This is a genomic window from Bradyrhizobium sp. AZCC 1678, from assembly GCF_036924765.1.
GTDB lineage: Bacteria > Pseudomonadota > Alphaproteobacteria > Rhizobiales > Xanthobacteraceae > Bradyrhizobium > Bradyrhizobium algeriense.
Map to the genome: position 1 here is coordinate 281792 of NZ_JAZHSE010000001.1, position 56343 is coordinate 338134.

The following is a 56343-nucleotide window of genomic DNA, read 5'->3' on the forward strand; positions in this document are numbered from 1 at the left end:
TCGAATAGTACCCCGGCGCCCACTGATCCTCGCGCGGCGCGGATGATCTTTGCGCCAAGCGTCGTCAGAAAGCCGTGCAGTTCATCGATGTCGGCGCGTTCACGGCACGAAAGCAGAGATGATGCAAACCGACACGCTCCTGCTCGAATGCCGCGCCTTCATGCTCGGCTGACGGCGCGCTGATGCCGACCGCGGTCCGGCCGCCGACGCAGTAATAGGTCGTCTCGGTGTCGATCACCGGCTTCAAGCCGAGAAACGGCAGCAGCTTGCGATAATAATCGCGGGAGCGTTCATAATTCGAGGCGGTGAGGAAAATATGTGCGATGCCGTTGACTTCCATTGTCTCTCCCCGCGTGGCAATCTCAGGTAGTGATGCCGTTGCCGGCGACCATACAGGAACAAGCGGGACGAAGAGCAGCGGTATGACCCCTCCGGCATTGCGTAACAGCGCTGCGTTCCCGGCATTGGCCGCGTCATTTCTCGTGCTGGCGACCGCCGGACCGGCCGGCGCCGCCGGTTGCCTGCTTGAGCCGCAGGGCGAAGGCCGCGTTGCCGCCGTGGTCGATGCGCGCAGCCTTCGCCTCGAAGACGGCCGCGAGGTCCGTCTCGCCGGCATCGAGCGTGGTGGAACCGACAGGGTCAGCGGCAGGGCCGCATTGTCCGCCATCGCCGGCGGTCGCGAGGTGACGCTGCATGGCGACGACGACACGCCGGATCGCTACGGCCGCCAGGGCGCCTTTGTGTTCGTGGCCGGCTCGGAACACTCGGTGCAAAGCGAGCTGCTGCGCCGCGGCGAGGCGTTGGTTTCGAGTGACACATCCGAAAAAAATTGCGCTGCAACACTGGCCGCTGCCGAGAACGCGGCGCGGGATGCCAAATTGGGCATGTGGGCTGAAACCACGGCCATAAAAAACGCGGAAAGTTCGGGCGATATTCTGTCCGCGATTGGGCACTTTTCGGTAGTCGAGGGCAGAGTTCTGTCCGTTCGGCAGGCGGGGGCGATTACCTACCTGAATTTCGGGCGGAACTGGACACGGGACTTCGCTGCGACTATTTCAAGGCGCATCATACCGGCGTTCGAGAGCGCCAACCTTGGACCTAAGTCGCTCGAAAATCGACGGATTCGTGTCCGCGGCATTGTCTCGTCGCGGGGAGGGCCACGGATCGAGCTGTTCCGGGTGGGGCAGGTTGAGGTGCTGGGCGGGAAATAACGCATGATCCGAAGGCTGGGCACCGGTTTTCGTTTGGATCAGGCGCAAAACAGGGATGAGATCGACGATCCTGGTCGGATCGTGGGTCCAGTGGCTGATTTGACGCATCGTGGAAAACGGCGCGAAGGAAACTCGGGCTGCCGCCTCTTGGCTGGGCCGGCGCTGTTGTGCGCCGCGCTCACGGTTGCCTCCTGTGGAAATCTCGGAAAACTCGAGACCGCGGCGCCGACGGTAGCGGCGCCCAAGCCGAGCCGCGTCGTCGCGCAGACGCCGGCGAGCGAGCGCGAACATGAGCGCATTCTCGCCTCCTATGGCGGCGCCTATGACGATCCGAAACTCGCGACCCTGATCGGCAAGACGGTCGACCGGCTGGTCGCGGCCTCCGACCGTCCCGAGCAGGCCTACCGGGTGACCATCCTCAATTCCGGGGCCGTGAACGCCTTCGCGCTGCCGACCGGCCAGCTCTATGTGACGCGCGGGCTGGTGGCGCTCGCCAGCGATACCTCCGAACTGTCCTCGGTGCTGAGCCACGAGATGGCGCATGTCATCGCAAAGCACGCCTCGATCCGGGAAGACCAGGCGCGGCAGGCTGCGGTCGTGACCCGTGTCGTCACCGACATGAGCAACGACCCCGATCTGACGGCGCTGGCGCTGGCGAAAACGAAACTGACGATGGCGAGCTTCTCGCGCGCGCAGGAATTCGAGGCCGACGGCATCGGCGTCGGCATTGCGGCCCGTGCCCGTTTCGATCCCTATGGCGCGGCACGCTTCCTCGCCGCGATGGAACGCAATGCGGCGATGAAGGCTGGCAAGACCTCGCTCGATCCCCGCGCGCAGGACTTCCTGTCCTCGCATCCGGCAACCCCCGAGCGCGTGCAGAACGCGCAGGCCAGCGCCCGGCAATACACCTCGCCGCAGAACGCCGAGCGCGACCGCGAGACCTATCTCGCCGCGATCGACAACCTCGTCTACGGCGAGGATCCCAGCGAAGGGTTCGTGCGCGGCCGGCGCTTCCTGCATCCCAAGCTCGGCTTCACCTTCGCTGCGCCCGATACGTTTACGCTGGATAACACCGCGCAGGCCGTGATCGGGGTGCGCGAAGGCGGCACGCAGGCGATGCGCTTCGACGTGGTGCGCGTGCCGGCCGAACAGTCGCTTGCCGATTATCTCAATTCCGGCTGGATGGAAGGCGTCGACAAGGGCTCGACCGAAGACCTCATGATCAACGGTTTCCCTGTGGCTTCGGCTTCCGCGAACGGCGATCAATGGCAGTTCAAGGTCTTTGCGCTGCGCTACGGCAGCGATGTCTACCGCTTCATCTTCGCCGCCAAGCAGCGCAACACCGAGAGCGAGCGCAATGCGCGCGAGACGGTGAATTCTTTCCGCCGCCTGACGCTCGAAGAAATCCAGGCCGCGCGCCCCCTGCGCATCAAGGTCATCACCGTGCAGCCCGGCGATACCGTCGAATCCCTCTCCCACCGCATGACCGGCGTCGACCGCCCGACCGAGCGCTTCCGCATCCTCAACGGCCTCGACCAGCACGCCCAGGTCAAGCCAAGGGATCGCGTGAAGATCGTGGTGGATTGAGGCGCAGGCACTCCGACAGGACGTAGCCCGGTGGCTCCATCTGGGCTACGCATCTAAAGAAGCGAACATCAAATTCGCTACGGCCTCACCTACTCGCTGCTTACACGCGCTCGCCACCGCGCCTCAAACGTATTGTCGGCGTCGACCATTCGCGCCTGTGCATCCATGGGGTCGCTACGTTTCTCTGCGGCGACAACCACGGGCGTAGTAGCGACAACGACGGGCATCACATCGACCTTGGCTTGCGCGGGCGCCACAGCGGCCCACCGCAATGAGGATTTCGGGATCACGGCCTTGCCGGCGTACCAGCATTTTCGTCCGTCGATGAGGCGCCAGGACCAATGCCCTCGTGCATTTGATACCGGCTTGACGCTGCATTCTTTGATCTGCGCTTTCGCCTGCACAGTCGGCATGCCGATCGGCGCGAGAGCAGCAATGCAAGCGGCGAAAAAGACCAGCGGAATTTGAGTCTTCATCGAACACCCCTGCGATTCAATGGAATGCCAGACTCACTTTTAAATTTGGTCACAAGAGGCCGGAAATCTGACCACATTCCGAGAGAATGGCGGCGCGACAGGTTGAGGCGAGAGTTCCCGATCACTGCGGACGCGAGCGACTTGCGCGCTTTGGCACGCATGCGCGAAGTCGAAGACAATCCGGGCAGGTGAGCAAACCAGCATTCACACCGGCATTGTCAGGTCGCCGTCAGCCTCGGGTTCCAATTGCCCTGCCTCAAGTAGAGCGATGGCCAGCACAGATTCCAACGGCGAGATCGCGTCGAGTTCCATCGCGGAACCGGAAGTCGGCCCGCCTTTACTGCAAATGTACTCCGCAAAAATGACCGGAACGGATCGCCGACTCAAACGTCGGCTTCCCAACGGAAAAGGGATCGCGGCATGGAAAACTTTCTTCTTTTCGTATTGTCGAGCAGTTGCTGCACGCTGGTCGCGAGCGTCACGCTCCTGCTGCGGCCATTGGTGGGCCTGCCCTGACTTCGGCGGAACCGGCTCGTCCGCGCAAGCGGCGGCAGATATCGCGCGCCGTTCCTTGAAGTGACCGAAGTTAAGCTTGTCTAGACTGGACGGCAGCCTCGCCAATCTTGCGCAACCACAATTCAAACCCACGTTCGGCGGGTTCTACACGCTGTTCGGCAAGCAAGGCGAAGCCGTCGAGTGCTTTGAGAAGCTCGTCGCGTTCATAGTAGGCGTAGAAGCGTCTACCTTGAAGAAGGGCTCTGGCCTCTGCGCCTCCAGGGTAGCGAGGCCCGAGAATCTCTTCATAACGTTCGCCTTGTCCCTCTTTCATGCTCACGTACAGCACCCCAGCTTTTGACAACAAAGATCTGCACGTCGTTACGCACCGCACGAACTCTGCTTTGGTGAGATGGTACAAGCAGCCACTGGCCCATATGCCGTCGAACGGCCCGCGAAGGTTCGCCATATCGCGGAAATCGAGCTTGAGATAAGTCCCCGAAGGATCTCGTTCTCGTGCAATTCGCAGCATAGCGTCGGACAGGTCGAATGAAGTGACCTGTAAGGCCAGGGATGCCAGGAACCGTGAGTCACGGCCATCCCCACAGCCTGGGACGACAACATGGGCTCCCGGCAGAAAGGCCGCGAAACGCCGCATTGACTCTTCCTTCCAGGCGCGAAGCCCAGGCGTCGCAGTCACGTGGTAGTGCTCAGCGATTCTGTTGTACGTCTCCATGTTCTGCGTCACGTGGTCAACGGCGGTCTCTTTGCTCACATGCTCACCCACAGGATATGACTTGGATCTCAGCCATTATAGTTGCTCCTCAGACAATCGTCGCGGGCTGGCACGGTGTAGGGCCGTTTGTCGGCAGCAGCTATTTGGTCGATGTGCATGGCCGGATGATCCGCATGTGTACCCCGCGGCGGCCCTGGCTAAGTTACAAATGGACGGATGGCTGACTGCGCTTATGCAGCGTGGACGGCGTTCTGAAGAAGCCAGGTTCCACGGCCAGAGGTCGTGAACGCGCTTGAGGGGGGATCCAGCAGGCGAGCCAGCACGTCAGCGAGCCAAGTCTGTGGATTGATGTCGTTGAGCTTGGCTGTGGCGATAGGGGTGTACATGATTGCGGCGCGGCGGCCGCCCTCGTCGGAGCCAGCGCCGCAACTTGGCGCGGCGCCTGCAAGCCCTCCACGACAATCTTGAGCTTCTCATCTCCGGACCAGCGACGCCGCCGAACATCTCGACCGCCTCAGGCCGCCCGACTTGGGCACTGCGCTTATCACCGTCCATAAGGACAGTTCTCAATACCGTGCCTTACCTGCGAGGCGGCCTCCACCGATTGGATGTGTTGAGAGCCCGCCCCTCCCGCGGTTTCTCCCGCAACGCAAACAAAAAGCCCGGTCTTTCGACCGGGCTTTTATCTCAATCCGTCGAACCCTTTCAGGCGGCTTCGTCCGCCACGGCAGCGTCGTCGCCGTCAGCCTCAACATCGGCCTCGTCGGCTTCGCCGTCAGCCTCGGTCGCTTCAGCCTTGGCGCCGCGGCGCGGGCTCTTGGCGAGCTGGCTTTCGATTTCCTTCACCGCTTCGGTCTCCGTCGAATGCTGGACGACGGCGATTTCGCGCGACAGGCGATCGAGGGCTGCTTCATACAGCTGGCGTTCGCTGTAGGACTGCTCGGGCTGCGATTCCGAACGGTAGAGATCGCGGACCACTTCGGCGATCGCGACGATGTCGCCCGAATTGATCTTCGCTTCGTATTCCTGCGCCCGGCGCGACCACATGGTCCGCTTGACGCGCGCACGGCCCTTGAGCGTCTCCAGCGCCTTCTTGACCAGCGCCGGCTCGGACAGCTTGCGCATGCCGACATTGGCGACCTTGGCGGTCGGCACGCGGAGCGTCATCTTGTCCTTCATGAAATTGATCACGAACAGCTCGAGCTTGGCGCCCGCGATCTCCTGCTCCTCGATGGCCAGGATCTGGCCGACGCCGTGGGCGGGATAGACCACGAATTCATTGGCCTTGAAGCCCTGACGCTGGGTCACGACCTTCTTCGGCTCCTCGACGCGCGGCGCGGCGGCGGCAGCCGGCTTGGCGGGAGCCTTCGGCGCAGCAATGGCGGCTTTCGGGGGCGCAGCCTTCACAGGGGTCTTCACAGGAGCTTTGGCAGCAACTTTGGACGCAGGGGTCTTCGAACCCGCCGCTTTCGCGACAGTCTTGGCAGTCTTTTCTGGCATTGCGCTTCTTTTGTTCTTTGAGGACTTTGTGGCCGCAACCTTCCTTGCGACCTTTACAGTCGCCTTGGCACGGCCTTTGGTTGCGCTGCGGCTGGCCGGAGCGGCTTTTTTCGTGGTCTTGGAAGCACTCTTTTTACGCGTTTTCTGTGACACAGCCTGCGCGCGGAACTGCCACGCCCCTGTTCGATGTTTTACGGGAACCCACCGGGGCCACAAGCTACGCATGGCCGGGATCGGCTTGTAATGTGCCCAATATAGCACATTTTCCGCAAAAATCAATGATTTACGCCGGGTTCCGGGCCTTTACGGGGCCGTATCCGCCATAAGTCCAATAACAGGGTTAAATCAGCAACGCTGGTTCGGTTCAGATTGGGGACGAAAACAGGCTCAACGAGCCCTTAACTTATCCACAGCCTAGTCGCCGCTACCGGGTTCCTTGGAAAAATATTTCTCGAACTTGCCCTCCACACCCTCGAATTCTTTCGCGTCCGTCGGCGCTTCCTTCTTCTGGGTGATGTTGGGCCAGCTCTTGGCGTACTCGGTGTTGACCTCGAGCCACTTCTCCAGACCGGGCTCGGTGTCCGGCTTGATGGCGTCGGCGGGACATTCGGGTTCGCAGACGCCGCAGTCGATGCATTCGTCGGGATGGATGACCAGCATGTTCTCGCCCTCGTAGAAGCAGTCGACGGGGCAGACCTCAACGCAGTCGGTATATTTGCATTTGATGCAGGCTTCAGTGACGACGTAAGTCATCCAGGGCTCCGAACAAGGCTCCGAAACGGATCAGTTTTCCGGGGTTTGCGTAGCGCATGCAGTGCGCTGCCGCAAGGGAAGCGGCGTGCTTCAAACCGCCGTTTTCAGGCCTCGCCGCCAGCTCTGTGCACATAGTCACTCTTTGTCATTCTGCAAATCATCGTAGAGCACGCGCGCGGCCGTAGCATCGCCGCGCCGCTCGGAAAATCCGGCCACCTTGAGAACGCGCACGGTGCGATCGAGCGCGATGGTGAGCACGTCGCCGAGCTTAACGGAATGTCCCGGCGCCTTCTCACGCACGCCGTTGATGCGGACGTGACCGGCTTCGACGAGCGCGGCAGCGGAGGTGCGGGCCTTCACCACCCGCGCGTGCCACAGCCACTTATCGAGACGCTGCCGCTCCAAATATCTGCTCGACTATTCCTTGCGATTGCCGGCGAGCTGTTCCTTCAGCGCCGCCAGTTTTGCAAATGGCGAATTGGGATCGACCGGCCGGTCGCGCTCGCGCGGTGCGGCACTGGTCGCCCACTGACGGTGCGATGGTCCTTGGTCGCGCTTGTCACGGCCGCCCTTGTCGCGGCCGCCGAAATCGCGGCCGCCGCGCTCGCCCTTGTTGCGATCACCACCCTTGTTGCGGTCGCCCTTGTTGCGATCGAATTTGTCGCGGCGATCGCCGTCGCGGCCCTTGCCTTCAAAACGCTCGCGGGGCGGACGGTCCTGACGCGTCTGCTCGCGCACTTCAGTCGCCGGTGCGCCCTCAGTCGCGGGCGCAGCAGTAGCATCGGCCGGTGCGCCCTCGCGCGGCTTGCGGAAGTCATTGCGGCGACCGCGCCGATGACGCTGCTCGCGCGGCGCGCCCTCGCCGCCTTCGCCGACTGCGGCAGCTTGCGCGCCTTCGGCCGGGCGGCCGTGATGGCGCTGGCGGTTGCGGTCGTGATGCGGACGGCGCTCGTCGGAACGGCCACCGGGCCGCCAGACTTCGATGAGCGCAGGCTCGGCCGGCGTCTCGGATTTCGTTTCAGGCTTGGCTTCCAAGGCTTCCGCGACTACGGCCTCCGCGGGAGCGGCTTCAGCGGGAGCGCTTTCGGCAGGCGCTTCGCTCGCGGTGGCGGGCTCGGCCGCAGCTTCGGCGGCGCTGATCGTCGGCTCCGCCTCCTGTTCCGGCGGCGCGTCCGCGATCGCGGCTTCCGCCGGCGTGGTCTCGGCGGGTTCGGGTGCGGCCTCGACCGGCGCGGCAGGCTCTTCGCTCGCGACGGGTACCAGCGTGACGTTGGGCAGCAGCGATGCCGACGGCGCGGGATCGCCTGACATCGGCAGATCGGCTGCGACTTCTTCAGCCGGTGTCTCTGCGATTGCCTCGGCACTCGTCTCGACCGGCGGTGCCTCAGTGGAGACGGTCTCGACAACGACTTCGGGCACAGGGACTTCGGGCGCAGGCTTCGGCGGCAATGGCGGGCGCTTGTCCATGCGGTAGCCGAGCGCGCGCAGGATCGAGGCGAAATCCTCGCCGGCAGATCCCGTCAGCGAGGTCATCGCCTGCGTCACCACAAAGCCGCGGCCGTCGAACGCGCCGGTCGGCTTTTCGCCGGGCGACGTTTCGCGCCAGGCCAGCGCGGGGCGAATGAGATCGGCGAGCCGCTCCAGGATATCGACGCGCACCGCGCGCTCGCCGCACTGGCGATAGCCGAGCACGCGATAGGCATCCCGATGCAGCGCCTTGTCGACCGGGAACGAGGTGCGGCCCGAGCTCGCCAGATGCTGCGCGCCAGAGAGCGCGGACATGTCGACATTGTCCTGCTTCTCGGCCCACAGCAGCGAAGCCAGCGCGCGCGCGGCGGGCTTGAGCAGCCCGGGGAAATAGATGTGATAGGCGCCGAACCGCACGCCGTATTTGCGCAACGTGGCGCGCGAGGCCTGATCGAGATCCTTCATCTCGGCGGAGATCTTTGCGCGCTCCAGCACGCCGAGGGCTTCCACAAGCTGGAACGCGATGCCGCGCCCGATGCCGGTGATGTCCTCGGCCTTCGACAGCCCGAACAGCGGCCCCAGCAGCTTTTCGATATGCGTCTTGAGCCACAGATCGAGCCGCGCCTGCACGGCCTCGCGCGGCGCTCCTGACAGGCGATCGTCGGCAATGATGCGCAATCGCGGATGCAGCGCGTCGTCGGCCGCGACGAGCTTTGCAACGGCATCTCCAGTCCAGCGGATGGTGCCGTCTGACGTCAGCACGAACTGATCGTCGGGCGCTGCGGCAAGTTTTGTGGCGCGTGTATCGATCTCGCTGGCGAGCACCTGTTGGGCAGCCGCCTGCAACGCCTTGGCGTCCGAGCCGGCTTCCGCCGCATCGGGTGCAAAGGTAAATCCATCGAGCCGGCCGATCGCGTGGCCTTCCACAATCACTTCGCCGGTCTTGCCAATTTCCGTATTCAAAACTGAGTTCTCCCGCAGGCGGCGCATCAATACACTGGTCCGCCGGTCAACGAAACGCTCCGTAAGCCGTTCATGCAGCGCATCGGATAATTTATTTTCGACCTCCCGCGTGATCCCCTGCCAGTGATCGGGGTCGGACAGCCAGTCCGGGCGGTTGGCGACGAAGGTCCAGGTGCGGATTTGCGCGATCCGGCCCGACAGCGTGTCGATATCGCCGGTGACGCGGTCGGCCTGGTCGACCTGGGCGGCGAACCATGCGTCAGGTATGCGGCCCCTTTTCATCAGGAATGCATAAAGCGTGGTCACGAGCTCAGCGTGGGCCGCGGGCGCCAGCCGGCGGTAATCCGGGATCTGGCAGGCGTCCCACAGCCGTTCCACGGCGGCCGCGCCGTGGGCCATGTCCCTCACCTCGCCGTCGCGCGCCGCATGATCGAGCACGCGCTGATCCTCGGCAATCGGCGCGCGGGTCAAGGCCTCGTGCCCCGGCGGCAGCGCCAGCGACACCTGCAGCGCGCCGAGCGAGGCAAAATCCAGTTTCGAATTGCGCCACTGCAGCATTTTGACGCTGTCGAACGTGTGGTTCTGCAGCGCGTTCACCAGCTCCGGCTCGAACGGCGCGCAGCGCCCCGTGGTGCCGAAGGTGCCGTTGCGCGTGGCGCGTCCCGCGCGGCCCGCGATCTGCGCGAACTCGGACGGGTTGAGCCTTCGGAACTGATAGCCGTCGTATTTGCGATCTGACGCAAACGCCACATGATCGACATCGAGGTTGAGCCCCATGCCGACGGCGTCAGTCGCGACGAGATAATCGACGTCGCCGTTCTGAAACATCGCGACCTGCGCATTGCGTGTGCGCGGCGACAGCGAGCCCAATACGACGGCAGCGCCGCCATGCTGCCGGCGGATCAGTTCGGCAATCGCATAGACTTCATCGGCCGAGAACGCGACGATCGCGGTGCGTCGCGGCTGCCGCGTGATCTTGCGGTCGCCGGCGAATTCGAGCTGCGAGAGTCTTGGCCGGGTGATGATGGAGGCGCCCGGCAGCAGCCGCTCGATGATCGGGCGCATGGTGGCAGCGCCCAGCAGCAGCGTCTCGTCGCGGCCGCGGCGATGCAAAATGCGGTCGGTGAAGACATGGCCTCTCTCGAGATCGGCCGCGATCTGGATTTCATCGACGGCGAGAAAACTCACATCGAGATCGCGCGGCATCGCCTCGACGGTGGAGACCCAGTAGCGCGGATTCTTCGGCTTGATCTTCTCTTCACCCGTGACGAGCGCGACGCTGTCCACGCCCGCCCGATCGGCGATCTTGTTGTAGACCTCGCGCGCGAGCAGCCGCAGCGGCAGGCCGATCACGCCGGAGGAATGCCCCAGCATCCGCTCGATCGCCAGATGCGTCTTGCCGGTGTTGGTCGGCCCGAGCACGGCGGTGACGCCAGCGCCTGGCGCGCGATCGGTCGCGAACGTGGAAGGTGAGAAAGCCATTATGTGCAGGTGTTTCTATTAAGTGCCGGCGCTTGAGCCGTCATTGCGAGCGAAGCGAAGCAATCCATAGCGCGGCAAGCGGAGGAATGGATTGCTTCGTCGCTACGCTCCTCGCAATGACGGGAAGCCCTTCTGGTTCCTCGGCGCCATCCCGCCGATTCTGTTTCACTTTGCGACGGCGATGCGGTCGCGGCTTAAGCTCTGGAACGAGTCTGGAACGAAACGCGCCCGAATCGCTGACTCCTCCCGAAACCCGATACGTTCACCGCAACATCTCGCGCTGACCCGCCCGGGGCGGCACTAGATCAAGTTTACACGGGCTCCACAAGCGGCGGTGTGAGGGTGAAATTCTTAAAGGCCGGAGTCGAATCAGAATGGGGTAAGAGTCAACAGGATTCCCGCGGGCTCGGTGTCCCCCTCTCCCCTTGTGGGAGAGGGTGGATCAATCGCGCAAAAGCGCGATTGAGACGGGTGAGGGGTTCTCTCCGCGAGTCCCGCCCGTGGAGAGAACCCCTCATCCGGCGCTTCGCGCCACCTTCTCCCACAAGGGGAGAAGGAAGAAAGGGCGCGCGCCGCTTCCAGGCTCAATTCGTCTTCGCCACCCTCGGCGGCGCTGCCGTTGTCACAAACGACGTCGCCTCCAGCATCGCCTGGCCGAGCGGCGTCGGGATGGTCATGCGGAAGGGAACCAGGACGCGGGTTCCCGCGATCGGCACGAAGGCGATCTCGATTTTGCGTTCGGTGGCGAGATATTTGATCACGGGGCGATCGGGGATGTAGCCCGCGACCGGCGTGAAGTAGATGGCGCAGACCAGCGCCGGCCCGTGATAGCCCCGCTCGGCCTTCACCATTTCCATGCGCTTGTAATCGAGCTTGAGGTCGTAGCGCATGCGCCCGTCGAAGATCCCCGCGCCGGTGCGGCAGGAATCCGGGCTCAGCACCTCGCCATTCCCCGGCACGCGCAGCATCGAGCCGGTCATGGGATCGAGTACGTTCTTGCGGTGCGCGTCGGTGACGACGATGCGGTCGGGATCGACCGGCGGCGCCGGATCGATCGAAAAATCCTTCACGTTGCCGTTGGTCAGCACGAGGCGGATGGTTTCGGACTTCTTCTGCGTCGTGGTGGTGGCTGTATAGGCATTCGCGACCAGCGCGCCGTTGACGACCCGGCCCTGGCTGGCGCCCGAGCCCGTGCCGCCGGAAAACGCCTTCAACAACCCGGCGGTGCCGCCCTGGGCGGCGGCCGAAAACGTGTCGTCACCGATTTCGATGGTCCAGGCCCCCTTGCCGACCGGAATGCCCGCCAGCGTCGCCTCATACTGCGCATCCAGCCGCCCCTGCGCGGAAGCCGCCTGCGGCGCGAGCCAGAGGCACGCGCCGGCGCACAGGCTGAAAACGAGCCTTGAGGCGAGCCTTGGGGGGTGCGAAACGGCGCATTTGGCGGTCACGAATGGATTGTCCCGGGATCGGCGCGAGCTGACGTTCATGTAGGCAGACATATCCGGCAATCAACGCGCAAGGTTTGGCAAAACCACGCCTATCAGACCTCTCGTCGCCGCCCGCCTTTTGCGGAAGGTCAAAGGCCTACTTAACGAAAGCCATGGTGTCGGCGGGGATTGCGCCCTTTATATGATCCCTTAAGTGGCTGGAACCCCTTGGAAACCGGCTGATTCTGAGCATGGCGTTTTCAAGCGGGGCCTGCCCCGGATTTGGGTGCCTCGGTGGACTTCCGCCTCGCGTGAAGAAAACGCGCCAAAACAAGGGACTTGCAGCCTCGAAACGGGCCTCCCGCCGCCCCAAAAACCTTGACCGGATGGCCATCTCCCCCTATACGACCGCAGTTCCTGGAAATGGACGCGATTTTGGACCCCCGCGACGCCCGCGAGATGCGTTGCCTATGGCGGGGATGGAAGAGGATTTTGCAATGTCCCGGCGCTGCGAACTGACGGCCAAGGGCCCCCAGACGGGCCACAAGGTGAGCCACTCGAACATCAAGACCAAGCGGCGCTTCCTGCCGAACCTGGTCAACGTCACCTTCATCTCGGACGCCCTCGCCCGCAACGTGCGCCTGCGCGTCTCGACCAACGCGCTCAAGAGCGTCGACCACAATGGCGGCCTCGATGCCTATTTGATCAAGGCCAAGGCCGACGTGCTCTCCCCCCGCGCGCTGGATCTCAAGCGCGCGATCGAGAAGAAGGTCGGCAAACCGGTGTTCGTGAAGAAGGCGAGCTGAGTTTTAGCTGCATCGGCGGATCAGAGTTTTGAGCGGCCGGGTCGAAAGACCCGGCCGTTTTTGCTTTGGGGAGTGATGCCGAGCGTTGATGAACGAAAAGGAAGACCCTGCCTACAAGGCAATCAAAGAGACTGCGGCCCCGGTGGCTTTTAAGAGACTGACCAGACGTGCTGCCTGTGACTTAGGCGCGGCGATCGCCAAGAGCCGCTGAGCGCGAGAAGCTCCAACATAGATTTTGCGCGCGTCCTCTCCATCGGCAAGGGAACTGGATGCATACAGAAGGTCGATTATCCCTTTGGCCGTACGTGGCGACATCACCACGCACATCGCAGGAAACTCCATTCCCTTCACACTGTGAATGGTATGGCAGCTAAGTCCGCTCGTTGGCGCGCACGAGAGCGCCTTCCCTAAGTCCGCGTTACGGCGAAGCCGCTGGTTGATCGACTTTCCATCCATCGGAAATAGTGGCGCGAGAATTCTGCGCGCGTGATCAAGCCAAGCGTCGGCGGTGATAAAGCACTTCGGATCAAACCGGAGTTCATCAACGAGTTCCAACACTCGCGGCCGCCACGAACCGGGTTCAATTCCTGAATCGGAGATGTACTGGTGATACGTCTTGTTGCCGAACTTGCCCTCAAGTTCAAGAATAACTCTGTGAACCGCTTCGAGCGCGTCCTTCCGACCACCAAGCTCAAATGAGAAATGATAGTTACTGACAGCGACGGCCAATCGGTAACTGAGATCCTTGACACCGCTGTCGGTCGGATGGCCAAGCGCGTTCGCGCCGCTTAAGCGCGTCGCCGCTACGACGGGACACTGGCGTGCGTCCAGCTTAAGGGCTTCCGTTAGTTTGCGGAACTTTGCTCCGACGCTCGCAGGAACGCTGTTGCCTGGATAAGTCAAAACATAGACTGGCGTCGACTCGTCTCGATACTCGCCGAGAGCTTCGTCTATCGCTAAGCGCGCATTCGGTGCACGTAGCGACCCTATCGCTTTGGCTATGTGTTGACTTGAGCGAAAATTGCCGGTTATCGGCAATCTCTCGCTCACGTCGAAGCTTTGACCGAACGCTATTAATTCGTCCGCTACTCCGCCGCGAAAGCCGTAGATCGCTTGATTTGGATCGCAGATAACCTTCACAGGAATGGAGGCGGCTCGAAACCAATTTATGATTTCTAGGTCCACCGGATTACAATCCTGCGCTTCGTCAACGACAAGCTCCTGAAATCGTGCAGCTAGCGCGGGCGCCAACACTGGATCGCGGAGACGTTCAAGCGCAATCGCCCGCGCGTCCGCGAAGTCTAACTCGCCTCGCTCCAGGAAGCGGGTACGGGTGTTACGAGCCACCGTCTCATACGCTTTGATCTTACCTCTAAAGCCGTGCCGCGCTAGCGCGTCCGGAATCGCGCTGCCAGTTGTTCGATCGAAGCATTCAAGCGGTAGGGCTTGCGCGGCTGGGAAAAGTTTGATGGGACGTTCGTCCTTGTCAGGGATTAGGCGAGGGTGCGTTGAACAGCCGGGCGCTCCGAACGGAGCGATCAGAAACTGCCAAAGAAAGCTGTCGAATGTTCCGATGAAGTGAGGAAATACTGTATCATGCAACAGACCTTCGAAACGCAATCGACCTTCCAGTTCGGATACAGCGGCGATTGTGAAGGACAGAAAGGCGATACCGCTTCCAGACCGACGATTGGCCAACAGCTTTCGGGCCCGTTCAACCAACACACGGGTTTTGCCCGATCCCGGACAGGAAGCCACGAAAGCGGACCCACTATGGTGGATGATGCGGGCTTGTTCTGCCGTTGGTGTGAAGGGCCTGATCGTCATTCGACCAATGCTTCAACAGCTCGCTTAAGATAGATAGGCACACTAAAGGCCCGACCGTCGTTAATCTGCTCGGCTAGAAGCTGAGCAAAGTCACCCTTGCGTGTCGTTTCGAACAGTTGCTGTATTGCCAGGGCTTGAGCATTACCAATCAGAGCAAGCGCCGAGTCCCATTTGTCGCCAGAGCGCGGATGCAGCGCGAGATAGACGTTCTTTAGCAAGGGGCCGTTGCCCGCCCGCACCAACTCCGTTTCGAGCGAGTAGTCGTTAATGACTATCTCAATTAAATGGCCTGCGCCGAGCGTCGCAGCAACAGTTTCTAGTCGCGCCTTGCGCAGCTTGCCCGGAGATTCCTGCCCCTCCTCTAAATCACTGCCGTCGCCATCCGTGAGCACAACCAAACGGTCAGCGATGCGGATTTCATCAAACGGGGTTAGCAAGAGCTTTGCGTATGGCTCGAAATCAACTCCTTCGATAGGAACGAAGACTGCCGAACGAAACAGCCGAAGCTTTTCAGGACTATTCTGAAACACGAGCTTCTTTGCGATGGTAGGCAGCAGCAATGCCTCCGCGATACCCTCAACTAGCAGCACTCGCCCGCCAAATAGAAAGGCCGACTTGGTGACATCAAGATAGCGATCAATTTTCCGTCGCTCGATTGGATCCAGCGCCAAAGAACCAAGCGGAATGCAACGCGTCACACGCCGAGATCGAGACTGAGGCGTAGATGCGACTGTTACACCCGTAGTGAGGGGATTTGCTTCCTCGACCGCTTTGGGCATAAACGACCGGAAAAAGACTAGCTTCCTATTTTCTACCCATGCCGAAAGATTTGGCGAATGGGTTGCAACAATGATCTGCAATTGACCGGCGGGTCCCTTATGATCCGGCGGCAATTTCCGTGACTTCTCTGCTTGCTCCTCGAGAAAGCTGAGTACTGCGGCCTGAAGCTGGGGATGAAGATGTGCCTCAGGCTCCTCAACTAAAAACAACGTCAAGTCAGCGTCATTGACCCTCTCTAGCTCGACCGCGATGGTCGACATGTAAAGCAAATTGGCGTAGCCGTGGCCCGAGTAGCGCAAATCCTCAGGCTCAATGCCATAGTCGGCGAGCTTAAAGCGTAGATCGCGCGCAATATCTATTAGCTTCTCGTCATTGGCGAACCCAAGCGACGCAGCCTGCCTGCGCACACCAGAGGTGAGCGCGGTCAACCCAACCTCCACTGCGTCGCCGACCTTACCAAGGATATCAGCGTCGGCACCTCTCCGCAGTGATTTCGCCAATGCCGCGGCATCACCACCATCGAGGAAATGATTCAATAGTGCGTAAATCCGCGTAGGATTCCCCGAGGCCAACGCACGCTTTGCGTCGCGTAGTGGTGGCAGATAGACATGCCGAATCATCTCGTGGCACCCAGATTCTGGGGTGCTTTGCTGATGCCCACCCCAAATCACGGGCCGCACGGGAAAGCGATCACTGCTTTCGTCATAGCGCAGGCCGAACACACAGCCGGTGATCGCATGATCCGTAGCGGCCGAAATCATTCGTCCTTTCTGCGCCGGACTTAGCTCGTCATAGTGTCCAATGAGTTCGAACTGACGTTTGGAGCTTCCAAAGCGGATGTCGGTCGTCTCGCAATAGATTTCACGTCGCCCTCCCAAGGAGGCGGTTAAGAGCCGAATGGCGTCGATCGCATTGCTTTTGCCGCCATTGTTTTCACCAACCAAGATAGTCAGATCTTTGGACAGCGGGATTTGCGTGGATTCAAAATGAACGAAAATTGTTGAGTGTTAACGTCTTCAAATACATCGTGCCTGCTCCAATTCCGTATCTGTCCCCTCAGCATCAAATGCGAGACAGCTTACCGACCGTCACTCTGGAGTTGTCGAATCAGGTATAAAACGTGGTGATTGTATCCTAAGTTGCCTCCCAAAATCACGGATGGCCACACCACCTCAGGAACAGGCTGCGCCAGAATTTCAGCGCGACACTTGGCCCTAAACTGCTTGCATTATAGTAACATATATGATACCAAATGATCCGGATTGAAGAATATATCTCGGAAGGGAGCAGCCCCTTCCGGCGATGGTTTGACGGTCTCGACGTGCAGGTGGCGGCCAGCGTGACGGTCGCGATCGAGCGGCTTGCCGAGGGCAACACGTCGAACGTCAAGCCGATCGGCGAAGGCGCCGCGGAGTTGAAGATCAACCGCGGTCCCGGCTATCGCATTTACTTCGGCTGGGACGGCAAGGTGCTGGTCATTCTGCTCGGCGGCGGCACGAAACGACGGCAGCAGAACGACATCGATGCCGCGCTCCGCCGCTGGCGCGATTACAAGAAGCGCAAGCGCGAAGGATGACGCCATGGCACTGACCCGGAATTTTCGCGACACGGTGCGGGCGCGGGCGGAGCGCGAGCCCGCCTTCCGCAGGGCACTGTTCCAGGAGGCGGTGCAGGCCCTGCTGCAGGGTGAGACCGATCAGGGCCGCGCGGCGCTGCGGGCCTATATCAATGCAACAGTCGGATTCGATCGGCTGGGCGAGGTGCTCGGGCGTTCGCCGAAGAGCCTGATGCGGATGTTTGGTCCGGATGGCAACCCCACCGCCGAGAACCTGCTCGGCGTCATCGGCGCGTTGCAGGAAGAGACCGGCGTGCACCTGAAGATTCGCGCGGTCACCGAGGCGGCCTGACGCGGGCCTCGCGCCGGGAGGGCCGTCGACGAGGCAGGGCCGCCGTTCGCAGCGTCATCCAAAATCCCCAAATTCCGCTATACTCGCTCCGGTAGCATCGGGGACGCATCCATGCGAAACATCATCATATGCTGCGACGGCACCGGCAACGAGATCTCCGAGAATATCTCCAATGTGCTGAAGCTCTATCGCTGCCTGCGCAAGACGGAGAAGACACAGCCGCGGCAGCTCGTGTTTTACGATCCGGGGGTCGGCACGCTGGAGCGGCCGGACCCGTGGCACGAGTTGAAGCAGAACTTCAACGCCATCCTGGGGCTCGCCACCGGCTATGGGCTCGATGACAACGTGCTCGCGGCCTATGCCTTCCTGGTCCACAATTATCAGACCGGCGACCAGATCTATCTGTTCGGCTTTTCCCGCGGCGCCTATACCGTGCGGGTGCTGGCGGGGCTGATCCACAAAGTTGGCCTGATCTCGCCGGAGCAGGTCAATCTCGCCGGCTCGGGGCTGATCGCCTACAAGCAGTTCTCCTCCGACGAGGCGCCGAAGCTGCGCGCCGAGCACAAGCTGCTCACCGAGACCGGCGACGCGCTGGGGCCGCTGCCGCAGACCGCGTTCGACAACGCCGCGCAGTTCGCGCGCATCACTTCATCCCGCTGGCCCACCATCCGCTTCGTCGGCGTCTGGGATACGGTCGCCAGCGTGATCGTGCCGCGGGCCGATCGCTTCTATTGGCCGAGCCTGGAGGAGCTGGCGTTCACGATTTCGAACCCGAGCGTGCAGACGTTTCGTCAGGCGATCTCGATGGACGAGCGGCGCTGCATGTTCCGCCTCAAGAAGTGGGACGACCCGCAGACCTTCAAGCACAACCGCTTCAACGATGCGCATGCCGAACCGCAGGATATTCTGCAGGTGTGGTTCGCCGGCGTGCATGATGATGTCGGCGGCGGCTATCCGGAAAAGCAAAGCGGGCTTTCGAAATATCCGCTGCTGTGGATGATCGACGAGGCGACGAAATGCGGACTCGGGGTTAACCAGGCCACCGTCAACCAGCTCGCCTGGGGCATTCAGCGCAAGGGCTCACCGTTCTCCTATGTCGCGCCTGACGTGCGTGGCGAGCTGCACGAGTCGCTGCGAGGGGCGTGGTGGATACTCGAATATTTGCCAAAGAGCGCGAAGTACAAGGAGTGGCCGGCGCGCAAAGTCCATTTCGGCTATTACATCCCGGACGCTGAACCACGCTTCATTCCCGACGGCGCCACCATCCACGAATCCGCGCTGCTACGCATGGACGCGATGCCGAGCTATCGGCCGGTGAACCTGCCAAAGCAGTATGAGAAGTTTCCGATGCCGGTGCCGCCGGCGCATGCGAGCGCGGAAGCGGAGGAGGAAGCGGCGGGTTGATGCTCTCTCCCCGTCATTGCGAGCGAAGCGAAGCAATCCATCGCGCCGCGTAGAGAAAGAATGGATTGCTTCGCTGCGCTCGCAATGACGTGGATAGAGCGCGGGTTCGTAGGATGGGTAGAGCGCAGCGAAACCCATCAATCCCTACGCGGAGGCGTGATGGGTATCGCGGAGTTTATCATCGGGCCGGCCAAAGGCCGGACCCGTTGGCTCCACCCATCCTACGGAAGCGCCGCCGCACCACTCGGCCATTGGCCGACCACTCCCGCAATCTTGCGGCCACATTCCAGCCCGCCCGCGACCCAAAGGGTTAACGGATCGTTCAACTCTGCCCCCTATTCTCACGCATCTACTGCCAGAACCGGCTTCAAACGCTCAGGACGAGCGATGTTGGAACGATCGATCGCCGATGAAGTCGAAGCGGCCATCCAGGCCGGCTCGACGGAAAAACATCTGGATACGCTGAGGCAGGTCACCGACCTGTTTCTAGAGTCCGCCGACGGCTATTCCGGCGAACAGATCGAGCTGTTCGGCGACGTACTCGAACGGCTGATCCGGACCGTCGAACTGCGCGCGCTGGCCGATGTCTCCGCGCGCATCGCGCTCGCCGAAATGAGCACGCAGCTCGCCTCCGTCAAGCAGGCGCCGCCGGCCGTGGTCCGCCGCCTGGCGAACAATGACGAGATTACGATCGCCCGTCCCGTGCTTACCGAATCGGCGCGGCTGACGGCCGACGATCTGCTCGAGCTCGCGCAAACCAAGGGCGAGCAGCATCTGCTCGCAATCTCCGGGCGCTGGTGGCTGACCGAAATCGTCACCGACGCGCTGCTGAAGCGGCATTACCCTTCCGTCAGCCTGCGGCTGGTCACCAATCCCGGCGCGCGGATGTCGGCGGCGGGCTATGCCATCGTGCTGAAGCAGGCGGAAAGCGATCCTCATCTGGCGGTCGAGACCGGCATTCGCGTCGACCTGCCGCCCGAGCAGCGCCAGCAATTGCTGCGCAGCGCCACCGAGGTTGTGCGCACGCGGCTGCTGTCACGCGCGCCGCCGCATCTGTTCGAGGAAATCCGGAACGCGATTGCGCTTGCCGCTGCCGGCGCCAACCGCGAAATGTCGCGCACGCGCGATTTCGCCGCCGCCCGCCGCTTCGTCGCCGCACTTGCCAAGCACGGCAAGCTCAGCGAGCCGGCGCTGTTGGCGTTTGCGAAAGAGCGGAAATACGCCGAGACGGTTGCAGCGCTTGCCGAATTATCAGGCTCGACTATCGACGTGATCCGCCCTGTGATGCAGAGCCTGCGCGACGACGGCGTGCTGATCCCCTGCCGCGTCGCCGGATTGAATTGGGAAACAGTCGCCGCCGTGCTCGACAGCCGCTTCACCTCCGGTAGCCTGGGCCGCCATGAACTGGCAAGGGCCAAAGAGCAATACGGCAAGCTCACGGTCGAAAGCGCCCGCCGCCTGCTGAAATTCTGGCAAGTCCGCGCCGCCGACGCGCCGCCGAAGCCGAATTGAGCGGATGTGCGACGCCGCATCCGCATGCTCCGTCATTGCGAGCGCAGCGCTTACTTCCCTTCTCCCCTTGTGGGAGAAGGTGCCGGAGCGAAGCGGAGGCGGATGAGGGGTCTGTCTCCGCGGAGAGAACCCCTCATCCGGCTCGCCGCCGCTGCGCGCCAGCGATCCACCTTCTCCCACAAGGGGAGAAGGAAGCGTCGTCACGCCGCGCGGGTCAGGTCCGCGTCGAGATGCTTCAGCCGCGGCATCACTTCCTGCTTCAGCAGGCGCAGCGAATTATGCCACGCCTCCGGCTTGTGCTTGTAGTCGAAGCCGAACACCAGCAGCGTGCCGAAGCCGCCGACCTCATGATAGATTTTTTCGATCTTCTCGGTGACGGTCGCGGGCGAGCCGACGATCCAGTTGTTGCGGGCGCAATATTCGACCGTGACGTCGGAGTCGGCGACGTCGGGCGCGGCCTTGAGGTAGTCCTTGAAGCCGAAATGACCGAGCAGAGGCAAAAAGTATTCGCCCATCATCCGGCCCATCATGTCGCCGACCGACAGCCGCCACGCCTCCTCGTCGGTGTCGGCGATGAAGACCTCGCGCACCAGCCGCCAGTCGCTGCGCTTCGGCTTGCGTCCGGTTTTGGCGGCACCGATCTCGACCGATTCCCAGTGACTGCCGACATAGGCCGGGTTGAGGTTGAGGCTCATCGGAATGTAGCCGCGCTCGCCGGCGAGCTTGAGCGTGTCCGAGCCCTTGGACAGGCCGGCGACGCCGATCGGGGGATGCGGCGCCTGCAACGGCTTGATGTGGGGCTTGAGGAAGTCGAACATGGTGTCGGGCTTGTTCACCGTCCAGAATTTTCCGGCGTGGGTCCAGGGTGCGTCCTCGGTCCACATCTTCAAAATGATCTCCAGCGCCTCCCGCGTCATGTCGCGGTTCTGGCCGGACATGCCGTCGACGTTGAACATCGCCCAGTCGCTCGGCAGGCCGCTTGCCGCGACGCCGAAATTCAGCCGCCCCTCGGAGAGGTGATCGAGCATGGCGACGCGGTTGGCGAGTTCGGCCGGGTGGTGATAGGGCAGCAGGAAGCCGCCAGGCCCGAGGCGGATATTCTTGGTCTGCAAAAACGCCTGCGCGAGAATGAGGTCGGGCGAGGGATGCGGCTCCCAGGGTGCGGTGTGGTGCTCGCCGATCCAGGCTTCCTGATAGCCGAGCTCATCGAGCCATCGCAGCGTCTGCAGGTCCCAGTCGTGACCCTCCTTCAACCCGCACTCCGGCGGATGGGACGGCATCGTGAAATATCCGATCTCCATGGGGTGTCCTCTCGCTGTTCATTTTTTCAAAACGCGTCTGTCGCGCGCAAGCGAGAGCATAGCACGCGACGCGTGTGGCTGAGATATGACGAAACGGATGGGCAGAGGTTCGCGCCGCGGAGTGACGCGCTACCTCGTCCCGAACGTCGTAGCGCCGAACAGCGCCTTTTGCGTCGAGGGTTGCGAGCGCCAGTATTGCGGCGGGGCAGAAACCTCGCCGCCGAGTTCGGCCGCGGCATGCCAGCCCCAGCGCGGGTCGTAGAGCATGGCGCGGGCGAGCGCGACCATGTCGGCTTTGCCGGAGGCTACGATCTCCTCGGCCTGCCTGGCTTCCGTGATCAGGCCGACGGCGATGGTGGGAAGGCCAGTCGCCTCGCGGATCGCCTGCGCGAACGGCACCTGGTAGCCGGGGCCGAGCGGAATTTTTTGCAGCGGCGAGACGCCGCCCGAGGACGCGTCGATCCAGTCGACGCCGCGGCCCTTCAATTCGCGCGCAAACTCGATGGTCTGCGCCAGATCCCAGCCGCCCTCGACCCAGTCGGTGCAGGACACCCGCAATCCTACCGGCTTGGATTGCGGAAACGCCTCGCGCACCGCGTCGAACACTTCGAGTGGGAAACGCATGCGGTTTTGCAAGGAGCCGCCATATTGGTCGGTGCGCTGGTTGGCGATCGGCGACAGGAACTGATGCAGGAGATAGCCGTGCGCGGAGTGCACCTCGATGGCGTCGATGCCGAGCCGCTCGGCGCGCTTGGCCGCCGCCACGAAGGCGTCGCGCACGCGCTTAAGTCCTGCCGCGTCGAACGCCAAAGGCGGCGTCTCGCTCTCCTTGTGCGGGATCGCCGAGGGCCCCTCTGCCCGCCAGCCGCCCTCAGTCACCGGGATCAGTTGCCCGCCCTCCCACGGCGTGTGGCTCGAGGCCTTGCGGCCGGCATGCGCGAGCTGGATCATCACCGCGGCCTTCGAGCGCTTGCGCACCGAGGCCAGGATCGGCTTCAGCGCGGCTTCGGTGGCGTCGTTGTAGAGGCCGAGACAGCCCGGTGTGATGCGGCCGCTCGCCTCGACCGCCGTCGCCTCGATGCAGAAGATCGCAGCGCCCGACAGCGCCAGGGAATTGATGTGGGTGAAGTGCCAGTCATTGGCCTCGCCGTCGACGGACGAATATTGGCACATCGGCGCCACCATGATGCGGTTGGCAAGGTTAAGGCCGCGCAGCTTGATCGGGGTAAACAGAGCGCTCATGGGATGGGGTCCAGACGGGAGAGAAAGCGACCCTTAATATCTAGCGAGCAGCCCCCCTCTCCTCAACCCGCCGGGATTGCAACCCTCCCCCTACGGCTTGATGCCCGCCGCCTTGATCAACTCGAGATTGGCCGCCGTCTCGCGCTTCACAAGCTCGTCCATGTCGGCCGGCTTCATCGGCATCGGCTCGATGCCAAGTTTCGAGAGGCTCGCCTGCATGGCAGGATCGGTCAGCACCTTCGCGCCGGCCGCATGCAGCCGCTCGACGATATCGCGCGGCGTCTTCGCTGGGGCGAACACGCCGAACCAGATCGCGCTGTCGGCGTCCTTCAATCCGATCTCGACCGGCGTCGGCACGTCGGGCAGGTCGGCGACGCGTTTCGCCGTCGAGACCACCAGCGCGCGCACCTGGCCGTCGCGGATCAAGGGCAGCGCGGTCGAGAGCGGGCAGAAATACAGGTCGATCCGTCCGCCGATGATGTCGGCGATCACTTCGGGACCGGCGCGATAGGGCACGTGCGTCGCCTCGATACCGGCGGCAATGCGGAATTTTTCAGTGCTGATATGCACGGCGCTGCCGATGCCGACCGAACCGAACGAGATCGAGCCGGGTTTGGCCTTGGCGTCTGTGATGAAGTCCTGAATGGTCTTCCAGGGTCGCGCGTTCGGCACGATCATCACGTTGGCGCTGGATCCGATCATCAGTACCGAGGCGAGATCCCGGGTGGCGTCGAAAGTTGCGCTCGGGAAAATAGCCGGCGCAATCGCCAGCGCCGACGATTGGGCGAGAATGCTGTAGCCATCGGGCTCGGCTTTCGCGACCAGCGCCGAACCGAGCGCACCGCCGGCGCCGGCGCGGTTTTCGATCACGATGGGCTGGCCGAGTTCGGCCGCGAGACGTTCGAACACCAGCCGCGGCACCACGTCGGCCGCGCTGCCGGCGCCGAACGGAATGGTCGCCTTGATCAGCCGCGACGGCCAGCCTTCGGCCTGTGCGGCGGTGGCGGCAAAAAGGCTGGTCAGCACGCAAATAACGCGAAGGGACTTGTACATCAAAAACTCCGGTTTATCGCCCGGAGCGATGCAAGAACCATTCCGCTTTCGCCCACTCACTCCACGAGCGTGAATTGCAGCAGCAGATTGCGCTGGATCATCGAAAAATTGTCGTCGGAGACCAGCGTCAGCACTGTATCGCCCTCCGGCGTGACGTGGACGTCGATACCTTCCATGTTGTCGATCTCGTGGCCGAGATCGGCCTCGAAGATCGAAGGCCCGTCGATGACAGCGCCGGGGACCAGGGAGGCAAGCGCAACGCGGCGGATGCGGATGCCGACCCCGCCGAGCCAGGAGAATTTTCGCTCCAGCAGCAACAGGCTGCCGGACGGCAGCAGCACCGCATCGCTGACATCGAAATTGTCGGTGCGGCGAATGCTGAACAGCCCCAGCGTCTTGCCGATCAGGAAGGCTGTGATGTTGCCCTGCGCGTCGAGCCCGCGTTCGGAGATCGCGATCAGCGTTCCCGCCAGCGGCAGGCCCTTCGGCACCACGACAAGCGCCTCGATTCCCTTGTTGTAGGGCAGCTTGCGCACGCCGAGCGGCAACTGAATCAATTCGCCATGCGCGCGCGTAAATCCCTTGGCGAAGTCGAAGCGCAGTATCTGATTGACGCGTTCGAGGCCGACATAAACCAGCGAGCCGTCGAGCGCGAACGCCTCGGTATCGAACCAGCCGCGCGAGGTGATCGGCTTGCCGTCGGGACCGAGCATCGGCGAGGCCTCGACGTCGTCCAGCCCGGTCATCTCGCGGCCCTTGTAGACAATGCGCCCCGTGAACCAGCCTCCCTTGTCGCTGATCGCGATGAAGCGCTCGCCCTTTGCATCGAGCCGCAGACCCGACAATCCGCCGAAGCCGCGAAACCGCGAAGTGAGGATGAGCCCGCTGCGGTATTCGAGTTCGCCAAACCGCAGACGCGACCGGTCGCGGGTATCGAACGAGGGCAGCGGCCGGGCATTGACCTCGATCGAGACCGGCGCGGTGACCGAGAATTCGTCGGGAACGGTCTGCTTCGGGGGCCGCTGAACGGCCGTTTGCGCAGCCGCGATGGCGGGCATGGCCGTCATCGAAAGCCCCGCCGCTGCATATTTCAAAAGGCGGCGGCGGCCTATGAGCGGGGGCATGCTCTCACGAATGCAACCGGCGCGGCCGGTGGTGGCCCGTGGCGGGCGCGGCGCCTTGGGTCTCGCTGAACAGTTCGGCGAGCTTTTCGGTGATGGCGCCGCCGAGCTCCTCGGCATCGACGATGGTGACGGCACGGCGATAGTAGCGCGTGACGTCGTGACCGATGCCGATCGCGATCAGTTCGACCGGCGAGCGGGTCTCGATCTCCTCGATGATGTGGCGCAGGTGCCGCTCGAGGTAATTGCCGGGATTGACCGACAGCGTGGAATCGTCGACCGGCGCACCGTCCGAAATCATCATCAGGATCTTGCGCTGTTCGGCCCGGCCGAGCAGCCGCTTGTGCGCCCAGTCCAACGCCTCGCCGTCGATGTTCTCCTTCAGGAGCCCCTCGCGCATCATCAAGCCGAGATTCTTGCGCGAACGCCGCCAGGGCGCGTCCGCAGACTTATAGATGATGTGCCTGAGATCGTTGAGCCGGCCGGGATTGGCCGGCTTACCGGCCGCGAGCCACGCCTCGCGCGACTGCCCACCCTTCCAGGCGCGGGTGGTGAAACCCAGAATCTCGACCTTGACGCCGCAACGCTCAAGCGTGCGCGCCAGAATATCGGCACAGGTCGCCGCCACCGTGATCGGGCGGCCGCGCATCGAGCCGGAATTGTCCAGAAGCAGCGTTACGACCGTATCGCGGAAGGTCGCTTCCTTCTCATGCATGAAGGACAGCGGATGATAGGGATCAGTGACCACGCGCGACAGCCGCGCCGGATCGAGAATACCTTCCTCGAGATCGAATTCCCAGGCGCGATTCTGCTGCGCCATCAGCCGGCGCTGCAGCCGGTTGGCGAGCCGCGCGACAATGCCCTGCAGATGCGCCAGTTGCTTGTCGAGGTAGCTGCGCAACCGTTCCAGTTCGTCATGGTCGCAGAGATCTTCGGCCGCGATGACCTCGTCGAACTTGGGCGCAAAGGCGTGATATTCCGGCCCGCGCGGCTCGTTGGCGCCGCGCGTATTCGGCCGCGTCGCCTCGCCCGGCGTCTCGTCGTCGCCGAGTTCGCCGTCGTCGAACGTATCGCTGGTGGAGGCCTGCGCGCTCTCCATCGCGCTCTCAGACATTTCGTCGGTGGAGGCCTGCGCCTGATCGGCGCTCATTTCCTGCGCGGCATCGGAATCAGGCGAGCCCTCGGCGCCGGACTGGTCGCTCTCGCCGTCCTGATTCTCGTCGTTCTCCTCGTCATCGGCGTCCGCATCGCGCTCGTCGCCGAGATCGAGCGCCGACAGCAGGTCATGCACGAGATCGCCGAACTTCGCCTGGTCCTCGGTGACGCGGCTGAGCTTGTCGAGCCGGGCGCCGATCTTGTCTTCCAGCACCGGCCGCCAGAGGTCGACCATCTTTTTCGCGGCCGCCGGCGGCGCGAGGCCCGTCAGCCGTTCGCGCACCAGCATCGCCAGCGCGTCCGACAGCGGCGCATCGGCGCGATCGGTGATCTCGTCATATTTGCCGCGATGGAAATGATCGTCGAGCATCGCGGTCAGGTTCTTTGCAACGCCCGCCATCCGACGCGAGCCGATCGCCTCGACGCGCGCTTGCTCCACCGCCTCGAATACGCCGCGCGCCTGCGGATTTCCCGGCATCAGCTTGCGGTGCACCTTGGGATCGTGACAGGCGAGCTTCAGCGCGATCGAGTCGGAATGGCCGCGCACGATGGCCGCATCCCGCTTGGTCATCTTGCGGGCCGGCTCCGGCAACCGCGCCTTGCCCGGTGCCAGACCCGGACGCTCGGCCGCGAACGTCACTTCCAGCTCCGGCGCCCTTGCGATCGCACGCAGGCATGAGGTCACCGCGCGCTTGAACGGCTCGGTCGGGGCTTCCTTGGATCCGGTACGGAATTTTGAGTTGGATGTGCTCATAGCGCTTTCGTAAGCCAGTGCCGCGTGACGCCTTCAGGATAACCTTCGATCGAACCGAATTCCTCATAGCCGCAGGCGCGGTAGAAGCCCGGCGCCTGAAAACTCATCGTGTCCAGATAGGATCGCGTGGCCCCGAACTTCCTTGCCTCGTCTTCAATCGCCTTGATCAGCCGCGTCCCGTAGTTTTTGCCGCGGAGTTTCTGCTCCATCCAGAAGAATTGGACAAACAGCACCGTGGTCCAGACTTCGCCGACAATCCCGCCGACGATCTTGTCGCCCTCGCGTAGCGAGATGGCGAAGCGCTTGTATTTCTGCTTCCCCATCTTTTCGGTGTTGTAACCGATCAGTCCGCCGAGCACCGCCTTCTTGGTCTGTCCAATGGTGCGCTCGACGGCAATTTTCGCCATGGGCTAACTAAGCGCCACGTTCACCGCCGACTCCGGCAGTTCCTGGTTGAAGCAGCGCTGATAGAATTCGGCCACCAGCGGCCGCTCCAGCTCGTCGCACTTGTTGAGGAAGGTGACGCGGAACGCAAAGCCGATGTCGCCGAAGATGTCGGCGTTCTCGGCCCAGGTGATCACCGTGCGCGGGCTCATCACCGTCGACAGGTCGCCATTGGCGAACGCGTTGCGGGTCAGGTCGGCAAGCCGCACCATCTTGTTGACGATGTCGCGGCCTTCCGTCGTGCGGTAGTGATGCGCCTTCGAAAGCACGATCTCGACTTCCTCGTCATGGGCGAGGTAGTTCAGCGTGGTAACGATCGACCAGCGGTCCATCTGGCCCTGGTTGATCTGCTGGGTGCCGTGATAGAGGCCCGACGTATCGCCGAGACCGACCGTGTTGGCGGTCGAGAACAGCCGGAACGCCGGGTGCGGCTTGATCACCTTGTTCTGGTCCAAGAGCGTCAGGCGGCCGGAAACTTCCAGCACGCGCTGGATCACGAACATCACGTCCGGGCGGCCGGCGTCGTATTCGTCGAACACCAGCGCGATATTGTGCTGCAGCGCCCAGGGCAGGATGCCGTCGCGGAATTCGGTGACCTGCTTGCCTTCCCTGACGACGATCGAGTCCTTGCCGACCAGGTCGATACGGCTGATGTGGCTGTCGAGGTTGACGCGCACGCAGGGCCAGTTCAGCCGCGCCGCAACCTGCTCGATGTGGGTCGATTTGCCGGTGCCGTGATAGCCGGTGACCATGACGCGGCGATTCTTGGCAAAACCGGCGAGGATCGCGAGCGTGGTGGCGCGGTCGAAGCGGTAGTCCGAATCGACTTCCGGCACATGCGGGTCGACCTCGGAATAGGCCGGCACTTCGAGATCGCTGTCGATACCGAAAACCTGCCGGACCGACACCTTCATGTCGGGCATACCGGCGGGCTCCGAAACTTTGCTCATGGCGGCGGTCGTCATCAATCCTCCGAGGTCCCGGGCGGTCCCGAAACCAGATCTGTTGAATGGCTGCGGATGGGGGCTAATACAAACCTAGCAGAGAGCAAGGGCCGGCAGAAGCCCGCGGCGCAATCAAAGTTCCGTTGCTTTATCATTGAGATAGGTCGTGTATCAGGTTTTTGGAGGGCTGCCCTGCGAATCACGCCGCACTTTTGCCGGCTTGACCGCCCCGCCAGGCTCAAAACCGGAGGTCGCGGCACTTCCGGCCCCTGTGCGGGCTTGGTAGCTGAGTTCAGGCGACCCACCTAACGGACGGCATGATTGTGACTTCATTCCTCGATCCCGTGATTGCGTTCGTTTCGGCTCATCCGTGGCTGGCCTATCTGACGCTATTTCTCGCGGCCCTGCTGGAGGCGATCCCGGTAGTGGGGGCGCTGGTGCCGGGCTCGACCATCATCCTTGCCCTGAGCGCGCTGGTGCCGGGCGGCGAACTGAAGCTGTGGGGTGTGCTGGCGGCAGCGATCGCCGGCGCCCTGCTCGGCGACGGCTCGGCGTTCTGGGCCGGCCATCGCTCGCAACGCGAAATTCTGGGCGCCTGGCCGATGTCGAGATATCCGGGCGTCATGGCGCAGAGTGAGGCGTTCTTCCATCGCTGGGGAACGCTGGCCGTATTTTTCGCGCGCTTTGTGCCGCCGATCCGCGCCTTCGTGCCGGTGACGGCGGGCGCACTCGGAATGCCGCCGGTCGTTTTCTTCGGCGTCAATATTCCCGCGGTGCTCGCCTGGGCGCTGGCGCATGTCCTGCCCGGCGTACTCGCAGTCTCGGCCTTGCATGAATATGCCGGCCTGCCGCATCATCAGGGCATTGGCAAACATCTGTGGATGCTGGCGGTGTTCGCATCGGCGATCATCGCTCTCGGCGTCTGGACGCTGCGCCGCCGCCGGATCGGCAAGGCCTCTTCAGACAAGGCCTCTTCAGACAAGGCCTCTTCAGACAAGGCCGCTTCAGATCAGGCCTCTCCAGATCAGGCCTTGCCGGGACCGCGCCCTGGCGCCGGACCGACGTAGCGCGCGCGGGGCCGGATCAACCGGCTATGCTGCAATTGCTCGCAGGCATGCGCGATCCACCCCACCGTGCGCGCCATCGAGAAAAGCACCAGCTCATGGCCGGGCGGCAGGCCGAGCGTGTGCACCAGCACCGCAAGGGCATAGTCGATATTGACGAATTCGCCGGTCGCCTCCGCGATACGGTCAGGGATTTCATGGGTGAGCTTGCGGTCAGCCCCGGAGCGCGCCAGCGCTTCCAGTAGCGCCCGTGCGCGGGGATCGCCGTGCTTGTAGACCCCATGGCCAAAGCCCGCGAAGCGTTCGCCGAGCGCGACGCGCTCGCGGATGACGGGCGCGACCTCGCCATTGGCGAGCGTCTTCAGGAGCTGCGCTGCCAGCACGCCGGCGCCGCCGTGCTTCGGGCCCTTCAACGCGACGAGGCCGGCGATAATAGCGTCATAGAGGTTCAAGCCGGTCGAGGCCGCGCAGCGCACGGTGAAGGTCGAGGCATTCAGCTCATGATCGGCCAGCAGCACCAGCGCACGGCGGATCAGATCGGCAGCGTGCTTGTGCTCCGGCGCCCAGACGCGCGCGATCTGCAAATGAAGCGGTTTTGCCGAGGATTTGGCGTTCAGCATGGTCGCGACCACGAGCCGCATGATGCGGCCGCCGAGCATCGCGCGCCCCTCGGGCGCCCGGGTGAACGCCCGCGGGTCGGCGCTGGCCGCCAGCGCCAGCACGGCGATGGCACGATCGATCGCATTGGCCCTGCGCGCGGCTTCGGCCACGGCGCGCATTTCGTCCGACACGACGGGACAATTGTCCTGTTCGAACGGATCGACGCCGGTGACGTCCCATAGCAGCGTCGCGGCATGTTCGAGCGTGTCGCGCTCGGCGAGGTCGACGCAGTTGACGCCGCGATAGATCGGCCCGTCCTCGGTGATGGTCGCGACCGCCGAATCCATGACCGGCAGATCGGCGTCGAAGCTGCGCATGCCGCGTGGCTCGGGTGCCGGCGTGCGCCGCTCCTTCAGCGTGCGGACGTCCTCGGCCCGGTAGCGGTGGCTGCGGGAATCCTGCGACGGCTCCGAGCGGATCAGCCCGCGGCTGACATAAGCGTAGAGCGTCGCCTGCGAGATCGCGAGTTCGGCGGAGGCCTCGCGGGCCGAGAGATAAAGGCCGGCGGATTTTTTCATATTGATTTACATAATCAAGATTGATCAATCTGTCGAGGGGTCCGACCTTTGACAGCAGACAAAGGAGAGCCCCCATGAACATGCAGATTTCCAAGACCCCGATCGGGCTGGACGGCATTCCGGCCGCCGAAACCGTCCTCAGCCATGTCGACGGCGAGCGCGGCGAACTGATCATCGCCGGCGAACGGGTCGGCGACCTCGCGGGCAAGTCGAGTTTTGAAGGCGTGACCGCGCGGCTGTGGAACGCCGCAATGGGAACATCGCTCAACGAGGCCAATGTGCGCTCGACGCTCGGCGCTGCGCGGGAACGCGCATTCGCACGGCTACCTGAATTGCTGCCGGCAACGCGTGGCATGTCGATTGTCGACGGCTTTCGCGCAGCCGTTGCCGGCCTGCGCGGCGAGAGCGGACTTGAGCACGAGGCGACCATCGTCGGCGCGTTGCCTGTGATTGCGGGCGCGCTGCTGCATCGGGCCAAAGGCGAGGACCCGATCGCGCCCGACCCGACCCTTGGCCATGCCGCGGACACGATGTCGATGCTGCGCGGCCGCAAGGCCGAACCGCGCGAGATCACCGCGCTGGACACCTACTTCGTCACGGTGTGCGACCACGGCATGAACGCGTCGACCTTCACCACGCGGGTGGTAGCCTCGACGCAGGCGGATTTGTTCGCAGCCGTTACTGCCGGCTATTGCGCGCTGACCGGCCCGCTGCATGGCGGCGCCCCGGAGCCGGTGCTGGAAATGCTTGATGCGATCGGCTCGACCGAGCGCATCAAGCCGTGGGTCGACAGTGCGCTGGCCCGCGGCGAGCGGCTGATGGGATTCGGCCACCGCGTCTATCGCGTCCGCGATCCACGCGCCGATGTGCTGAAGGACGCGATCGCGCGGCTTGCCGGAGACGGCGCCGACTTACCCTTTGCCGGCGAGGTCGAGGCCTACATCCGCGACGCGCTGCGGCGGAAAAATCCGGAGCGCCCGCTCGACACCAATGTGGAATTCTTCACTGCGATCCTGCTCGATGCGCTGAAAATCCCTCGGCAGGCGTTTACGCCGATCTTCGCGGTCGCACGCGCCGCAGGCTGGACCGCACATGCCCGCGAGCAGCAGCGCGGCGGCAGGCTGATCCGGCCGAGTTCGGCGTATATCGGGGAGATGCCGGGGTGATTGGAAACCGTAGATGGAGCTCAGCGTAATCCGGGACCGGTCGATCAGCGGATGAGAGAATCCCGGATTGCGCTGCGCTCCATCCGGGCTACGGAACGAACTACGCGCCGCGCACCACCGTCTTCAGATAATTATACGACTTGATGATCTCGATCAGGCGGTCCTCGGTGGAGCGGTCGCCGCCATTGGCGTCGGGATGGTGCTGCTTGACCAGCGCCTTGTACTTCGCCTTGACCTCCTCGAGGGTGGCTTCGGCGGTGAGCCCCATCACCTGCAGCGCCTTTCGCTCCGCGTTCATCACCTTGCGGGTTTCGGCCTTGGCCTCGGCGCCCGGTCCGGGCCGCCAGCGGCCGCGGCCGTTGAGCTCGGAGAACATGCTGAAGGGATCTGAGGCGCCGTCAAAATCCTCGGCGGCCTGCTTGCCCTTCTTGCCGGCCGTGTTGGCGCCCATCTTCCAGGTCGGGCGATGGCCGGTCAGCGCATCCTTCTGGTAGCGCGCGACGGCGTCGGCATTCATGCCCTGGAAGAAATTGTAGTTCTGGTTGTATTCGCGGACGTGATTGAGACAGAAGTGAAAGTACTCCCGCGAATTCTCCCGGCCCTTGGGCGCGCGGTGCGGGCCCTTGTTCTGGCAGCCCGCCCATTCGCACATGGCGGCTTCCTCGCGCGCCTGCGCCTGCTGCTTCGCGCTCAGCTTGTTGGGCTTGATGCGAATGGAATCGAAGAATTTTGATGAATCAATTGCCATGGCTGACTTTGACTACGCAATGCCCGCGGCTTCAAGTCTTGACATTGCGAATCCCTCTCTTCGATGACGCCATTGACGGAAAGCTGATGCAGAATTATCTGCCGTTATCATGAGCACCAAAGACGCTATCATAAACAAGTTGCGTGAAGCTTTCTTGCCGGAAAGCCTCGACGTTGCGGACGAATCTCATCTGCATGAGGGCCATGCGGGCCACCGGCCGGGCGGCGAGACGCATTTCAGGGTGTATATCGTATCTCCGGCCTTCGAAGGGAAGAGCCGGGTCGAGCGCCATCGTATGGTAAATGCGACGCTTGCAGCGGAACTCAAGGGCTCCGTCCATGCGCTCGCCATCAAGGCGCAGGCGCCGGGAGAAACCGCCGGCCGGTAATTTGGCAAACCTGCCGCAAGAAGATGAGCGTCCGCTGACGATGGAAATTTCGGCACACCCAGCCGAACGGTTGGTTGCGGACGCCGCCAGCTTCCTGTGAAGATCGGCCGGGACGGTAGAACCGATTTCGCAACTGTGAGACAATCACCAAAGCGGTGGATCAAGTTCCGTTCGGACGCGGGGTCGGGCTGACCCCGATGCCGTCTCAGGTCGATGGGGTCGTCCGATGCGATATTGGGCACGCTTCAGATGGACCGCCGCCGTGGCGCTGCTGGTTGCGGCCTCCCCAACCGGGGCGCATGCGCTGGATATGCCGAGCCCCTTTGTCCAGGAAGTGCTGATCAAGAGCATTCTGGTGACGCTCAACGACGCGGTGGCATCGGATAATTTCACGGTGCTTCACGCCAAGATTTCAAAGCCGTTCCGCGATCAGTTTCCGCCCGAGAAGCTGCGGGCCGTCTTCAAGGACCTGGTCGAGAAGCACGCCGTGTTCGACGCGATCGTCGCAAACCCGGTCATTCCGGACGAAGATGCGAAGATCGACGACAAAGGCGTGCTGCGCCTTAAAGGTCATTTCGACACGACGCCCAAAAAGGTGAAGTACCAGCTCGGCTTCATCCCCTCCGACGGTCAGTGGAAGCTCAGCGGCATCAGCATCGATATCGAATAGCGGGCGCTCAGAACGCCGTCCCCGCCCGCTTCGGCTTCGGATCCTCGCCCTCAGCTTCGCGCGGTACCGGCGCGATCTTGAGCGCCGTGATGCGGTTGCGCTCACGGCGCAGCACGCGGAAGCGGAAGCCGTGGAAGGTAAAACTCTGGCCGCGCTCGGGGATCGAGCGCGCTTCGTGAATGACGAGGCCGGCGACGGTTGTTGCCTCTTCGTCTGGCAGATGCCAGTTCATGGCGCGGTTGAGATCGCGGATCGGCACCGAGCCGTCCACCACCACGGAGCCGTCGCTCTGAGCGCGGACACCGGCCACCACGACGTCGTGCTCATCGGAAATATCGCCGACGATTTCTTCCAGAATGTCTTCCAGCGTCACCATGCCCTCCACTTCGCCATACTCGTCGACGACGAGCGCGAAGTGGGTCTTGCGGCGGCGGAACGCCTTCAATTGTTCTGACAAAGGCCGCATCTCCGGCACGAACCACGGCGGCAGCATGATGGCCGAAACGTCGATGTGGGAGGTGTCGCCTTCGGAAGCCCGGAGCGCGCGCAGCAGATCCTTGGCGTGCAGCACGCCGATGATGTTCTCCGGCTTGTCGCGCCACAAGGGGATGCGGGTGTATTCGGTGGCCAGCACCTCGCCGACCAGTTCGTCCGGCGGCAGATCGGCATTGATCATCACCATCGCGGTGCGATGAACCATGACGTCGGACACGGCCAGGTCGCCAAAGCGGAAGACATTTTGAATGTATTCGGCTTCACCGCTTTCGATCCCGCCGTGCTCGGCCGATTCTTCCACCAGCCCCTCGATCTCGGAGTCGGTAAGAATTTCGTGCTGCGAGGATTCCTGCACGCCGAGCAGGCGCAGAATCCCGCGTGAGGCGCTGTTAAGCAGCCAGTTCAGCGGCCAGAAGACCAGATAGGACAGATGAAGCGGATAGGCGATCCATTGCGAGACCGGCATCGGCTCCCGGATCGCGAGCGTCTTCGGCACCTGCTCGCCGATCACGATATGCAGCGAGGAGAACACCAGGAACCCGGCGAGGAACGATACGAAGTGCAGGGTACGTTCCGACATGCCGAGCGGAATCAGCAACGGCTCGAGCAGCGCCGAGACGGTGGGTTCGCCGACCCAGCCGAGCCCCAGCGAGGCCATGGTGATGCCGAGCTGGCAGCAGGCGAGATAGGCCTCGATGTTGCCCATCATGCCTTGCAGCAGGCGCGCGCCGAAGCGATCCTGCTCGACCATCGCCCGGATGCGAAAGCCGCGGCTCTTGACCAGCGCAAACTCGGCGGCCACGTAGAATGCGTTCGCCGCGAGCAGCAGGGTCGCGAGCAGCAGATTGGACGCGGTCGAACTCATGTATGCCTCGTGGCGGCCCCGGCCCCGCGCGACGCTTGCGCCAAGCTGCGTCGCGGCAATCCCGTTCTCATCCCGACAACTTCTGTTGCAGGAAATCGCGCACCAGCGCCGGCTCGACGTCGTTTGCGACCACCGCGCGGCCAATCGCCTGCAGCAGGATGAATGTGAGCTTGCCGCGCTTGACCTTCTTGTCCTGCGCCATCAGCGCCATCAGGGCGTCGGCGTCCTTCAGCCCCTCCTGGGCGAAGCCCGCGATGTCCTGCAAATGGGTCGGCAGGCCAACCGAAGCAAGATGGCGCTCGACGCGGGCGGCATCGGCCTCGGAGATCATGCCGAGTTCGGCGGAAAATTCCGTCGCCAGCACCATCCCGACGGAGACGCCTTCGCCGTGGAACAGGCGATCGGAAAAGCCGGTCGCGGCCTCCAGCGCATGGCCGAACGTGTGGCCGAGATTGAGCAGCGCGCGCTCGCCGTTCTCGCGCTCGTCGCGGGAGACGATCGCGGCTTTGGCGCGGCAGGAGGTCGCAATCGCGTGCTCGCGCGCCGCGCCGCCGGAGAAGATGTCGGCGTGGTTGGCTTCGAGCCAGCTGAAAAAGGCTTCGTCGCCGAGCACGCCGTACTTGGCCACCTCGGCGTAGCCGGCGCGGAACTGGCGCGGCGACAGCGTGTCGAGGACGGAGGTATCGGCGATGACCATCACCGGCTGATGAAACGCGCCGAGCAGGTTCTTGCCCTGCGGCGAGTTGATGCCGGTCTTGCCTCCGACCGAGGAATCTACCTGGGCCAACAGCGAGGTCGGCACCTGCACGAAATCGACGCCACGGCGCAGAATCGCCGCCGCGAAGCCGGCGAGATCGCCAACCACGCCGCCGCCGAGCGCGATCACCAGATCGTTGCGCTCGATCCTGGCCGCAATCAGCGCCTCAGAGACCTTTTCGAGACCGGCATAGGTCTTCGACACCTCGCCTTCCTCGACGATGACGCGTGACGTCTGGATGCCGGCTTCCGCAAGCGAACGCTCGGTTGGCTCAAGCCAGTGCTTGGCCACGGTGCGGTCGGTAACGATGGCGGTCCGCACACCGGGGCGCAGCGCGGCGACACGCGCGCCGAGCGAGGCCAGCACGCCGCGGCCGATGACGATGTCGTAGGCACGCTCGCCGAGGGCGACGTCGACCGTGATATCGGCGGAATGTTTCAGTGGCGCAGTCATGGCGTAACGCTGATCCCGTCGGTTGTCGGCTGGGCAGAAGGGCTGCCTACGCACAGCCGGGCGCGCAGGGCATCGATACATTCGTCGACGATACGGTCGTGCGGCACATCGCGCGACAGGATGATCAGGTCGGCGGTCCGATAGACCGGCTCGCGCGCCTCGAGCAGACGGCTGACGGTCGCAGTCGGATCCTCCGTCTGCAGCAGCGGCCGGTCGGCGCGGCGCCTGACGCGCTTCATGATGATTTCGACATCCGCTTGGAGCCAGATCGAGATAGCTTTGTCGCGGATGCGGTTGCGGGTCTCCTCGCGCATGAAGGCACCGCCGCCGGTGGCGATCACGGCCGGGCCGCTGTCGAGCAGCCGCGCGATCACCCGCGCCTCACCGTCACGGAAATGCGGCTCGCCATGGGTTTCGAAAATGTCCGGGATCGACATCCCGGCCGCCGCCTCGATCTCGATATCGGCGTCGAGAAACGGCAGCCGCAGCCGGGCCGCCAGCCGCCGGCCGATGGTGGACTTGCCGGCGCCCATCATGCCGACCAGCACGACCGAACGCCTTCCCAGCGCCGACGTGATGTGGGCCTCCTGGGGGGTGGTCGCTGGTGCCGGTGCGGCGGTCTCGGACATCAAAAACTCGGTCGTTTTGCGGGATTTGCCCGCGGCTGCGACACCTATACTACCCCCATTGACGCCCCCGCCAGAGACTCTTGCCATGGGGATGGGAACATGATGGATGATTTCATTGGTTAATTCGCCGCCCTGAGCCCCCTATGCCCAGTTTGTTCCGCTTTCTGACGGTCGTCGGCATCATCGCCGGGGTGATCTATGGCGTGATTTTTTCGCTGGCGAATTTCGTCACCCCAAAGTCCCGAGAAATGACGGTCACCATCCCAGCGGACAAGTTCCTCAAGAGGTAAGCGCCGCGGCGATTTCCGCGGTCAGCCTTTCGGCATGTTCCGGTCTATAACGCTGCGCGCAGCAAGCGCATGAAAAGTCGCGTGCCCTCATCCAGGCTCTGGCCAGCGTCCTTCGCATCTTTGATGCCCTCTATCGCCGCGACGATCAAGCCGGCCACGTCGGCAGGCTTGGCCTTGAGAAGCTGCAAGGAAATGGCGCCACTTGCGTCTGCATCAGACAGAGCTTGTGCGAGCAGAGCCACCAGCTTGGCCCGCGCCCCAAGGGTAATGTCCCTGGCCAACGTCATGTTGACGTCGAACAGTTCGGCCGCGTCGGCGCTGCTGGCGAACGGCGCGACCAGTTCTCGCTGGAAAGCTGCGAGCGCCGACTCGATCCGGCTGAAAACGTCGCCGTCGGCCGCGAGCGCAGCCTCGACGTTCTGCATGGTCCGGGCATGCGCACGCGCAGATCCTGCCCGGAACAGCTCCTCCTTGCTGCTGAAGCTTAGATAAAGCGCCGCACGCGACATGCGTGCCGCGCGCGCGATGTCGGCCATGGAAGTCTTGCGAAAACCGTGACGCACGAAAACCGGCAGCGCTGCGTCAAGAATAGCCTCGGATTTCTGGTCAGCCTGCTCCATTTGGGCAATCTGACAGTTTTCGTCCAATTCGTCAAAAACAACTAGACAACAATTGTCCAAGTGTCTAACGAGGCGCGGCCGGCACTTCCGCAGGCCGAGGAGTTGACAATGCCTTCCACATTGAAAGACCCAACGCCTGCCACTGTTCTCGTCACGGGTATCGGCGGATTCCTCGGCGGACATATCGCCAAGCAATTGCTGGCAGCCGGCTATCGCGTTCGAGGCAGTGTTCGCAGCATCGGCGTTTGCGACAGGATCAGGCGCCAACTTTGTCCCGATACGACGACCGAGGCGGTTAGCTTTGTTGAGGCGGATCTTTGCTCCGATGCCGGATGGGAGGTCGCGCTCCGGGAATGCCGCTACGTCATTCACACGGCCTCGCCTTTTCCGGCGACCCTGCCAAAGGACGCGAACGTAATGATTCGGACTGCGCGGGACGGCACGCTTCGTGTGCTGCGCGCGGCCCACGAAGCCGGCGTAGCGCGCGTGGTGCTGACATCGTCGATCGCAGCCACCAATCATGGCAACGGGCAGGCCCCCTTCACCGAGAACGACTGGACCGATCCGGCCAGCGCCCGGGCGACGCCCTACTACCGGTCGAAAACGCTGGCCGAGCAGGCAGCCTGGACCCTTGCGAAGGAAACCGGACTTGATCTGGCTGTCATCAATCCCGCCACCATCTTTGGGCCGCTGCTCGGCCCGGAACACGGCACGTCGGTGGGGCTGATCAGGCAAATGATGAGCGGCCAGCTCGGGCGTGTTCCGCGCTTCGGCTTTTCGGTTGTCGATGTGCGAGACGCAGCCGACGCCCATGTCCGGGCAATGACGCACCCGGACGCGTCTGGCCAGCGCTTCATCGTCGGCGGGCGGTTTTTCTGGTTGAGAGAATTGGCCGCGGTGCTGGCAAAGTCGTTTCCGGCGCACGCTGCGCATTTGCCGTCAGGCGAAGTGCCGGACTGGATGGTGAGGGCGATGGCCCCCTTCAGCGCGCGTTCGCGCATGATCGTTCACGAGCTCAACCGCGACCTCAGCGTAAGCGCCGCCAAGGCGCAGCGCGTACTGAACTGGAAAGCGCGGCCAGACGAGGATTGCATCCGCGCCACGGCGCACAGCCTGATCGACCACGGTCTCATCGCGGCAGCCTAGATCGGCGGCTGCCGCCCGGTCCCCCACGATAGCCCTTTCACGAATCACACGATCGAGGAGAACACGTAATGTCCACATATACGGCCGATCAGGACCCATCGCCCGAAGCCGAATTCATCCGCGACACCGAGCGCACCCGACTTCGCGCGCTGGTCGAAGGCGACATGGAGACGGCCGCGCGACTTCATGCGACCGAGTTCCAGTTGATTACGCCGATCGGAATGGCCTTGTCCAAGAACGATTATCTGGGAGCGATTGCGAGTGGGCAGATCAAATATCTCGCCTGGGAGCCCGGGTCTATCGCCGTGCGGTATCACCACAGCCACGCGGTGATCCGGTATCGCGCCAGGCTCGAAGTGGCCTTCGGCGGCCACAGGGTCGCGCCAGGTGATTACTGGCACACCGACACCTACGAACATCGCGATGGACAATGGGTGGTGGTTTGGTCGCAGGCCACCGCGATCAGCCCGATGCCCTAGCTTCCCTGCAATCTCCAATCGCGTGTTTGAAAAGTCTCCGTCCCGCCCCGATCATGCGCTATCAAAGCGAATGCGCTCCGCCCCCTCAGATGCGAAACTCACCAACCTGTTCCTCGACATGCTCGCGGCGGAACAGGGCGCGGGCGACAACACGCTCGACGCCTACCGCCGCGACCTCACGGATTTTTCCGAATTTCTCGGCCGCAAGGGACAAAATTTTGCCGGCGCCGGGACGGATGCGCTGCGGGACTACCTCGCCGACCTCGACACCCGCGGCTTCAAGTCCTCCAGCGTGGCGCGCCGGCTGTCGGCGATGCGGCATTTGTTCCGCTTTCTCCTGAACGAGCGCATCCGCAGCGACGATCCGGCGGCGATCCTGTCCGGCCCGAAACGCGGCCGGGGCTTGCCGAAGGTGCTGTCGATCGCGGATGTCGACCGCATGCTGACGCGGGCCAAGGAATTGACGGTAGGCCAGAACGCTTCACCGCAGCAGCGGCTGCGCGCGATGCGGCTGTATTGCCTGCTGGAGGTGCTCTACGCCACCGGCTTACGCGTCTCCGAACTGGTGGCATTGCCGCTGTCGGCCTCGCGGCGCGACGCCCGCATGATCGTGGTACGCGGCAAGGGCAACAAGGAACGGCTGGTGCCGCTCAACGAAGCGTCCCGGCAGGCGATGGCCGACTATCTCGCCGCGATGGGGGCGCTCAAGCCCGAGAACAAGAAAAACGCTGCCCCTTCGAAATGGCTGTTTCCCTCCTTCGGCGAGAGCGGCCATCTGACGCGGCAGCATTTTGCGCGCGACCTGAAGGAACTGGCGGCGGCCTCGGGCCTCGCGCCGCGGCTGGTCTCCCCGCACGTGCTGCGCCACGCCTTTGCCAGCCACCTGCTGCATAACGGCGCGGACCTGCGCATCGTGCAGACGCTGCTCGGCCATACCGACATCTCCACCACACAGATATACACCCACGTGGTCGACGAGCGGCTGAAAAGCCTGGTGCGCGACCTGCATCCGCTGGCGGAGAAGTAAACTTCATCGCAACACCCGCCTTGACTTCCGCGGCGTCTCCCCCGAAACAGCCGTCTCCCGCCCGCGGCCTTGTTTGGCGCGCTTTCGGCAACCCGGGGTCACCTGGGCCGAATGCACGCTAAATCATTGAAGATGCGTGCTTTCCTTAAGCGAATCGAAACCGCTTCGCCTCAAAGCACGTTGTTACCTATATTGTTTCGATGCCGGATCAGATGCGCAGCTATCTCGACTTTGAAAAACCAGTCGCCGAACTCGAGGCCAAGGTCGATGAACTGCGTGCGCTGGCGGCGTCCGGCAGCGACATCGGCGACGAAATCGCGCGCATAGAGGACAAGGCGCAGCAGGCGCTGAGCGACCTCTACGCCAATTTGACGCCATGGCAGAAGACGCTGGTGGCGCGCCATCCGCAGCGCCCGCATTTCACCGATTTCGTCAACGCGCTGATGACGGAATTCACGCCGATGGCCGGCGACCGCAAATTCGCCGAGGACGAGGCGCTGGTGGGCGGCTTCGGCCGTTTTCGCGGCGAGAGCATCTGCGTGGTCGGCCAGGAAAAGGGCGCCACCACCGACGGCCGCATCAAGCACAATTTCGGCATGGCTCGCCCGGAAGGCTATCGCAAGGCCGTCCGGTTGATGGAGATGGCCGATCGTTTCGGCATTCCGGTGCTGTCGATCGTCGATTCCGCCGGCGCCTATCCCGGCATCGGCGCCGAGGAGCGCGGCGTGGCGGAAGCGATCGCACGCTCGACCGACACATGCCTCTCGCTCGGCGTCCCCAATATCGCGATCATCACCGGCGAGGGCATGTCGGGCGGCGCCATCGCCATCACCACCGCGAACAAGGTGCTGATGTTCGAACACGCGATCTACAGCGTGATCTCCCCGGAGGCGGCCTCCTCGATCCTGTGGCGCGACGGCACCAAGGCCCAGGAAGTCGCCAACGGCATGAAGATCACCGCCCAGGACATGCTGCGATTCGGCGTGATCGACCAGATACTGAAAGAACCCTCCGGCGGCGCCCACCGCGATTCCGTTGCCATGATCTCGGCCACGGGCGATGCGATCGCCGAGGCCTTCAACGACCTCCGCAATCTGGACGCGGACGGCATCCGCCGGCAGCGACGGCAGAAATTCCTCGATATCGGCCGCAAGCTCGGCTGATTGCCCCTTACCCCCTGGATGGGGTCGGCCGGCCTGGCATATCCCCATTCGTTAACGCCGCCTTAAAGGTGCTTTATTTCGTCGGATCACTTGATTCGGCCCTAATTAGGCCCAGACCCAGTCTTTAAACTCTATTGACCATGCTTGGCCGTGGAAGCGGCTGGCACATCGCGTTCGGGTTGCGGCGCGGAAGGTCAAAGGGTACTATTTTATGCATTGGCTTCAGGGCATGTTCGCTGTGATTTGGGGTGCGAAAATGCCCGGTGGGTGTGGAGCTTAGCCTTTGATTAACCGCTCGCTGGTTCGCGCGCTCGTCACGTCGGCTGCCCTCGCGGGCGCAGGCGCACTGCTGGCCAGTTGCAACGGCGACGACATCTCACTGGCCAACAACGCCAAGGCCAACCAGCCAGTCCCGCCAAAACTGATCGCCGACATGACGGCGAAAGACATGGACCTGCAGTCGCCGATCCTGGTTCGCCTGTTCAAACAGGAAGCCGAACTCGAGATCTGGAAGCAGGACCGCTCCGGCCGTTTCGCGCTGCTGAAAACCTATCCGATCTGCCGCTGGTCGGGCGATCTCGGACCCAAGGTCCGCGAGGGCGACCGCCAGGCGCCGGAAGGCTTCTATGCGATTTCACCGGCGCAGATGAACCCGCAGTCGGCCTATTACCTCTCCTTCAACACCGGCTATCCGAACGCGTTCGACAAGGCGCTGGGGCGGACCGGCTCGCAGCTGATGGTTCATGGCGACTGCTCCTCGCGCGGCTGCTACGCGATGACCGACGAGCAGATTGCGGAAATCTATTCGCTGGGCCGCGAATCCTTCTTCGGCGGCCAGAAATCGTTCCAGCTGCAGGCCTATCCGTTCAAGATGACGCCGATGAACATGGCGAAGCATCGCAACAATCCGAACATGCCGTTCTGGAAGATGATCAAGGAAGGCAATGATCATTTCGAGGTGACGAAGCAGGAGCCGAAGGTCGATTTCTGCGAGAAGAAATACGTGTTCGATGCCGCCAAGCCGCCGAACGCCACGCGTGACCTGGTATTCGACGCTTCGGCCAAGTGCCCGGCCTATGTGATTCCCGACGAGGTCGCTGACGCCGTCCGCGAAAAGCAGGCGACCGACCTCGCCGAAACCGCGCGGCTGATCGCCAAGGGAACGCCGGTCGCCCGGGCCAACACCGGCATCGACGGCGGCATGCACCGGGTGTTCGCCGCCCGTGTGCCTGAAGCCAGCACCGGCCTTTCAGAGCCCGGCGACGGCTCAAGCCTGTCGCTGATGGCGCGCGCTCCCGGCACCGTTCCCTCCCACGTCAATCCGCCCAAGGCGCCCTCCGATAATCTGCTGATGGGTACGCCGGAACCGCCGAAGCTTGCCGCAGCCCCGGCTCCCACCCCTGCCGCGGCACCAACGCGCGTCGCCAATGCGGCGCCGCCGGCCCAGAATGACGGGTTCTTCTCCAATCTTGCTCGCAAGGTCGGTATCGGCGGTGCGGCTGACGCTACCGCAAGCACGCCGCCTTCGAAGCCGAAGGTCGAGGCCAAGCAAACCGCGCCCCGTCCCGAGGCGGCGGCGCCGAAGACCACGGCGCCAAAGCATGACAGCAAACAGGCCGCCGCCCGGCCGCCGCTAAGATCGTCGGTATCCGACACCCCGGCCTCCGCCAAGGACAATCAGGTCGCCGGTTCCGCACCGATCGTGCCGCCGAACTCGTTCGACAGCCGCTTCGGCGCGGTGAAGTAACGGCTTCACTTGCTGCCGCGGCCAAAGCCGCCGCCATGCCCCGCGAACGCAAGCGCAACTTTCCGAATTCCCCGACAGTCTTTATCGCAACGACGCCCGCGGCGCAGAGCGCGGTCGAGTCATGAAGCCGCTTCGTCCTGCGGCACGAGGCCGACGCCGGTGACGGGCTTCGTTGCGAGCGTGACGATGGGGTCGGCCCGGCGGCTTGCGGCGATCGCGATGGCGCAGACCACATAGAAGCACGCGCCGAGCGCATAGGTCTTGGCGATACCGAACTGGATCGACAAGGCCATACCCAGCACCGACGCCAGCATCGACGTAACCCCGTTGGTGCTCCAGAAGAACGGCAACAGCGCTTCTTGACGGCGCCAGATACCGAGGCCGAGCGGAAACATCATCCCCATGCAGAACGCCGGAGGTGCCAGCAGCAGGACTGAAACCAGAATGCGCATGTCGGTTGGTTGCGACCGCGTCCAGGTGGTAACCAGCGGCGTTAGCAGCCCGGCTGCCACGATCGTGATCAGGAGGACTGCAAACCTCCAGACAATGGCGCGTGGCCGAGGGGTATCCGCGCCGACTGTGGCACTGCCGATACCGCTGAAGAGAAGAATCGTAAAGAGCACCACGCTCAGCCCGTAGACGGGATGGCCGAGGAAGACCATCAGGCGCTGCATTTGCGATATCTCGATCAGCATGAAACCCATCCCGATCGCACTGAAATAGGCCATCGGCGGCGCCAGCGTCGATAACGGCATCCGCCTCGCAAGACCGAGGAAGGGCAGAACGATGTAGTATCCGCAGGCAAGGAGCGCGACGATGATGAGCAAGCCGGTCATGCTGACCGCAATATTATTTTTGTTCATCCATGGAGACATGCTCGTCAGATCGCCGAGGCGGGAAGTGAAGAAGAAGAACGGTTTGTCATCCGTCGAGGGAGCGATATTTTCCGGCAGCGAATCGAAGAATGCCGCGTCCGCCTTGTCGGACAGCAAGGTCGAAGTGACGCCATCAAAGGCGACATCCGGTCCCAGGAATATCTTGAATCCCTGCGCCTGGAGCCTGCCACGCGCCTCCTGCCATTGCGCATCGGTGAACGCGTCAGGCCGCGTAATGACCGTTACGATGTTGCCCACGTTCAGCGCGACCACATGATGCCGGAGTTCGGTGGCCGACACGCCCTTGCGCTGCAAGGCGCTGGCTGCGATCGCAATCAGCCGATAGAATTCGCCGCGGTGCTTGTCCTCGTCGTACCAGCGCGAGACCGACAGCAGCCCGCCAGGCTTCAGTGCGCGGTAGAAATCATCCCACGCTTCGACGGTATAGAGACGGTTTTCCGTGAGCGTCAGACCACCTGCCGCCGTCGCCGCCCAGGTGTCGATCAGTGAAATCTGGACCAGGTCGTACCGCTCGGACGAGTGATTGATATAGCTTCGCGCTTCGGCATTGACCAGGGAAACGCCGGGCTGGCGCTCGAGATGGCCGGCGAAATCGGCGAATTTTTCGGTGAGCACCTCAAAGATCGCCGGATTGATCTCAATGCCGCGTATCTGCTTGGCGCCGAAAACCAGACCGGAAAGGATGTCGCGCCCGCCACCAACGCCAACGACCGCGACGTCGGCGGCGGGCTGTACGAGGTAGGCGGCATTGATGACGTCATCTTTCAGGTAGCTGAGTTTGCCAACGTCGCCATCGTACCTGGTGATGACCGTGCCTGCATCGGCATCGATATCGATGTAATGCTGGTCAACCCTGACCTCGGACGGGCGGGCCAGTCCCCAGCCGAACGGGGCTTTCCCGGCCCACTCCCGCACCCGTACCCGCGAATAGGTATTCCAGCGCTCGAATAGCGTGCCGGCCTGCTCCTCACCCTTGGCCCAGAACACACCGAGGTGGCTCTTTCCGGTCAGGTCAAGGCCGGTATGCACGGTGGCCGCAACGGCCATCGTCAGTGCGATAGCGCCGCTTAGGCGAAGGCTGCGGACCTCATCGCTGTTCCGGACGACAATCCAGCCCACGCCGGCAGAGAGGGCCGCGATCCATAACGTGGCACTGACGGGATCGATCACCAGCAGCAGAAAGATCACGCCGAGGCATCCAACTGCGGCCCCCATAAGATCGGCTGCGTAGAGCCATCCGCCGCTATATGGCAAACGGGTCAGCAAGAGCGTTATGCAAACGCCGCCTTCGGTGAAAGGCCACACGAAGGCGATGATCGCCACCGCAAGGACGATCGCCACGGCTTCACCGGACACCAGGAGCGGCAAGCACAACAGCCCGACCATTGCGCCAACACTGCCGAGTGCGAACCACGATGCGTGGCGCGCGAATTCGACGCCAACCCGTTCGGACGTATAGCGTTCGGGCTTGCCGTAGACCTCCATCGCTCCGCGGGTCAGCCCGAGCATGGCCAGTGAAATGGCGGCGAACGCGAAATGATAATAGAGCATAACGCTGAAGAAGCGCGTTATCAGTATCTGGTAGGAAAGCGTCGCCGACGCCAGCACGAAGATCGCCAAATAATAGCGGCCGTGAATCTTGGATATGGATTGCAAGACGCTGCCCTCTGATGGAGCCCCAGAACGGGTTCTATGGGTGCGCTTGGCAAACTCGCGCAACGCGCCATCGAGAAACTAGACACAACCTCCTAACAACCCGTTGAAATGCCCGCAAAGATTGATGATTTGCAAGCACTCTCCGTTACTTTCAGTCCCAGGTTGCGGGGCCGGCGCACGGTATCCCGCCCTCAAGGGCGAGTTCAGCCTTCAGACGAAACAGAAAGGTGCGAGCCAGCAGTCGCTGGCTTAACGGCCTCGCCAACCGATGCCTCAGCTCAAGCTCACCCGTATTTGCCGTGGCAGTGCTTGTACTTCTTGCCGCTGCCGCAGGGGCAATCCTCGTTGCGGCCGACCTTGCCCCAGCTTGCAGGGTTTTTCGGATCGCGATCGGCGGCAATGGCCTCGGGTACCAGCGAGGCGTTGGCGAAGGCCATCTCGTCTTCGCCGGTATTCGGATCGAATTTGTGCGGCTCCATCGCCGGCAGCGGTTGCTGCTCTTCCGGCGGCACGATCTCGACGCGCATCAATTGCGCCGTCACCGCCTCGCGCAGATGCGCGGTCATCGCCTCATACAGGCCGAAGGCTTCCGACTTGTATTCCTGCAACGGATCGCGCTGGCCGTAGCCGCGCAGGCCGATCACCTGACGCAGATGATCGAGCATGATCAGGTGCTCGCGCCAGAGGTGATCCAGCGTCTGCAGCAGGATGGTCTTCTCGACGTAGCGCATCACGTCGGGACCCCATTGCGCCACTTTGGCCGCCATGTGTTCGTCGACGCGCTGCTCGATCCGCGTCAGCAATTCCTCGTCGGCAATGCCTTCTTCCTTGGCCCATTCATCGACCGGCAGGTCGACGTCGAGCACGCGCTTCAGTTCTTCCTTGAGGCCCGCGACATCCCACTGTTCGGCATAGGCGTGTTCCGGCACGTGCTTGACGACGATGTCGTCAATGAAGTCATGACGCATATCCGCGACCATTTCGGCCACGCTGTCGCTCCTCATCAGTTCGACGCGCTGGTCGAAGATCACCTTGCGCTGGTCGTTCTGGACGTTGTCGAACTTGAGCAGGTTCTTGCGGATGTCGAAGTTGCGGGCTTCGACCTTCTGCTGCGCCTTTTCCAGCGCCTTGTTGATCCATGGATGGATGATGGCCTCGCCCTCTTTCAGGCCGAGCCGCTGCAGCATGCTGTCGAGCCGATCGGATCCGAAGATCCGCATCAGATCGTCTTCCAGCGACAGGAAGAATTTTGAGCGTCCAGGGTCGCCCTGGCGGCCGGAACGGCCTCGCAACTGGTTGTCGATGCGGCGGGACTCATGTCGCTCCGAGCCCATGATGTAGAGCCCACCCGGCCTGGTGATGGTCTTGGCCGGCTTGTTGCCCTTGGCGGGCTCGACTTCGATGACGTCCTCGGCTTTCAGCACGATCTCGCGAAAACGTTCGATGTCGGCCTTGATCTGCTCGATCTTTTCGGCCTTCTCGGCCTCGTCGGTAATGTCAGCGGTCTCCTGCTGGATCCGCATATCGAGCGAACCGCCGAGCTTGATGTCGGTACCGCGGCCGGCCATGTTGGTCGCGATCGTGATCGCGCCGGGGACGCCGGCTTCGGCGACGATATAGGCTTCCTGTTCGTGGAAGCGCGCGTTCAAAACCGCAAACAGCTTTGCAGGCTTGCCCGCACGCGCCGCGGCGTAGAGCTTCTCCATTCCGGATTCCGAGCCGAAATCGATCTGCTTGTAACCGTGCTTCTTCAAATAATCGGCCAGCACCTCCGACTTCTCGATCGAGGCGGTGCCGACCAGCACCGGCTGCAGCCGCTTGTTGGCGCGTTCAATCTCGGCCAGGATCGCGGCGTATTTCTCGTTCTGGGTGCGGTAGACCTCATCGTCCTCATCGAGACGCGCCACCGGCACGTTGGTCGGGATTTCGACGACTTCGAGCTTGTAGATGTCGAACAATTCGTCGGCTTCGGTCAGCGCCGTACCGGTCATGCCGGCGAGCTTTTCGTACATCCGGAAATAGTTCTGGAACGTGATCGAGGCGAGCGTCTGGTTTTCCGGCTGGACCTGGACATGCTCCTTGGCTTCCAGCGCCTGGTGCAGGCCTTCGGAATAGCGGCGGCCCTGCATCATGCGGCCGGTGAATTCGTCGATGATGACGACTTCGCCATCGCGGACGATGTAATCCTTGTCGCGGGTGAACAGCGAGTGCGCCCGCAGCGCCTGGTTGATGTGGTGAACGACGGAGACGTTCTCGACGTCGTAGAGCGAATCGCCCTTGAGCTGGCCGGCATCGCGAAGCAGGTTTTCGAGCTTCTCCATGCCGCCTTCGGTAAGCGTCACCGTGCGCTGCTTCTCGTCGACCTCGTAATCCGTCTTGTCGAGCTTGGGGAAGAAGGTGTCGATGGTGTTGTAGAAATCCGAGCGGTCGTCGAGCGGGCCGGAGATGATCAGCGGCGTGCGCGCCTCGTCGATCAGGATCGAGTCGACTTCGTCGACGATGGCGTAGAAGTGGCTGCGCTGGACCATGTCCTCGAGCCGGTACTTCATGTTGTCGCGCAGATAGTCGAAACCGTATTCGTTGTTGGTGCCGTAGGTGATGTCGCGCGAATAGGCTTCCTTGCGCTCGGCATCGTCGAGGCCGTGGACGATCACGCCGACGGTCAGTCCGAGGAACTGGTAGATCTGGCCCATCCATTCGCTATCGCGGCGGGCGAGGTAGTCGTTGACGGTGACGACATGGACGCCCTTGCCGGCCAGCGCGTTGAGATAGACCGCCAGCGTTGCCACCAGCGTCTTGCCTTCGCCGGTCTTCATCTCGGCGATGTCGCCCTCATGCAGCACCATGCCGCCGATCAGCTGGACGTCGAAATGCCGCTGGCCGAGGGTGCGCTTGGCGGCCTCGCGCACGGTGGCGAAGGCCGGAACCAGGAGGTCATCGAGCGTCTTGCCGTCGGCAAGCTGCTGGCGGAACTCGACGGTGCGCGCTTTCAGCGCCTCGTCCGACAGCGCGGCAAGCTCGGGCTCAAGCGCGTTGATGTCGTTGACGCGGGACTGATACCCCTTCACCCGCCGGTCGTTGGCGGAGCCGAAAAACTTGCGGGCGAGCGCGCCGATCATGCCAATTCCTGCCTTTGCCGTTACTTGCGTTGCGAGCCGTGACGTGGACCACCAAGTTGCCTATCAACTCACCGTGACGCATCGCGGCAAACACCCCGTCCCGGGGGCCATCCGCCTAATGAGTGGGAATTAAGCAATCCAAGGTTCAACGGCAAAAAACGCAGCAAAATAAGCGCTATCGCCGCTGGAGGTTCCGGCACAGATATGGCTGGGTCGGGGCCTTGTCAACGTGGGTCCATCTGTCAAGGAATTCATCATTTTGACAGACTTTTCGCGTTGCCAAGGCCGCATGATTGGGCGAGTGTCCCGCCGCCTTTGCCGCCCCTTCTTCAAGACAAGGATTTTCCATGACCACCTCGTTCCCGGAAACGAAAACCGGCCTGCGCTTCGGCCTCGCCTCCCTGGCCGCGACGGCCTGTCTGGCCGCGGTTCTGGCCGCCAGCCTGCCGGTTCGTGCCCAGGACAACCCCGTTCTCGCCAAGGTTAACGGTGTCGAGATCCGCCAGAGCGATGTGGCGCTCGCGGAAGAGGAACTCGGCCCCAGCCTCGCGCAAATGGACCCGGCGACCAAGAAGGACAATGTGCTGGCCTTCCTGATCGACCTGAAAATCGTCGCCAAGGCCGCCGAGGACAAGAAGGTCGAGAATTCCGAAGACTTCAAGAGGCGCCTGGCGTTCAGCCGCAGCCGCCTGCTGATGGACAACCTGCTCGCCACCGAGGGTAAGGCTGCGACCACCGACGAGGCCATGAAGAAGGTCTATGAGGAGGCCGCCAAGCAGATCACCGGCGAAATGGAAGTCCACGCCCGGCACATCCTGGTCGAGACCGAGGACGAGGCCAAGGCGATCGCGGAAGAACTGAAGAAGGGCGGCGACTTCGCCGAACTGGCGAAGAAGAAGTCCAAGGACCCCGGTGCCTCCGATGGCGGCGATCTCGGCTTCTTCACCAAGGAACAGATGGTGCCGGAATTCTCCGCCGTGGCCTTCACGCTCGAACCCGGCAAGATCTCCGATCCCGTCAAGTCGCAATTCGGCTGGCACATCATCAAGGTCGAGGAAAAGCGCGCCCGCAAGGCCCCCGACTTCGAGCAGGTCAAGGCCCAGATCGAGACCTATGTGACGCGCAAGGCGCAGGCCGAATACGTCGCCAAGCTGCGTGAGGCCGCCAAGGTCGAGCGCATGGACAAGCCGGCCGAAGCCGCCAAGCCGGACGCCGCCAAGCCTGCGGATTCCAAGATGGCGCCCCCGGCGAAGAAGTAAAAAATCGCTGTTACTTCTTTCAGACCGATAGTATCTACCATCGTCATGGCCGGGCCGAAGCGCCCGGCCGTTCCATGTCTGGGGACCTGTTGACCGGCCCTGAAGGCGTGGATGGCCGGGCCAGGTCCGGCTACGGTTGATCTGGTCGAAGAAGGTGCACCCATGTCCACACCCGTCTCCCCTCTCGCCCCGATCGATGTCCCCGAGATGCCCGCGATCGCGGGTGTGAAACTCGCCACCGCCGCCGCCGGCATCCGCTACAAGGGGCGGACCGACGTGCTGCTCGCCGTCATGGACAAGGGCACCACGGTCGCCGGCGTCTTCACCAAATCGAAATGCCCGTCCGCTCCCGTTGAATGGTGCCGCGCCAAGCTCGGCCGGGGACAGGCCCGCGCGCTGGTGGTGAATTCCGGCAACGCCAACGCATTCACCGGCAAGACCGGCAAGCAGTCGACGGCGCTGACCGCGCAAACCGCAGCGAAGGCAGTCGGCTGCACGACCGGCGACGTGTTCCTGGCCTCCACCGGCGTAATCGGCGAGCCGCTCGACGCCACCAAATTCGACGGCGTGCTGGCGACGCTGACTGAGGCCGCCACGCCCGACCACTGGATGGATGCTGCCAAGGCAATCATGACCACTGATACTTTCCCGAAGGTCGCAACCGCTACGGTGAAGCTCGGCAAGGCCAAGGTCACCATCAACGGCATGGCCAAGGGCGCCGGCATGATCATGCCCGATATGGCGACCATGCTGTCCTTTGTGTTCACTGACGCGCCGCTGTCGTCGGCCGTGCTGCAGTCGCTGCTCAAGAGCGGCGTCGAGGATACGTTCAACGCCGTCACCATCGACAGCGACACCTCGACGTCGGACACCCTGCTCGCCTTTGCGACCGGCGCGGCCGCAGCCAACGGCGCGCCGAAGATCAGCCGCGCCAGCGACCCGCGCCTGAAGGCGTTCGCCAAAGCCTTCCGCGACGTGCTCGCCAACCTTGCCGAACAGGTGGCCCGCGACGGCGAAGGCGCGCGCAAGCTGGTCGAGGTGATCGTCGAAGGCGCGACCACAAAAACCTCGGCGCGCCGAATCGCGATGTCGATCGCGAATTCGCCGCTGGTGAAGACGGCGATCGCCGGCGAGGACGCCAATTGGGGCCGCGTGGTGATGGCGGTCGGCAAGGCCGGCGAGCCCGCCAACCGCGACAAGCTTTCGATCTCGTTCAACGGCATTCGCGTCGCCAAAAGCGGTGCGCGCGATCCGTCCTACAACGAGGCCGAGGTTTCCGAGGTGATGAAGAACCCGAAGATCCAGATCAAGGTCGCGCTCGGCCTCGGCAAGGGCCGCGACCGCGTGCTGACCTGCGACCTCACCAAGGAATATGTCGCGATCAATGGCGACTACCGATCGTAAGCGAGACACCGGCGCATGGCTGACATCAAGCTCACCCTCGTGGTCGCCTGCGCCCTGGTCGATGCCGACAAGCGCGTGCTGATCGCGCAACGCCCGGAAGGCAAGGCGCTCGCAGGCCTGTGGGAGTTTCCCGGCGGCAAGGTCGAGCCCGGCGAACGGCCGGAGCAGACGCTGATCCGCGAACTACACGAGGAGATCGGGATCGACGTCAGCGAGCCATGCCTGGCGCCGCTGACGTTCGCGAGCCACGCCTATGACAGCTTCCATTTGCTGATGCCGCTCTACATCTGCCGGCGCTGGGAGGGCATGGTGACCGCGCGCGAGGGCCAGCAACTGGCCTGGGTCCGCGCCAACAAGCTGCGCGACTATCCGATGCCGCCTGCGGACATTCCGCTGATCCCGCATCTGATTGATTTGTTGATGTGAGCGCAGCGCCTCTTCCGCCGCACGCAGAGCCCCGACACAAAATCGCGAAAACAACCCCATGCAAAGTAGATGGGGCCGGCTCGCCGCACTCGTGCTGCTTGCGTCCGGCGCACGAGAAGAAAAATGGTCCGTCGTCACGGCCCAACCTGATCTCATCCCCTTTAGGTTGTCTATTTGGGAGCAGTCTTCTTCACCGCCGCCTCCAGGCTCGCTTTCGCCGAGCCCGGCTTCAACGGCTTTTGCTGGCTCTCATGCGGCGCCCAGCCGGAGAGCCAGACAATATCGAAGGTGGCACGGATGCGGTCGTCCGCGTCGGCAAAACGTTCACCGTAAATCTGCGCCATGCGCAGCATGGTGGCGCGGCGGGTCGGCGTGCGCCGGCGTTCGCGAAGGATGTTGGTCGCGCCCATGCGCCTCAAATCCTGCATCAGCGCGAACGCGCTGTCGTAGCGCACCACAACGCGGTCGACGTCGGTGACCGGCAGCGCAAAGCCGGCGCGCTGCAGCAGCGCGCCAATATCGCGCAAGTCCGCAAACGGCGCGACCCGCGGAGACACCCCGCCCTCGCATTCGGCTTCCGCGGCGGCGAAGCTTTGCCGAAGCTCGGTCAGCGTATCGCCGCCGAGCATTGCCGCGAGCAACAGCCCGTCCGGCTTTAGAGCGCGCCGCATCTGTGCGAGCACGCCGGGGAGATCGTTGACGAACTGGAATGCGAGCGCCGAGACGGCGAGGTCGAGCGATTGTGGTTGCAGCGGCAGCGTTTCGAACTGATCGAGATCGATGCGCCTGATCGACTGGAAGCGATCGGCGATGGGCTTTCGCAGCAATTCGCCCGGCGTCCAGATATCGGCGACATCGGCAAAATTCCGCATCACCGCCTGCAACCGCTCCTCCAGGTCCTCCCTGACGCGATCAAGCAGGAACGTCACCGGCCCGCCACGCCGCGCGCGCTCGATGCGCGCGCGCAGCAATGCGCGGTCGAACAGGATGGGGGCGGCGGTCGGGTTCGAAGCCATGCCGGTTGGTACGACGGTCAGAGATCCATCTCAATCCCTCTTCATGACGGGCGCGGCTTCGTAAGCCTCGAACCACGAGATAAAGCCTCTTTCGCGAAGTTCGGGCGTGACCGCACGCTTGCGGCCAAGCTATTAATCAGCGCCAGGTTCGTCGCGAGACGGAGCATCAGACGATGATCACTTGTTACCTGCGATACGAAGTCAACCCGGACAAACTCGCCGAGTTCGAAGCTTACGGCAGGATGTGGCTGGAACTGCTGCCGAGATTCGGCGGCATCCACCATGGGTACTTCCTGCCATCGGAGGGGGCGAGCGACGTTGCCCTCGGGATGTTCAGCTTCCCGAGCTTCGCGGCCTACGAACAGTATCGAAAAGACAGCGCCGGAGATCCGGACGTTCAGAAAGCGCTCACCTTCGCAAAGCAAACTCGCTGCTTCATCCGCTTTGAGCGATCATTCTTCCGGCCCGTGCTTCCGAAAGAGCCGGAAGCCGGGGGCAGATAACAACAGTTCATCGACTTGAGCGTGGTGCAGGACGGCGCTAGCTTCTCCCGATGGACGCCGAGGCATCACCACCACGCTCCATTTCCAGCCATCTTCGCGGCGCGTTGAGCGCCTGCCGCGACGCGTTTGCGCATCTGCCGCGGCTTGCGCTCGACATCGCGCTGCCGACGCTGTGCGTTTCCTGCCGCGAGCCGGTCGATGGCGAGGGCGTCTGCGCGGCGTGCTGGGCGAAACTGTCGTTCATCGCGCCGCCGTTCTGTCCGCGGCTCGGCATTCCCTTTGTGTACGATCCCGGTCCGGAATTGCTGTCGATGGAAGCGATCGCCAGCCCACCGGCCTACCAGCGCGCCCGCGCCGCGGTGCGCTATGACGACGTCGCCCGCACGCTGGTTCATTCGCTGAAATACCAGGACCGCACCGATCTGGCGCCCGCGATGGGCCGCTGGATGGCCCGCGCCGGCCAGGAATTGCTCGCAGAGGCCGACGTGCTGGTGCCGGTTCCGCTGCACTGGCGGCGCGGCTGGAGCCGCCGCTACAACCAGTCCGGCGCGCTGGCGCTGGTGATTTCGCGCCAAAGCGGCGTAAAACTGGCCTCCGAGGCGCTTCGCCGCATTCGCGCGACCGAGCAACAAATTGGCCTGTCCCGTCCGCAGCGTGCCAGCAATGTGCAGGGCGCCTTCAAGGTCGCCGCCGATCGCATGCGCTGATATCCAGGGCCGCCGTGTCATCCTGATCGACGATGTGCTGACGTCAGGCGCCACGACCGACGCCTGCGCCCGGGCGCTACTGCGCGCCAAAGCCGCACAGGTCGACGTACTGGTATTCGCGCGGGTTGTGGACAGCCACCGCGCTCCCATATAATTCAAACACTTGCCAACCAGAGCGCGCCATGACTGCCATTGAAATCTACACCCGCCCGGGCTGCGGCTATTGTACCGCTGCCAAATCGTTGCTGACGCGCAAGAACGCCGCGTTCACGGAATTGAACGTGGCGACCGACGCGGCCTATCGCGAGCAGATGTACGATCGCGCCGGCCACGGCTCGACCTTTCCGCAGATTTTTATCGGCACAACCCATGTCGGCGGCTGTGACGAGCTCTACGCGCTGGACCGCGCGGGCAAGCTCGATGGCCTGCTGGCGGGAGAAGAGGCTTCCTCATGAGCGCTGGCTCGACCTTTACCGCCGCCATGGTGCAGATGCGCACCGGGCTGTTGCCCGAGCCGAGCCTCGAGCAAGGCACCAAGCTGATTCGCGAGGCCGCAGCCCAAGGCGCCGATTACGTGCTTACCCCCGAGGTGAGCAACATGATGCAACTGAACCGCAAGGCGCTGTTCGAGCATCTCGCGCCAGAGGAAGGCGATCTCTCGCTGAAGGCCTATCGTGCGCTCGCCGCGGAATTGAAGATCCATCTCCATATCGGCTCGCTGGCGCTGCGCTTTTCGCCGGAGCGCGCGGTCAATCGCTCCTTCCTGATCGGGCCCGACGGCAATCTGCTCGCCTGCTACGACAAGATCCATATGTTCGATATCGATCTGCCCGGCGGCGAGAGCTATCGCGAGTCAGCCAATTATCAGCCGGGCGAAACGGCCGTGATCTCGGATCTGCCGTGGGGCCGGATTGGTCTCACGATCTGTTACGACGTGCGCTTTCCGGCGCTCTATCGCGCATTGGCCGAAGCCGGCGCGTCGTTCCTCACCGTGCCGTCGGCCTTCACCAGAAAGACCGGCGAGGCGCATTGGCACACGCTGTTGCGCGCCCGCGCCATCGAGACCGGTTGCTTCGTCTTCGCCGCGGCGCAGGCCGGCATGCATGAGAACAAGCGCGAGACCTACGGCCATTCGCTGATCATCGCCCCCTGGGGCGAGATTCTCGCCGAGGGCGGCGTCGAGCCCGGCGTTTTCCTTGCGCAGATCGACCCGTCGAAGGTTGAGACCGCACGCAAGGCTGTGCCGTCGCTGCAGCACGGACGCCGCTTCGGCATTGCCGATCCCAAGGCCGGCCCCGAGCATCTGCATCTGGTCCGGGGTTCGGCATGATCCGCTACAACCTTCGCTGCGAGAAGGGCCATGCGTTCGAAAGCTGGTTTCAAAGCTCCGCGGCCTATGAAAGCCAGGAAAAGCGCAAACTGGTGAGCTGCCCCGCCTGCGGCTCTGTCAAGGTCGAGCGCGCCATCATGGCCCCGCAGATCGTGAGCAAGAAGGGCCGCGAGGCCGCCCGGCCTACGCCGGCAGCGCCTGCGGAAGCAACGGCATCATCGGAATCGACGCCACTCCTGATGGCGCAGGAGCGCGAGCTGCGCGCCAAGCTCAAGGAATTGCGCGATCACATCGTCAAAAATGCCGACAATGTCGGCGAGCGCTTCCCCAACGAAGCGCGCAAGATGCATTACGGCGATATCGAGCATCGCCCGATCTACGGCGAGGCCTCGCCGGACGAAGCGCGCGCGCTGATCGACGAAGGCGTCGAGGTCTCGCCGCTGCCGGTGCTGCCGGAAGACAGGAATTGATGCGCGGCGCGTTTTCGTAGGGTGGGCAAAGCGAAGCGTGCCCACCATTTCACAGCTAATATCCTGTGGCGGAAGATGGTGGGCACGGCGCAAACGCGCCTTTGCCCACCCCACGATTCCCGAATCAAGCAGCTACCAGCAACGCCACGCCGGCCACGATCAGTACGATGCCGGCCAGTTCACGCGCCGATAGCGGCTGCTTGAACGAATAATACGCCACCGCCTGCGCGAACAGCACCTCGACCAGCGCCAGCGTCCGCACATTGGCGGCCGCCGTCAGCGCAAACGCCAGGAACCAGAACTGCGAGGCGAACGCGCCCATGAA

The 56343-nt window shown here is 63.2% G+C and carries 52 protein-coding genes and 2 pseudogenes (1 of these 54 running past the window's edge); 25 read left to right on the top strand and 29 right to left on the bottom strand.

Annotation, left to right across the window (positions count from 1 at the left end):
- Positions 1 to 64: 64 nt before the first annotated feature.
- Positions 65 to 340: a VOC family protein gene (locus V1294_RS01420; protein ID WP_334494690.1), complete on the bottom strand. Its 276-nt coding sequence runs from the start codon at positions 338 to 340 to the stop codon at positions 65 to 67.
- A gap of 82 nt (positions 341 to 422) precedes the next feature.
- Between V1294_RS01420 and V1294_RS01425 the strand changes: the two genes are divergently transcribed.
- The gene (locus tag V1294_RS01425; RefSeq protein WP_442895418.1) at positions 423 to 1211 is read left to right on the top strand and encodes a thermonuclease family protein; all 789 of its coding nucleotides are present in this window, start codon (positions 423 to 425) and stop codon (positions 1209 to 1211) included.
- Between the two features lie 3 nt (positions 1212 to 1214).
- Positions 1215 to 2798, top strand: coding sequence for a M48 family metalloprotease (locus V1294_RS01430; RefSeq protein WP_334494693.1), 1584 nt, complete (start codon positions 1215 to 1217; stop codon positions 2796 to 2798).
- An 89-nt stretch (positions 2799 to 2887) separates the two neighbouring features.
- Here the strand turns inward: V1294_RS01430 and V1294_RS01435 are convergent, their stop codons facing one another.
- From V1294_RS01435 to V1294_RS01475, 9 genes and pseudogenes are all read right to left on the bottom strand, one after another.
- Positions 2888 to 3274: a hypothetical protein gene (locus tag V1294_RS01435; RefSeq protein ID WP_334494695.1), complete on the bottom strand. Its 387-nt coding sequence runs from the start codon at positions 3272 to 3274 to the stop codon at positions 2888 to 2890.
- Positions 3275 to 3478: 204 nt separating this feature from the next.
- Entirely contained in the window at positions 3479 to 3895 is a 417-nt protein-coding gene (locus V1294_RS01440) for a hypothetical protein (RefSeq protein WP_334494696.1), read from the bottom strand.
- Positions 3861 to 4544: a class I SAM-dependent methyltransferase gene (locus tag V1294_RS01445; RefSeq protein WP_334494697.1), complete on the bottom strand. Its 684-nt coding sequence runs from the start codon at positions 4542 to 4544 to the stop codon at positions 3861 to 3863. The genes V1294_RS01440 and V1294_RS01445 overlap by 35 nt, the downstream gene beginning before the upstream one ends.
- 225 nt (positions 4545 to 4769) lie before the next feature.
- Positions 4770 to 4963, bottom strand: a pseudogene (locus tag V1294_RS01450) (transposase domain-containing protein); the annotation flags it as partial.
- A 247-nt stretch (positions 4964 to 5210) separates the two neighbouring features.
- The gene (locus tag V1294_RS01455; RefSeq protein ID WP_334486910.1) at positions 5211 to 5912 is read right to left on the bottom strand and encodes a CarD family transcriptional regulator; all 702 of its coding nucleotides are present in this window, start codon (positions 5910 to 5912) and stop codon (positions 5211 to 5213) included.
- A gap of 507 nt (positions 5913 to 6419) precedes the next feature.
- A complete protein-coding gene (fdxA, locus tag V1294_RS01460; RefSeq protein ID WP_108512449.1) occupies positions 6420 to 6758 on the bottom strand; it encodes a ferredoxin FdxA in 339 nt (112 codons plus the stop codon).
- Between the two features lie 135 nt (positions 6759 to 6893).
- A complete protein-coding gene (locus tag V1294_RS01465) occupies positions 6894 to 7163 on the bottom strand; it encodes an RNA-binding S4 domain-containing protein (protein WP_334486912.1) in 270 nt (89 codons plus the stop codon).
- Between the two features lie 12 nt (positions 7164 to 7175).
- The gene (locus V1294_RS01470) at positions 7176 to 10670 is read right to left on the bottom strand and encodes a helicase-related protein (RefSeq protein WP_334494700.1); all 3495 of its coding nucleotides are present in this window, start codon (positions 10668 to 10670) and stop codon (positions 7176 to 7178) included.
- A 584-nt stretch (positions 10671 to 11254) separates the two neighbouring features.
- Positions 11255 to 12118 (bottom strand): DUF3108 domain-containing protein, encoded by an 864-nt coding sequence (locus V1294_RS01475; RefSeq protein ID WP_442895306.1) that lies wholly within the window; start codon positions 12116 to 12118, stop codon positions 11255 to 11257.
- A 476-nt stretch (positions 12119 to 12594) separates the two neighbouring features.
- Between V1294_RS01475 and rpmB the strand changes: the two genes are divergently transcribed.
- Positions 12595 to 12903, top strand: coding sequence for a 50S ribosomal protein L28 (rpmB, locus tag V1294_RS01480; protein WP_108512821.1), 309 nt, complete (start codon positions 12595 to 12597; stop codon positions 12901 to 12903).
- A gap of 111 nt (positions 12904 to 13014) precedes the next feature.
- On the opposite strand, the gene V1294_RS01485 is transcribed toward rpmB, so the two are convergent.
- Positions 13015 to 14730, bottom strand: a complete 1716-nt coding sequence (locus V1294_RS01485) for an ATP-dependent helicase (protein ID WP_334494702.1) — start codon at positions 14728 to 14730, stop codon at positions 13015 to 13017.
- Positions 14727 to 16454, bottom strand: a complete 1728-nt coding sequence (locus tag V1294_RS01490) for an ATP-dependent nuclease (RefSeq protein WP_334494704.1) — start codon at positions 16452 to 16454, stop codon at positions 14727 to 14729. The genes V1294_RS01485 and V1294_RS01490 overlap by 4 nt, the downstream gene beginning before the upstream one ends.
- A 308-nt stretch (positions 16455 to 16762) precedes the next feature.
- Between V1294_RS01490 and V1294_RS01495 the strand changes: the two genes are divergently transcribed.
- From V1294_RS01495 to V1294_RS01510, 4 genes are all read left to right on the top strand, one after another.
- Positions 16763 to 17086, top strand: coding sequence for a type II toxin-antitoxin system RelE/ParE family toxin (locus tag V1294_RS01495; RefSeq protein WP_442895307.1), 324 nt, complete (start codon positions 16763 to 16765; stop codon positions 17084 to 17086).
- A gap of 4 nt (positions 17087 to 17090) precedes the next feature.
- Positions 17091 to 17417: a transcriptional regulator gene (locus V1294_RS01500; RefSeq protein WP_334494705.1), complete on the top strand. Its 327-nt coding sequence runs from the start codon at positions 17091 to 17093 to the stop codon at positions 17415 to 17417.
- Positions 17418 to 17528: 111 nt separating this feature from the next.
- Positions 17529 to 18821 (top strand): DUF2235 domain-containing protein, encoded by a 1293-nt coding sequence (locus tag V1294_RS01505; protein WP_334494706.1) that lies wholly within the window; start codon positions 17529 to 17531, stop codon positions 18819 to 18821.
- 387 nt (positions 18822 to 19208) lie between these two features.
- The gene (locus V1294_RS01510; protein WP_334494707.1) at positions 19209 to 20333 is read left to right on the top strand and encodes a DUF2336 domain-containing protein; all 1125 of its coding nucleotides are present in this window, start codon (positions 19209 to 19211) and stop codon (positions 20331 to 20333) included.
- 200 nt (positions 20334 to 20533) lie between these two features.
- Here V1294_RS01510 and V1294_RS01515 read toward each other — a convergent pair whose 3' ends face one another.
- The 7 genes from V1294_RS01515 to cobS all read right to left on the bottom strand — a co-directional run bounded on the left by V1294_RS01515 (position 20534) and on the right by cobS (position 28368).
- Positions 20534 to 21634, bottom strand: a complete 1101-nt coding sequence (locus tag V1294_RS01515) for an LLM class flavin-dependent oxidoreductase (RefSeq protein ID WP_334494708.1) — start codon at positions 21632 to 21634, stop codon at positions 20534 to 20536.
- A gap of 129 nt (positions 21635 to 21763) precedes the next feature.
- On the bottom strand, positions 21764 to 22876 hold the full coding sequence (locus V1294_RS01520; RefSeq protein ID WP_334494709.1) for an NADH:flavin oxidoreductase/NADH oxidase: 1113 nt from the start codon (positions 22874 to 22876) through the stop codon (positions 21764 to 21766).
- A 90-nt stretch (positions 22877 to 22966) separates the two neighbouring features.
- Positions 22967 to 23929 carry a Bug family tripartite tricarboxylate transporter substrate binding protein gene (locus V1294_RS01525; protein ID WP_334494711.1) on the bottom strand — a complete coding sequence of 321 codons (963 nt, stop codon included), beginning with the start codon at positions 23927 to 23929 and terminating at the stop codon, positions 22967 to 22969.
- Between the two features lie 56 nt (positions 23930 to 23985).
- Positions 23986 to 24996: an esterase-like activity of phytase family protein gene (locus V1294_RS01530; RefSeq protein WP_334494712.1), complete on the bottom strand. Its 1011-nt coding sequence runs from the start codon at positions 24994 to 24996 to the stop codon at positions 23986 to 23988.
- Positions 24997 to 25057: 61 nt separating this feature from the next.
- Positions 25058 to 26959 (bottom strand): cobaltochelatase subunit CobT, encoded by a 1902-nt coding sequence (gene cobT / locus V1294_RS01535; RefSeq protein ID WP_334494713.1) that lies wholly within the window; start codon positions 26957 to 26959, stop codon positions 25058 to 25060.
- Positions 26956 to 27366 (bottom strand): GNAT family N-acetyltransferase, encoded by a 411-nt coding sequence (locus V1294_RS01540; RefSeq protein WP_334494714.1) that lies wholly within the window; start codon positions 27364 to 27366, stop codon positions 26956 to 26958. Before V1294_RS01540 ends, cobT begins: the two co-directional genes overlap by 4 nt.
- A 3-nt stretch (positions 27367 to 27369) precedes the next feature.
- On the bottom strand, positions 27370 to 28368 hold the full coding sequence (cobS, locus tag V1294_RS01545) for a cobaltochelatase subunit CobS (protein ID WP_334494715.1): 999 nt from the start codon (positions 28366 to 28368) through the stop codon (positions 27370 to 27372).
- 302 nt (positions 28369 to 28670) lie between these two features.
- Here cobS and V1294_RS01550 point away from each other — a divergent pair, with 302 nt between their 5' ends.
- Positions 28671 to 29414, top strand: coding sequence for a DedA family protein (locus V1294_RS01550; protein WP_334504452.1), 744 nt, complete (start codon positions 28671 to 28673; stop codon positions 29412 to 29414).
- Here V1294_RS01550 and V1294_RS01555 read toward each other — a convergent pair.
- Positions 29372 to 30589, bottom strand: a complete 1218-nt coding sequence (locus V1294_RS01555) for a citrate synthase family protein (RefSeq protein ID WP_334494716.1) — start codon at positions 30587 to 30589, stop codon at positions 29372 to 29374. The two genes, V1294_RS01550 and V1294_RS01555, sit on opposite strands and share 43 nt — an antisense overlap.
- A gap of 74 nt (positions 30590 to 30663) precedes the next feature.
- On the opposite strand from V1294_RS01555, the gene V1294_RS01560 reads away from it, so the two are divergent.
- Positions 30664 to 31755, top strand: a complete 1092-nt coding sequence (locus tag V1294_RS01560) for a citrate synthase/methylcitrate synthase (protein ID WP_334494718.1) — start codon at positions 30664 to 30666, stop codon at positions 31753 to 31755.
- A gap of 100 nt (positions 31756 to 31855) precedes the next feature.
- On the opposite strand, the gene V1294_RS01565 is transcribed toward V1294_RS01560, so the two are convergent.
- Positions 31856 to 32503 (bottom strand): J domain-containing protein, encoded by a 648-nt coding sequence (locus V1294_RS01565; protein ID WP_334494720.1) that lies wholly within the window; start codon positions 32501 to 32503, stop codon positions 31856 to 31858.
- 109 nt (positions 32504 to 32612) lie between these two features.
- Between V1294_RS01565 and V1294_RS01570 the strand changes: the two genes are divergently transcribed.
- Positions 32613 to 32891, top strand: coding sequence for a BolA family protein (locus tag V1294_RS01570; RefSeq protein ID WP_334494722.1), 279 nt, complete (start codon positions 32613 to 32615; stop codon positions 32889 to 32891).
- A 226-nt stretch (positions 32892 to 33117) separates the two neighbouring features.
- Positions 33118 to 33561 carry a hypothetical protein gene (locus tag V1294_RS01575; protein WP_334494723.1) on the top strand — a complete coding sequence of 148 codons (444 nt, stop codon included), beginning with the start codon at positions 33118 to 33120 and terminating at the stop codon, positions 33559 to 33561.
- A 7-nt stretch (positions 33562 to 33568) separates the two neighbouring features.
- On the opposite strand, the gene V1294_RS01580 is transcribed toward V1294_RS01575, so the two are convergent.
- From V1294_RS01580 to V1294_RS01590, 3 genes are all read right to left on the bottom strand, one after another.
- Positions 33569 to 34921 carry a hemolysin family protein gene (locus V1294_RS01580; RefSeq protein ID WP_334494724.1) on the bottom strand — a complete coding sequence of 451 codons (1353 nt, stop codon included), beginning with the start codon at positions 34919 to 34921 and terminating at the stop codon, positions 33569 to 33571.
- Between the two features lie 67 nt (positions 34922 to 34988).
- A complete protein-coding gene (aroB, locus tag V1294_RS01585; RefSeq protein ID WP_334494725.1) occupies positions 34989 to 36131 on the bottom strand; it encodes a 3-dehydroquinate synthase in 1143 nt (380 codons plus the stop codon).
- Positions 36128 to 36760, bottom strand: coding sequence for a shikimate kinase (locus V1294_RS01590; protein ID WP_334494727.1), 633 nt, complete (start codon positions 36758 to 36760; stop codon positions 36128 to 36130). Before V1294_RS01590 ends, aroB begins: the two co-directional genes overlap by 4 nt.
- 143 nt (positions 36761 to 36903) lie before the next feature.
- Here V1294_RS01590 and V1294_RS01595 point away from each other — a divergent pair, with 143 nt between their 5' ends.
- Positions 36904 to 37050, top strand: a complete 147-nt coding sequence (locus V1294_RS01595; protein ID WP_334486979.1) for a histidine kinase — start codon at positions 36904 to 36906, stop codon at positions 37048 to 37050.
- A gap of 44 nt (positions 37051 to 37094) precedes the next feature.
- Here the strand turns inward: V1294_RS01595 and V1294_RS01600 are convergent, their stop codons facing one another.
- Positions 37095 to 37670, bottom strand: a complete 576-nt coding sequence (locus V1294_RS01600) for a TetR/AcrR family transcriptional regulator (protein ID WP_334494728.1) — start codon at positions 37668 to 37670, stop codon at positions 37095 to 37097.
- Positions 37671 to 37778: 108 nt separating this feature from the next.
- Between V1294_RS01600 and V1294_RS01605 the strand changes: the two genes are divergently transcribed.
- From V1294_RS01605 to V1294_RS01625, 5 genes are all read left to right on the top strand, one after another.
- The gene (locus V1294_RS01605; RefSeq protein ID WP_334494730.1) at positions 37779 to 38816 is read left to right on the top strand and encodes an SDR family oxidoreductase; all 1038 of its coding nucleotides are present in this window, start codon (positions 37779 to 37781) and stop codon (positions 38814 to 38816) included.
- Between the two features lie 68 nt (positions 38817 to 38884).
- Complete coding sequence (locus tag V1294_RS01610; protein ID WP_334494732.1) at positions 38885 to 39295, top strand: nuclear transport factor 2 family protein; 411 nt, start codon at positions 38885 to 38887, stop codon at positions 39293 to 39295.
- 70 nt (positions 39296 to 39365) lie between these two features.
- Entirely contained in the window at positions 39366 to 40322 is a 957-nt protein-coding gene (gene xerD, locus V1294_RS01615; RefSeq protein WP_334494734.1) for a site-specific tyrosine recombinase XerD, read from the top strand.
- Between the two features lie 200 nt (positions 40323 to 40522).
- On the top strand, positions 40523 to 41485 hold the full coding sequence (locus V1294_RS01620) for an acetyl-CoA carboxylase carboxyltransferase subunit alpha (protein ID WP_334486992.1): 963 nt from the start codon (positions 40523 to 40525) through the stop codon (positions 41483 to 41485).
- Positions 41486 to 41768: 283 nt separating this feature from the next.
- Positions 41769 to 43232, top strand: a complete 1464-nt coding sequence (locus V1294_RS01625; protein WP_334494736.1) for a murein L,D-transpeptidase family protein — start codon at positions 41769 to 41771, stop codon at positions 43230 to 43232.
- 119 nt (positions 43233 to 43351) lie between these two features.
- On the opposite strand, the gene V1294_RS01630 is transcribed toward V1294_RS01625, so the two are convergent.
- Both V1294_RS01630 and secA read right to left on the bottom strand, forming a co-directional pair.
- Entirely contained in the window at positions 43352 to 45784 is a 2433-nt protein-coding gene (locus V1294_RS01630; RefSeq protein ID WP_334494738.1) for a hypothetical protein, read from the bottom strand.
- A 284-nt stretch (positions 45785 to 46068) separates the two neighbouring features.
- Complete coding sequence (gene secA / locus V1294_RS01635; protein WP_334494740.1) at positions 46069 to 48903, bottom strand: preprotein translocase subunit SecA; 2835 nt, start codon at positions 48901 to 48903, stop codon at positions 46069 to 46071.
- Positions 48904 to 49250: 347 nt separating this feature from the next.
- Here secA and V1294_RS01640 point away from each other — a divergent pair, with 347 nt between their 5' ends.
- From V1294_RS01640 to V1294_RS01650, 3 genes are all read left to right on the top strand, one after another.
- Positions 49251 to 50162: a peptidylprolyl isomerase gene (locus V1294_RS01640; protein ID WP_334487001.1), complete on the top strand. Its 912-nt coding sequence runs from the start codon at positions 49251 to 49253 to the stop codon at positions 50160 to 50162.
- 162 nt (positions 50163 to 50324) lie between these two features.
- Positions 50325 to 51566 (top strand): bifunctional glutamate N-acetyltransferase/amino-acid acetyltransferase ArgJ, encoded by a 1242-nt coding sequence (gene argJ, locus V1294_RS01645; RefSeq protein WP_334494742.1) that lies wholly within the window; start codon positions 50325 to 50327, stop codon positions 51564 to 51566.
- Positions 51567 to 51581: 15 nt separating this feature from the next.
- The gene (locus V1294_RS01650; protein WP_334494744.1) at positions 51582 to 51992 is read left to right on the top strand and encodes a (deoxy)nucleoside triphosphate pyrophosphohydrolase; all 411 of its coding nucleotides are present in this window, start codon (positions 51582 to 51584) and stop codon (positions 51990 to 51992) included.
- Positions 51993 to 52162: 170 nt separating this feature from the next.
- Here V1294_RS01650 and V1294_RS01655 read toward each other — a convergent pair whose 3' ends face one another.
- A complete protein-coding gene (locus V1294_RS01655) occupies positions 52163 to 53008 on the bottom strand; it encodes a methyltransferase domain-containing protein (RefSeq protein WP_334494746.1) in 846 nt (281 codons plus the stop codon).
- Positions 53009 to 53181: 173 nt separating this feature from the next.
- Between V1294_RS01655 and V1294_RS01660 the strand changes: the two genes are divergently transcribed.
- From V1294_RS01660 to V1294_RS01680, 5 genes and pseudogenes are all read left to right on the top strand, one after another.
- Positions 53182 to 53511: an NIPSNAP family protein gene (locus V1294_RS01660; RefSeq protein WP_334494748.1), complete on the top strand. Its 330-nt coding sequence runs from the start codon at positions 53182 to 53184 to the stop codon at positions 53509 to 53511.
- 50 nt (positions 53512 to 53561) lie between these two features.
- Positions 53562 to 54372 (top strand): annotated as a pseudogene (locus tag V1294_RS01665) (ComF family protein).
- A gap of 28 nt (positions 54373 to 54400) precedes the next feature.
- Positions 54401 to 54673 (top strand): glutaredoxin 3, encoded by a 273-nt coding sequence (gene grxC, locus V1294_RS01670; protein ID WP_334487010.1) that lies wholly within the window; start codon positions 54401 to 54403, stop codon positions 54671 to 54673.
- Entirely contained in the window at positions 54670 to 55548 is an 879-nt protein-coding gene (locus tag V1294_RS01675; protein ID WP_334494750.1) for a carbon-nitrogen hydrolase family protein, read from the top strand. The genes grxC and V1294_RS01675 overlap by 4 nt, the downstream gene beginning before the upstream one ends.
- The gene (locus V1294_RS01680; RefSeq protein ID WP_334494752.1) at positions 55545 to 56018 is read left to right on the top strand and encodes a DUF1178 family protein; all 474 of its coding nucleotides are present in this window, start codon (positions 55545 to 55547) and stop codon (positions 56016 to 56018) included. Before V1294_RS01675 ends, V1294_RS01680 begins: the two co-directional genes overlap by 4 nt.
- Positions 56019 to 56142: 124 nt before the next feature.
- On the opposite strand, the gene V1294_RS01685 is transcribed toward V1294_RS01680, so the two are convergent.
- On the bottom strand, positions 56143 to 56343 hold the 3' portion of the coding sequence (locus V1294_RS01685) for a DMT family transporter (protein ID WP_334494754.1). It continues 699 nt past the right edge of the window; 201 of the gene's 900 nt are visible here — the last part of the coding sequence; the start codon falls outside the window, past its right edge; it ends in the stop codon at positions 56143 to 56145.

What these genes read in the sequence shown, in the direction of transcription:
- V1294_RS01525 (WP_334494711.1), bottom strand. Translation starts at nt 23,929, where the DNA reads ATGTACAAGTCCCTTCGCGTTATTTGCGTGCTGACCAGCCTTTTTGCC.
- V1294_RS01600 (WP_334494728.1), bottom strand. Translation starts at nt 37,670, where the DNA reads ATGGAGCAGGCTGACCAGAAATCCGAGGCTATTCTTGACGCAGCGCTG.
- V1294_RS01420 (WP_334494690.1), bottom strand. Translation starts at nt 340, where the DNA reads ATGGAAGTCAACGGCATCGCACATATTTTCCTCACCGCCTCGAATTAT.
- rpmB (WP_108512821.1), top strand. Translation starts at nt 12,595, where the DNA reads ATGTCCCGGCGCTGCGAACTGACGGCCAAGGGCCCCCAGACGGGCCAC.
- V1294_RS01640 (WP_334487001.1), top strand. Translation starts at nt 49,251, where the DNA reads ATGACCACCTCGTTCCCGGAAACGAAAACCGGCCTGCGCTTCGGCCTC.
- V1294_RS01610 (WP_334494732.1), top strand. Translation starts at nt 38,885, where the DNA reads ATGTCCACATATACGGCCGATCAGGACCCATCGCCCGAAGCCGAATTC.
- secA (WP_334494740.1), bottom strand. Translation starts at nt 48,903, where the DNA reads ATGATCGGCGCGCTCGCCCGCAAGTTTTTCGGCTCCGCCAACGACCGG.
- V1294_RS01590 (WP_334494727.1), bottom strand. Translation starts at nt 36,760, where the DNA reads ATGTCCGAGACCGCCGCACCGGCACCAGCGACCACCCCCCAGGAGGCC.
- V1294_RS01655 (WP_334494746.1), bottom strand. Translation starts at nt 53,008, where the DNA reads ATGGCTTCGAACCCGACCGCCGCCCCCATCCTGTTCGACCGCGCATTG.
- argJ (WP_334494742.1), top strand. Translation starts at nt 50,325, where the DNA reads ATGTCCACACCCGTCTCCCCTCTCGCCCCGATCGATGTCCCCGAGATG.
- V1294_RS01650 (WP_334494744.1), top strand. Translation starts at nt 51,582, where the DNA reads ATGGCTGACATCAAGCTCACCCTCGTGGTCGCCTGCGCCCTGGTCGAT.
- V1294_RS01485 (WP_334494702.1), bottom strand. Translation starts at nt 14,730, where the DNA reads ATGACGATCAGGCCCTTCACACCAACGGCAGAACAAGCCCGCATCATC.
- V1294_RS01495 (WP_442895307.1), top strand. Translation starts at nt 16,763, where the DNA reads ATGATCCGGATTGAAGAATATATCTCGGAAGGGAGCAGCCCCTTCCGG.
- V1294_RS01435 (WP_334494695.1), bottom strand. Translation starts at nt 3,274, where the DNA reads ATGAAGACTCAAATTCCGCTGGTCTTTTTCGCCGCTTGCATTGCTGCT.
- V1294_RS01515 (WP_334494708.1), bottom strand. Translation starts at nt 21,634, where the DNA reads ATGGAGATCGGATATTTCACGATGCCGTCCCATCCGCCGGAGTGCGGG.
- V1294_RS01425 (WP_442895418.1), top strand. Translation starts at nt 423, where the DNA reads ATGACCCCTCCGGCATTGCGTAACAGCGCTGCGTTCCCGGCATTGGCC.
- V1294_RS01540 (WP_334494714.1), bottom strand. Translation starts at nt 27,366, where the DNA reads ATGGCGAAAATTGCCGTCGAGCGCACCATTGGACAGACCAAGAAGGCG.
- V1294_RS01580 (WP_334494724.1), bottom strand. Translation starts at nt 34,921, where the DNA reads ATGAGTTCGACCGCGTCCAATCTGCTGCTCGCGACCCTGCTGCTCGCG.
- V1294_RS01555 (WP_334494716.1), bottom strand. Translation starts at nt 30,589, where the DNA reads ATGAAAAAATCCGCCGGCCTTTATCTCTCGGCCCGCGAGGCCTCCGCC.
- cobT (WP_334494713.1), bottom strand. Translation starts at nt 26,959, where the DNA reads ATGAGCACATCCAACTCAAAATTCCGTACCGGATCCAAGGAAGCCCCG.
- V1294_RS01680 (WP_334494752.1), top strand. Translation starts at nt 55,545, where the DNA reads ATGATCCGCTACAACCTTCGCTGCGAGAAGGGCCATGCGTTCGAAAGC.
- V1294_RS01470 (WP_334494700.1), bottom strand. Translation starts at nt 10,670, where the DNA reads ATGGCTTTCTCACCTTCCACGTTCGCGACCGATCGCGCGCCAGGCGCT.
- V1294_RS01430 (WP_334494693.1), top strand. Translation starts at nt 1,215, where the DNA reads ATGATCCGAAGGCTGGGCACCGGTTTTCGTTTGGATCAGGCGCAAAAC.
- fdxA (WP_108512449.1), bottom strand. Translation starts at nt 6,758, where the DNA reads ATGACTTACGTCGTCACTGAAGCCTGCATCAAATGCAAATATACCGAC.
- xerD (WP_334494734.1), top strand. Translation starts at nt 39,366, where the DNA reads ATGCGCTCCGCCCCCTCAGATGCGAAACTCACCAACCTGTTCCTCGAC.
- V1294_RS01575 (WP_334494723.1), top strand. Translation starts at nt 33,118, where the DNA reads ATGCGATATTGGGCACGCTTCAGATGGACCGCCGCCGTGGCGCTGCTG.
- V1294_RS01620 (WP_334486992.1), top strand. Translation starts at nt 40,523, where the DNA reads ATGCCGGATCAGATGCGCAGCTATCTCGACTTTGAAAAACCAGTCGCC.
- V1294_RS01595 (WP_334486979.1), top strand. Translation starts at nt 36,904, where the DNA reads ATGCCCAGTTTGTTCCGCTTTCTGACGGTCGTCGGCATCATCGCCGGG.
- V1294_RS01605 (WP_334494730.1), top strand. Translation starts at nt 37,779, where the DNA reads ATGCCTTCCACATTGAAAGACCCAACGCCTGCCACTGTTCTCGTCACG.
- V1294_RS01675 (WP_334494750.1), top strand. Translation starts at nt 54,670, where the DNA reads ATGAGCGCTGGCTCGACCTTTACCGCCGCCATGGTGCAGATGCGCACC.
- grxC (WP_334487010.1), top strand. Translation starts at nt 54,401, where the DNA reads ATGACTGCCATTGAAATCTACACCCGCCCGGGCTGCGGCTATTGTACC.
- V1294_RS01560 (WP_334494718.1), top strand. Translation starts at nt 30,664, where the DNA reads ATGAACATGCAGATTTCCAAGACCCCGATCGGGCTGGACGGCATTCCG.
- V1294_RS01565 (WP_334494720.1), bottom strand. Translation starts at nt 32,503, where the DNA reads ATGGCAATTGATTCATCAAAATTCTTCGATTCCATTCGCATCAAGCCC.
- V1294_RS01500 (WP_334494705.1), top strand. Translation starts at nt 17,091, where the DNA reads ATGGCACTGACCCGGAATTTTCGCGACACGGTGCGGGCGCGGGCGGAG.
- V1294_RS01530 (WP_334494712.1), bottom strand. Translation starts at nt 24,996, where the DNA reads ATGACGGCCATGCCCGCCATCGCGGCTGCGCAAACGGCCGTTCAGCGG.
- V1294_RS01505 (WP_334494706.1), top strand. Translation starts at nt 17,529, where the DNA reads ATGCGAAACATCATCATATGCTGCGACGGCACCGGCAACGAGATCTCC.
- cobS (WP_334494715.1), bottom strand. Translation starts at nt 28,368, where the DNA reads ATGACGACCGCCGCCATGAGCAAAGTTTCGGAGCCCGCCGGTATGCCC.
- V1294_RS01520 (WP_334494709.1), bottom strand. Translation starts at nt 22,876, where the DNA reads ATGAGCGCTCTGTTTACCCCGATCAAGCTGCGCGGCCTTAACCTTGCC.
- aroB (WP_334494725.1), bottom strand. Translation starts at nt 36,131, where the DNA reads ATGACTGCGCCACTGAAACATTCCGCCGATATCACGGTCGACGTCGCC.
- V1294_RS01660 (WP_334494748.1), top strand. Translation starts at nt 53,182, where the DNA reads ATGATCACTTGTTACCTGCGATACGAAGTCAACCCGGACAAACTCGCC.
- V1294_RS01510 (WP_334494707.1), top strand. Translation starts at nt 19,209, where the DNA reads ATGTTGGAACGATCGATCGCCGATGAAGTCGAAGCGGCCATCCAGGCC.
- V1294_RS01570 (WP_334494722.1), top strand. Translation starts at nt 32,613, where the DNA reads ATGAGCACCAAAGACGCTATCATAAACAAGTTGCGTGAAGCTTTCTTG.